The sequence below is a fragment of the Marispirochaeta aestuarii genome (assembly GCF_002087085.1).
In the GTDB taxonomy this organism is placed as follows: Bacteria; Spirochaetota; Spirochaetia; order JC444; family Marispirochaetaceae; genus Marispirochaeta; species Marispirochaeta aestuarii.
Genome location: NZ_MWQY01000019.1, coordinates 1 through 57,671 on the forward strand (window position 1 = coordinate 1; position 57,671 = coordinate 57,671).

Annotated in this window: 50 protein-coding genes, 1 CRISPR repeat array and 1 riboswitch (1 of these 52 running past the window's edge); of the genes, 34 read left to right on the top strand and 16 right to left on the bottom strand. The window is 51.5% G+C overall.

Annotated elements, in window-relative coordinates:
* Positions 1 to 112: 112 nt before the first annotated feature.
* On the top strand, positions 113 to 865 hold the full coding sequence (locus B4O97_RS15245) for a protein-L-isoaspartate O-methyltransferase family protein (protein ID WP_158084329.1): 753 nt from the start codon (positions 113 to 115) through the stop codon (positions 863 to 865).
* Here the strand turns inward: B4O97_RS15245 and B4O97_RS15250 are convergent, their stop codons facing one another.
* From B4O97_RS15250 to cysS, 6 genes are all read right to left on the bottom strand, one after another.
* Entirely contained in the window at positions 866 to 2,101 is a 1,236-nt protein-coding gene (locus B4O97_RS15250) for a Crp/Fnr family transcriptional regulator (RefSeq protein WP_083052135.1), read from the bottom strand.
* A 109-nt stretch (positions 2,102 to 2,210) separates the two neighbouring features.
* Positions 2,211 to 3,866, bottom strand: coding sequence for a transglutaminase domain-containing protein (locus tag B4O97_RS15255; RefSeq protein WP_083052137.1), 1,656 nt, complete (start codon positions 3,864 to 3,866; stop codon positions 2,211 to 2,213).
* Between the two features lie 13 nt (positions 3,867 to 3,879).
* The gene (locus B4O97_RS15260; protein WP_143305736.1) at positions 3,880 to 4,419 is read right to left on the bottom strand and encodes a hypothetical protein; all 540 of its coding nucleotides are present in this window, start codon (positions 4,417 to 4,419) and stop codon (positions 3,880 to 3,882) included.
* Entirely contained in the window at positions 4,364 to 4,903 is a 540-nt protein-coding gene (locus tag B4O97_RS15265; protein WP_083052140.1) for an anti-sigma factor family protein, read from the bottom strand. The genes B4O97_RS15260 and B4O97_RS15265 overlap by 56 nt, the downstream gene beginning before the upstream one ends.
* Entirely contained in the window at positions 4,893 to 5,420 is a 528-nt protein-coding gene (locus tag B4O97_RS15270; protein ID WP_083052141.1) for an RNA polymerase sigma factor, read from the bottom strand. The genes B4O97_RS15265 and B4O97_RS15270 overlap by 11 nt, the downstream gene beginning before the upstream one ends.
* Before the next feature lie 27 nt (positions 5,421 to 5,447).
* A complete protein-coding gene (gene cysS, locus B4O97_RS15275; protein ID WP_083052143.1) occupies positions 5,448 to 6,866 on the bottom strand; it encodes a cysteine--tRNA ligase in 1,419 nt (472 codons plus the stop codon).
* Between the two features lie 68 nt (positions 6,867 to 6,934).
* On the opposite strand from cysS, the gene murB reads away from it, so the two are divergent.
* The 3 genes from murB to B4O97_RS15290 are packed head-to-tail and all read left to right on the top strand — an operon-like array spanning position 6,935 to position 9,729.
* Positions 6,935 to 7,852 carry a UDP-N-acetylmuramate dehydrogenase gene (gene murB / locus B4O97_RS15280; RefSeq protein ID WP_158084330.1) on the top strand — a complete coding sequence of 306 codons (918 nt, stop codon included), beginning with the start codon at positions 6,935 to 6,937 and terminating at the stop codon, positions 7,850 to 7,852.
* Positions 7,853 to 7,866: 14 nt separating this feature from the next.
* The gene (gene mgtE, locus B4O97_RS15285) at positions 7,867 to 9,207 is read left to right on the top strand and encodes a magnesium transporter (protein ID WP_083052146.1); all 1,341 of its coding nucleotides are present in this window, start codon (positions 7,867 to 7,869) and stop codon (positions 9,205 to 9,207) included.
* Between the two features lie 33 nt (positions 9,208 to 9,240).
* Positions 9,241 to 9,729, top strand: a complete 489-nt coding sequence (locus B4O97_RS15290; RefSeq protein WP_083052147.1) for a DinB family protein — start codon at positions 9,241 to 9,243, stop codon at positions 9,727 to 9,729.
* A gap of 12 nt (positions 9,730 to 9,741) precedes the next feature.
* Here the strand turns inward: B4O97_RS15290 and B4O97_RS15295 are convergent, their stop codons facing one another.
* Together B4O97_RS15295 and B4O97_RS15300 are read right to left on the bottom strand one after the other, a co-directional pair.
* Positions 9,742 to 10,944, bottom strand: coding sequence for an acetate/propionate family kinase (locus tag B4O97_RS15295; protein WP_083052149.1), 1,203 nt, complete (start codon positions 10,942 to 10,944; stop codon positions 9,742 to 9,744).
* Positions 10,945 to 11,035: 91 nt separating this feature from the next.
* Positions 11,036 to 12,361 (bottom strand): hypothetical protein, encoded by a 1,326-nt coding sequence (locus tag B4O97_RS15300; protein ID WP_083052157.1) that lies wholly within the window; start codon positions 12,359 to 12,361, stop codon positions 11,036 to 11,038.
* Positions 12,362 to 12,517: 156 nt separating this feature from the next.
* Between B4O97_RS15300 and B4O97_RS15305 the strand changes: the two genes are divergently transcribed.
* From B4O97_RS15305 to B4O97_RS15325, 5 genes are all read left to right on the top strand, one after another.
* On the top strand, positions 12,518 to 13,861 hold the full coding sequence (locus tag B4O97_RS15305; protein WP_083052158.1) for an acetate kinase: 1,344 nt from the start codon (positions 12,518 to 12,520) through the stop codon (positions 13,859 to 13,861).
* Between the two features lie 194 nt (positions 13,862 to 14,055).
* Complete coding sequence (locus B4O97_RS15310) at positions 14,056 to 14,730, top strand: TetR/AcrR family transcriptional regulator (RefSeq protein WP_083052160.1); 675 nt, start codon at positions 14,056 to 14,058, stop codon at positions 14,728 to 14,730.
* A gap of 83 nt (positions 14,731 to 14,813) precedes the next feature.
* Positions 14,814 to 17,561, top strand: coding sequence for an efflux RND transporter permease subunit (locus B4O97_RS15315; RefSeq protein ID WP_083052161.1), 2,748 nt, complete (start codon positions 14,814 to 14,816; stop codon positions 17,559 to 17,561).
* 1 nt (position 17,562) lies between these two features.
* Positions 17,563 to 18,297 (top strand): outer membrane lipoprotein-sorting protein, encoded by a 735-nt coding sequence (locus B4O97_RS15320; RefSeq protein WP_083052163.1) that lies wholly within the window; start codon positions 17,563 to 17,565, stop codon positions 18,295 to 18,297.
* Between the two features lie 14 nt (positions 18,298 to 18,311).
* Positions 18,312 to 19,586, top strand: a complete 1,275-nt coding sequence (locus B4O97_RS15325; protein ID WP_083052164.1) for a hypothetical protein — start codon at positions 18,312 to 18,314, stop codon at positions 19,584 to 19,586.
* A gap of 29 nt (positions 19,587 to 19,615) precedes the next feature.
* Here B4O97_RS15325 and B4O97_RS15330 read toward each other — a convergent pair whose 3' ends face one another.
* Positions 19,616 to 20,362, bottom strand: a complete 747-nt coding sequence (locus tag B4O97_RS15330) for an NUDIX domain-containing protein (RefSeq protein ID WP_158084331.1) — start codon at positions 20,360 to 20,362, stop codon at positions 19,616 to 19,618.
* 73 nt (positions 20,363 to 20,435) lie between these two features.
* Positions 20,436 to 20,548: riboswitch (TPP riboswitch) on the top strand.
* Between the two features lie 97 nt (positions 20,549 to 20,645).
* Here B4O97_RS15330 and thiD point away from each other — a divergent pair.
* The 20 genes from thiD to cas2 all read left to right on the top strand — a co-directional run bounded on the left by thiD (position 20,646) and on the right by cas2 (position 41,970).
* A complete protein-coding gene (gene thiD / locus B4O97_RS15335) occupies positions 20,646 to 21,458 on the top strand; it encodes a bifunctional hydroxymethylpyrimidine kinase/phosphomethylpyrimidine kinase (RefSeq protein WP_083052167.1) in 813 nt (270 codons plus the stop codon).
* Complete coding sequence (locus B4O97_RS15340; protein WP_083052169.1) at positions 21,458 to 22,693, top strand: SLC5/6 family protein; 1,236 nt, start codon at positions 21,458 to 21,460, stop codon at positions 22,691 to 22,693. The genes thiD and B4O97_RS15340 overlap by 1 nt, the downstream gene beginning before the upstream one ends.
* Positions 22,675 to 23,487 (top strand): hydroxyethylthiazole kinase, encoded by an 813-nt coding sequence (thiM, locus tag B4O97_RS15345; RefSeq protein WP_083052170.1) that lies wholly within the window; start codon positions 22,675 to 22,677, stop codon positions 23,485 to 23,487. The genes B4O97_RS15340 and thiM overlap by 19 nt, the downstream gene beginning before the upstream one ends.
* Entirely contained in the window at positions 23,480 to 24,124 is a 645-nt protein-coding gene (thiE, locus tag B4O97_RS15350) for a thiamine phosphate synthase (RefSeq protein ID WP_083052172.1), read from the top strand. The genes thiM and thiE overlap by 8 nt, the downstream gene beginning before the upstream one ends.
* Complete coding sequence (locus B4O97_RS15355; RefSeq protein WP_083052173.1) at positions 24,121 to 24,864, top strand: HAD family hydrolase; 744 nt, start codon at positions 24,121 to 24,123, stop codon at positions 24,862 to 24,864. Before thiE ends, B4O97_RS15355 begins: the two co-directional genes overlap by 4 nt.
* Before the next feature lie 198 nt (positions 24,865 to 25,062).
* Complete coding sequence (locus tag B4O97_RS15360; protein ID WP_083052175.1) at positions 25,063 to 25,401, top strand: DsrE family protein; 339 nt, start codon at positions 25,063 to 25,065, stop codon at positions 25,399 to 25,401.
* A gap of 85 nt (positions 25,402 to 25,486) precedes the next feature.
* On the top strand, positions 25,487 to 25,987 hold the full coding sequence (locus tag B4O97_RS15365) for a GNAT family N-acetyltransferase (RefSeq protein WP_158084332.1): 501 nt from the start codon (positions 25,487 to 25,489) through the stop codon (positions 25,985 to 25,987).
* A 130-nt stretch (positions 25,988 to 26,117) separates the two neighbouring features.
* Positions 26,118 to 28,430, top strand: coding sequence for an AraC family transcriptional regulator (locus B4O97_RS15370; RefSeq protein WP_083052178.1), 2,313 nt, complete (start codon positions 26,118 to 26,120; stop codon positions 28,428 to 28,430).
* A 168-nt stretch (positions 28,431 to 28,598) separates the two neighbouring features.
* A complete protein-coding gene (locus B4O97_RS15375) occupies positions 28,599 to 29,411 on the top strand; it encodes an ABC transporter permease (protein ID WP_198947088.1) in 813 nt (270 codons plus the stop codon).
* A complete protein-coding gene (locus tag B4O97_RS15380; protein ID WP_198947089.1) occupies positions 29,408 to 30,274 on the top strand; it encodes a carbohydrate ABC transporter permease in 867 nt (288 codons plus the stop codon). The genes B4O97_RS15375 and B4O97_RS15380 overlap by 4 nt, the downstream gene beginning before the upstream one ends.
* A gap of 66 nt (positions 30,275 to 30,340) precedes the next feature.
* Positions 30,341 to 31,216, top strand: a complete 876-nt coding sequence (locus B4O97_RS15385) for an extracellular solute-binding protein (RefSeq protein ID WP_158084333.1) — start codon at positions 30,341 to 30,343, stop codon at positions 31,214 to 31,216.
* A 51-nt stretch (positions 31,217 to 31,267) separates the two neighbouring features.
* The gene (locus B4O97_RS15390) at positions 31,268 to 31,843 is read left to right on the top strand and encodes a type 2 periplasmic-binding domain-containing protein (RefSeq protein ID WP_083052184.1); all 576 of its coding nucleotides are present in this window, start codon (positions 31,268 to 31,270) and stop codon (positions 31,841 to 31,843) included.
* A gap of 585 nt (positions 31,844 to 32,428) precedes the next feature.
* The gene (locus B4O97_RS15395) at positions 32,429 to 33,856 is read left to right on the top strand and encodes a hypothetical protein (protein WP_143305738.1); all 1,428 of its coding nucleotides are present in this window, start codon (positions 32,429 to 32,431) and stop codon (positions 33,854 to 33,856) included.
* 378 nt (positions 33,857 to 34,234) lie between these two features.
* On the top strand, positions 34,235 to 36,466 hold the full coding sequence (locus B4O97_RS15400) for a CRISPR-associated endonuclease Cas3'' (RefSeq protein ID WP_083052187.1): 2,232 nt from the start codon (positions 34,235 to 34,237) through the stop codon (positions 36,464 to 36,466).
* A 9-nt stretch (positions 36,467 to 36,475) separates the two neighbouring features.
* Entirely contained in the window at positions 36,476 to 37,204 is a 729-nt protein-coding gene (gene cas5c, locus B4O97_RS15405; protein WP_083052188.1) for a type I-C CRISPR-associated protein Cas5c, read from the top strand.
* Complete coding sequence (cas8c, locus tag B4O97_RS15410) at positions 37,201 to 38,937, top strand: type I-C CRISPR-associated protein Cas8c/Csd1 (RefSeq protein ID WP_083052190.1); 1,737 nt, start codon at positions 37,201 to 37,203, stop codon at positions 38,935 to 38,937. Before cas5c ends, cas8c begins: the two co-directional genes overlap by 4 nt.
* A 17-nt stretch (positions 38,938 to 38,954) precedes the next feature.
* Positions 38,955 to 39,824 carry a type I-C CRISPR-associated protein Cas7/Csd2 gene (cas7c, locus tag B4O97_RS15415; RefSeq protein ID WP_096348901.1) on the top strand — a complete coding sequence of 290 codons (870 nt, stop codon included), beginning with the start codon at positions 38,955 to 38,957 and terminating at the stop codon, positions 39,822 to 39,824.
* A 162-nt stretch (positions 39,825 to 39,986) separates the two neighbouring features.
* Entirely contained in the window at positions 39,987 to 40,646 is a 660-nt protein-coding gene (cas4, locus tag B4O97_RS15420) for a CRISPR-associated protein Cas4 (protein WP_083052193.1), read from the top strand.
* Positions 40,643 to 41,674 (top strand): type I-C CRISPR-associated endonuclease Cas1c, encoded by a 1,032-nt coding sequence (cas1c, locus tag B4O97_RS15425; protein ID WP_083052194.1) that lies wholly within the window; start codon positions 40,643 to 40,645, stop codon positions 41,672 to 41,674. Before cas4 ends, cas1c begins: the two co-directional genes overlap by 4 nt.
* A 5-nt stretch (positions 41,675 to 41,679) precedes the next feature.
* Complete coding sequence (gene cas2, locus B4O97_RS15430) at positions 41,680 to 41,970, top strand: CRISPR-associated endonuclease Cas2 (RefSeq protein WP_083052196.1); 291 nt, start codon at positions 41,680 to 41,682, stop codon at positions 41,968 to 41,970.
* A gap of 175 nt (positions 41,971 to 42,145) precedes the next feature.
* Positions 42,146 to 45,626: a CRISPR direct-repeat array (repeat unit 32 nt; unit sequence GTCGCGCCCCTCGCGGGCGCGTGGATTGAAAC).
* 152 nt (positions 45,627 to 45,778) lie between these two features.
* Here the strand turns inward: cas2 and B4O97_RS15435 are convergent.
* Positions 45,779 to 47,095 (bottom strand): hypothetical protein, encoded by a 1,317-nt coding sequence (locus B4O97_RS15435; protein ID WP_083052197.1) that lies wholly within the window; start codon positions 47,093 to 47,095, stop codon positions 45,779 to 45,781.
* A 178-nt stretch (positions 47,096 to 47,273) separates the two neighbouring features.
* Between B4O97_RS15435 and B4O97_RS15440 the strand changes: the two genes are divergently transcribed.
* Positions 47,274 to 47,750, top strand: coding sequence for a DUF4395 family protein (locus tag B4O97_RS15440; protein WP_158084334.1), 477 nt, complete (start codon positions 47,274 to 47,276; stop codon positions 47,748 to 47,750).
* A 288-nt stretch (positions 47,751 to 48,038) separates the two neighbouring features.
* The gene (locus B4O97_RS15445) at positions 48,039 to 49,145 is read left to right on the top strand and encodes a DUF362 domain-containing protein (RefSeq protein ID WP_083052200.1); all 1,107 of its coding nucleotides are present in this window, start codon (positions 48,039 to 48,041) and stop codon (positions 49,143 to 49,145) included.
* A 25-nt stretch (positions 49,146 to 49,170) separates the two neighbouring features.
* On the opposite strand, the gene B4O97_RS15450 is transcribed toward B4O97_RS15445, so the two are convergent.
* The 4 genes from B4O97_RS15450 to B4O97_RS15465 are packed head-to-tail and all read right to left on the bottom strand — an operon-like array spanning position 49,171 to position 52,155.
* Positions 49,171 to 49,605, bottom strand: coding sequence for an arsenate reductase ArsC (locus B4O97_RS15450; RefSeq protein WP_083052202.1), 435 nt, complete (start codon positions 49,603 to 49,605; stop codon positions 49,171 to 49,173).
* Between the two features lie 39 nt (positions 49,606 to 49,644).
* Positions 49,645 to 50,697: an ACR3 family arsenite efflux transporter gene (gene arsB / locus B4O97_RS15455; protein WP_083052203.1), complete on the bottom strand. Its 1,053-nt coding sequence runs from the start codon at positions 50,695 to 50,697 to the stop codon at positions 49,645 to 49,647.
* A gap of 22 nt (positions 50,698 to 50,719) precedes the next feature.
* Positions 50,720 to 51,907: a permease gene (locus B4O97_RS15460; RefSeq protein ID WP_083052205.1), complete on the bottom strand. Its 1,188-nt coding sequence runs from the start codon at positions 51,905 to 51,907 to the stop codon at positions 50,720 to 50,722.
* 8 nt (positions 51,908 to 51,915) lie between these two features.
* Positions 51,916 to 52,155, bottom strand: coding sequence for a thioredoxin family protein (locus B4O97_RS15465; RefSeq protein WP_083052211.1), 240 nt, complete (start codon positions 52,153 to 52,155; stop codon positions 51,916 to 51,918).
* Positions 52,156 to 52,283: 128 nt separating this feature from the next.
* Between B4O97_RS15465 and B4O97_RS15470 the strand changes: the two genes are divergently transcribed.
* Positions 52,284 to 52,643 carry an ArsR/SmtB family transcription factor gene (locus tag B4O97_RS15470; protein WP_198947090.1) on the top strand — a complete coding sequence of 120 codons (360 nt, stop codon included), beginning with the start codon at positions 52,284 to 52,286 and terminating at the stop codon, positions 52,641 to 52,643.
* Positions 52,644 to 52,647: 4 nt separating this feature from the next.
* On the opposite strand, the gene B4O97_RS15475 is transcribed toward B4O97_RS15470, so the two are convergent.
* Positions 52,648 to 53,787 (bottom strand): cytochrome c biogenesis CcdA family protein, encoded by a 1,140-nt coding sequence (locus B4O97_RS15475; RefSeq protein ID WP_143305740.1) that lies wholly within the window; start codon positions 53,785 to 53,787, stop codon positions 52,648 to 52,650.
* 142 nt (positions 53,788 to 53,929) lie between these two features.
* Between B4O97_RS15475 and B4O97_RS15480 the strand changes: the two genes are divergently transcribed.
* Positions 53,930 to 54,559, top strand: a complete 630-nt coding sequence (locus B4O97_RS15480; protein ID WP_158084335.1) for a DUF1349 domain-containing protein — start codon at positions 53,930 to 53,932, stop codon at positions 54,557 to 54,559.
* 18 nt (positions 54,560 to 54,577) lie between these two features.
* Complete coding sequence (locus B4O97_RS15485; RefSeq protein ID WP_083052214.1) at positions 54,578 to 56,434, top strand: histidine kinase dimerization/phosphoacceptor domain -containing protein; 1,857 nt, start codon at positions 54,578 to 54,580, stop codon at positions 56,432 to 56,434.
* 38 nt (positions 56,435 to 56,472) lie between these two features.
* On the opposite strand, the gene B4O97_RS15490 is transcribed toward B4O97_RS15485, so the two are convergent.
* Positions 56,473 to 57,671, bottom strand: the 3' portion of a protein-coding gene (locus B4O97_RS15490; RefSeq protein ID WP_083052215.1) for an Ig-like domain-containing protein. 364 nt of this gene lie beyond the right edge of the window; only the last 1,199 of its 1,563 coding nucleotides appear in the window; its start codon lies beyond the right edge, outside the window; the stop codon is at positions 56,473 to 56,475.

Here is a 57,671-nt window from a genome sequence, read left to right on the forward strand (position 1 = left end):
ATAAAAATTTACCTATCGCTCTTCGAGCCGACTGCCTGTGCATAACTATGTGCGCCGGCCCTGGGATAATATGATCTGGAAGCACCGGCGGCTTTGGTATAAACTACATGCTATGAAACGAGCCTGCGGATCCTGCCTGTACCCTGCTCCGGTGAGCCTTCTTCTTGTACTGGTACTGTTTACTGCCCTTTCTTCAGACCTGTATGCCCAGACAGCAGCGGGACCTGCTGCCGCGGAGTCCCTGTCGGTAACCGCCGACCAGCGTGCGGCCCTGGCGGGAGAGATATCCCAGCTCAGAATCCTGCCCCCAGCCCTGGTACAGAGCAGCTTCGCGCAGGTTCCCCGGCATCGTTTTATCTCGGGATCCCCCCAGGCCCTGGCCTATACCAACAGCCCCCTGCCCCTCGGGGCCGGTGCATTGATACCCAGCCCGGAGGAACATGCCAGGATGATTGCCGCGGCGGGAGACCTTTCGGGCACGTCGGTTCTGGTTGCAGGACCGGAATCGGGGTATCTTGCAGCCCTGGTTTCCAGAATAGCCGGGAAGGTTGTTCAGGTTGAGTTTCTCCCTTCCCGGGCCCAAAGTTTTACAGACCTCTTTGTGGAACTGGGTTACGACAATATTGAAGTAGTAAGCGGAAAGGAGCTTCTTGAGCAGGATACGGTGAACCGCTACGACAGGATTCTTCTGGCCTACGGAACGGAGAATATTCCGCTCCCCCTGATAGCCCGGCTCAGCCAGTCGGGTACCCTGGTGGCGGTTCTCAGCTATCAGCAGGGAGAACAGCTCCTGGTCGAGTACCGCAGGGTGCGTAACGGCGCCTCTCTTCGCGTTGTGGATCGGGTGTTTTTTCCGGCGGAATGATTATTTTCGCAGGTTCATGGAGCCCTGGCGCCGGGCTTTTTCGATCTTCTCCATCTTGCGGTAGTACTTGGCCTGCTTTTCGATCTCTTCTATGTCGGAAACATAGACATGATTATCCACGATCTTTACCTTGGAATTCTGAAAGAGTTTCTGTAAAACCAGATTCAGTTCTTCCTTCGGAAGGCCCACCATGTTGCCCAGTTCCCTGGGACCAAGATCGAAGGTATAGGCCTCCGAGGAGATGGGGATCCTCAGTTTTTCAAGCTGAATAAGAAGAGCGTCATAGAGCCGTCCCACAGGGTCGGAGAGCTGGGTATTGGCAAGCTGCTTGTAGATGAACCAGATGCGCTCGGAGAGGATCTGGGTAAGTTTCGAAATCAGCTGGGGTTGATTGGAGACCATGCGGGTAAAGTTGGCCTTGTTTACAGCCATAAGGACCGTATCCTCATGAGCAATGGCCGAGGCGGAACGGGGCTTGTCTTCCAGCAGGGACATCTCCCCGAACATGTCACCGGCCTTCAGAAGCGCCAGCATGACCTCGTTGTCATTCTGGATCTTGGTGATTTTGACACTTCCCTTCTGGATTATGTACATCTCTTTTCCAGGCTGAGCTTCGGAAAAGATCATGGTGTTCTTCGGGTAACTCCGGGTGAACTCCTCACCCTGGATGTCCAGATACACCGCCTTGGCGTAGGGTTGTATCTTTGCCATCCTCTCCTTGGCAAGGTTGACGTTCTGTCCCCTGGGAGAGTTGACGATATACTGGTGATAGGCGTAATAGGCCAGATTGTACTGACTCTGGCGGGCGTAATACTCGGCAACCCGAAAAAGATGAGCGATGTCCTCGGAATCGCCGCTTTTCAGGGTAAGACGGGCAAGAGCGGCATCCAGATAGCGCATCTTTTTAGAGAACTGCTGAATAATCTTCATGGCCACCGGAGCGTTCCGCTCTATCAGAAGCCCGTACTGCTCCCGACGCACGGCTATGAGGGTGACATCAGTTATGGCCTGGGCGGTTTCAATGTGGCTGTGGGACGACATTGTCGAAACGACACCGAAAAAATCTCCCGGTGCGAGGATGTTTCCTCCTTCTTCTTCGACAACCTCAACCTCTTTGCTGATACTTACCTTACCGGAGCGAATTATATAGAAGCAATCTGCTTTCTGCTTCCCCTCGACAATTATATAAGCTCCCTTTTTAAAGTTGACCAGCGACAGCTGTAAAGGATTATTCATATCGCTCCCGGTTCATATGCTACGATAAAGTATATGGCCCGCGCTATTGCTTTGTCAACGCCGACCGGCAATCCTAGTTTCGGTCAAAAGGGGCTAAAAATGAAGCTGTCTACCAGCGGTCGATCACCCGTACCGGAAACCAGCGACTCTGGTAGGAAGAAATGTTCCCCACTGCCTCCTCGTGGATTGTCTGAAGGCTGTAAATGCGGCTTTTTACATTCAGCCTGCTGCCTGGATCGGTGGGCCTCAGTTCAATAATACCACGGGAGAAGGCAATTCTCCGGTTATCCACATTGGCAAAGTAATATTCCTGCGGGTCGTCCACCTCCGGTTCTTCCCCATATCCTCCATCGCCGATAAAAGGATCCGACGGAACCCAGCCGAAGCCGGGTACGTAAAACTCGACCCAGTAATGAAAGGACGTCGTGCTGTCACCGAAAATGTAGCAGCCGCTTATTATACGCGCCGGGACTCCCGAGGCTCTCAGCATTGCGGTATACAGACGGGCATAATCAAAGGAATCACCCTGCCTGTTCTCCAGGAATAGAGCGACCGTATCGTTCCCTGCGGCGGAAGGGGCAAAGTCTCTCGTTATGACCCGGAAGATGTTCCGCGCCTTCAAATAGGGATTGGATTCCCTGCCGATTGCCCGGGCGGACATGGTTTCAATCTCCCGGGTCGCCGAAGGAACATAGGAGTCGGGAGAGGTGTAGACCCGGTACAGGCGCCAGTCCCTGTCGTATTCACTGATTATCCGGGAGGGTACGATCCTCGTTTCCAGGGCGGTCCGGTCAAGCCAGTAGGTGACGGACACCGTATAGCGCCTCCAGGGTTCCAGCTCCTGCAGCCGGTATCTGGCAACGCCGTTGTAATCCTCCCACAGGGGAATGGGATCCCGGACGGCCTCCAGATTATCCTGGGTAGGGGATTTCATAACATTGGGGATCCAGAGGTTCAGGGAGTTCCCGGGAGAAGCATCCGCTTCTTCTATTTCAACGGTATAGTTGATCTGGTACCCCCGCTTCTCCCTGAGTATGCGGTCTCCCGCCAGATCGGTAACCTCAAAATAGAGGGCATTGCTTACCCCCCTGTCGGTTAGCACCCGGATACTGCCGGAGGTGGCGTTATCCGGAACCCTGACCTCGATGGCCTGATCCTCCCAGCTTTCGTAATCGAAGTCGGCGAGACTGCATATAATACCCCGGTCTATGACCTCCCGTCCCTGATCATTCTGGGCGATGGTGGAGGAAAAATAGACTCTGCCGCTGCCCTGTTCCGAGCCGAAGTTCAATCCCCGGATACTGACTACAGAACCGATGGGGCCGCCGGGGTTGTCAAGGGAGGCGACATAGGGCATCCCCGGGGCCGCCGGACCGGAGAGCTGTTTCGGAATATGCCGGCTGTTGGTAAAGAGAACAGAGTTACTGGCTTTATTCCCGATCCTCACGTACAGCTTGCCGGATCCCACGTCCTCCGGAATCCGTACGCTGATACGGTTTTCCGTCCACTCCACATAAGAGGTGGAGTTCGGCCTGGTTCCTGCAAAGATAACCTCTGCACCGTTGCGCTCAGTTCCAAAGTGCTCGCCGCTTATTACAAGTACCTTTCCCGGGGCACCCACCTCGGGGGTGATACTCTCGATACGGGGAGACTGTTCAATCATCTGGGATGAAAATACATACAATCCGATCAGAAGCAGGAGGAAGAGAACAGGCAAACTGCGCTGGTCCTTTAACAGGTTCTTAAGAGGGGTAAATACAGCCACGACACCACCAAGTTTATCGGTTTTTCTGGAGTTGAGTATAGCGGTCTACGGTTATTTCTATTTCGATTATATACGCGGTCTTCTCGGTTTTCTCATTCAGCCCCAGGGGAAAAAAGATTGCACTCTCTCCCAGGGCGATGGGGATACTGGTCATGCCGGAATAGTATTTTACATCCCTGGGCCTGTTCCGGTTATACCAGACCTCCCCCTGGGCCACAAGAAGGACCTTGTCCTCCCCCTGAAGGTAGGGAGTCAGATGCGAAATGGCAAGGACATTCCCGCCCTCAAGACGAATGTCCACGGTCCGGCCGGAGATGGTATAGGCTTTATTCTCCATCTCCCACAGAAGTTCTCCGCTGCCGGAGAGGAGCCTGGCATGGAAATCCAGATACAGTACCTGGCGAAGCAGGTCTTCCCCGCTCCCTCCCTCCTGGGCAGTGCCGAGCATCGGGAACAGCAACATCAGAGCAAGAACAAGAAATCCCGTGGGCCTCAAGTTATTCTCCCTGGCGATAATCCGCTGCCCGCAGCAGCTGCGGTTCCCCCAGAACAAGGAAGACCGGCTCCTCGGGGAGTTGTATCGTTATATTAAGGCTCTTTTCGTGTCTGGACAGATACTCCAGGAGTTCTTCCGTGCTGGTGAACTGGTGGTCCTCCGGGATTGCGGCAACCGCTCCTCCCTGGTCCATATAGCCCCCGGTCCACAGCATCATTGTACCAGCGCCCATAACCAGGCATAAGACCGCAATCAGGGCCATGGTCGGTACAGGTATCTTTACGACCCTGAAGGGAAAGGGGTGATAGGTCCTTTGTTCGCAGGAAGACCGAACCCCCCGCCAGACGCGGTGCCGGGCTGTCTCAAGGGCATCTTCGACAACAGAATCCCCGGTATGCATGATACGGGTTAATCCCCGCAACTGACTGACTTCCCGGGAACAGGCCGGGCAGTTTTCCATATGGGAGCCCAGGGTCTCATTCCAGCCCTGTTCCAGTTCGCCGTCGATATAGGCGGATATTGTTTCTTTATCAGGACACATCAATTCCCTCCTGATCCAGATATTGCTGAAGCTGGTTTCTGGCCCGGAAGATCCGGACTTTTACGTTTCCCTCGGTTATACGAAGAATTTTTCCGATTTCCTTGTAGCTCAAGCCGCCATACTCCTTGAGAATAATGGGAGATCGCAGACGGGGAGGAAGTTTTTCCAGGGCCTCCCTGACCATACGGGACGTCTCCCTTCGCAAGTACTCCTCTTCGCCGCCGGGCATCCGCGGTTGAGGTTCGTTGAATACTTTGACATTGGCCTTCTGTTCGCGTCCCTTGCGCTTCTGGTAATTGAAACTGAGATTCTTGACAACTCGAATAAGCCAATATTTCGCATCATCTATCGTTTTCAGGGGAGTCGCCCGGTTGAAATATCGAATGAAGGCTTCCTGACACAGGTCTTCTGTAGCGATCTTATCACCGGTTATATGATACGCCACCCGAAAAAGAACGGGAAAGACTTCCTTGTACACCCGCTCGAAGGATTCGGCGTGTTGCGCTTCGTGACTCATCTCTTAAACAACTCTCCACCCTGAAGGTTACACCTCGGCAGGTTTCACCACCGTCCCTTCGGAGGTGTCTTTGAGTACAAGTCCCTTACTGCTGAAATAGTCACGGATTTCATCCGCCCTGGCAAAATTCTTCTCCTTTCTTGCGGTGTTGCGCTCTTCAAGAAGGGACTTCTCTTCAGCGGAAAGCACATACTCACCGGGAGCCTTGACCTCACACAGCCGGAGTCCCAGAACCTGGTCAAAATCGTATAGAAGGGTCAGCGCTTCTTCCCCGGCGAGCTCCTTATCCTTCATAAGCGTCCATACCGTAGCCAGGGCACGGGGAGTGTTCAGATCAGCTTCAAGATCACTTCGAAAGGCTTCACGATACGCCATGCCCCGTTCCGACAGGGCGCTGACATCTCCGGCCGCAGCACCGGATCCCAGAAGCTCCCGGATTCTTTCCACAAGGGAGATACGGGCGGAGCGGGCGCTTTTAAGGTTATCGAAGGAGAAGCGCAGCTGTGTGCGGTAATGGGCCCCGAGAAGGAAGTAGCGATAATCCAGAGGATCGTAGCCCTCGTCAATAAGGGACTGAAGGGTAAGAAATCCTCCCTTGGATTTTGACATTTTTCCCGAATCCATGAGCAGAAACTCGTTATGCAGCCAGTAGCGGACCCACTGCTTTCCCGTTGCGGCTTCTGACTGGGCAATCTCGTTGGTGTGGTGGACCGGTATATGGTCTATGCCGCCGCAGTGAATATCGAACTGTTCTCCCAGGTACTTCATGCTCATCGCGGAACACTCGATGTGCCATCCCGGATACCCCCGTCCCCAGGGAGAATCCCAGAGCATGATATGGTTCTCGTACTTCGACTGGGTAAACCAGAGCACAAAATCCCGGGGGTGACGCTTGTTTTCGTCAACATCCACCCGGGCCCCGGCCTGCTGTTCCTGCCGGTCAAGCAGAGCCATTCTGCCGTAATCGGTGAATTTCGAGGTGTCAAAATAGACGTTTCCCCCGGCAGTATAGGTAAAGCCCTTTTCCTCAAGCCGTCTGATAAGGGCGATCATATCGTCGACGTGTTCGGTTGCCGCGCATGCAACGGAGGGGCGTCGGATATTGAGACGGTCGGTATCCTGGAAAAAGGCGTCGGTGTAGAATTGTGCAATATCCCACACGCTTCTGCCGCTTTCCCGGGAGCGCTTGACCATTTTATCCTCACCTTCGTCGCCGTCATCGGTCAAATGACCGACATCGGTAATGTTCATCACGTGCTCAACGCTGTATCCAAGATATTCAAGGGTCCTCCGGAGAACATCCTCGAATACATAGGCCCGGAGGTTCCCTATATGGGCATAGTTATAGACTGTAGGACCGCAGGCGTAGAACGAGACGGTCTTGTCCTTCAGGGGTATGAACTCTTCCAGGGTCCGGGTATAGGAGTTGAAAAACTGAAGTGCCATGAAGATACCGTCCTTGTGGGAAACACCCCGTATGGAATAATCCGGCCAAAACAGGGTAGAATATGACGATGAATAATGTACGTCATTCAGCGGAAAGAATCAACATCGAAGGCTCAATCGAGTTCGACGTACCCATGGCCCCCTACACGTCCTTCCGGGTCGGCGGACCGGCAGAGATTTTCATACACCCGAAAAACTGGCAGGACGTTCAGCGTGCCATGGTGTGGGCGGACACACAAGGCCTTTCCTTTTTTCTCCTTGGCGGCGGGGCAAATATCCTTGTAGCCGATGAAGGGATTCCCGGCGTTGTTGTTCATACCCGCAGTCTCAATGGAATCGAAATTGACGGGTCCCTCGTAACAGCGGAAGCGGGGGCGGAGATTTCCCTGGTGGCGGAGAGTGCCGCCGGCGCGGATCTCACGGGGCTGGAGTTTATCTTTCGCATGCCCGGAAGCGTGGGCGGAGCAGTCTGGATGAATGCCCGCTGCTACGGCGTCTCCCTGAACGAACGCCTTGCATGGGTGGACCTCATCGACACGGACGGGAGGCCCGGACGCTATCATCCCCGGGAGGAGGACTTTGCCTATAAAAAGTCCCCGTTTCAGGAAGGACGGCCCGTTATTACCCGCGCAGGATTCACACTGAAACCGGGGAGTCCCGAAAAAATCCGCGCCCTCATGGATGAACACGCCCGGGACAGGGAGTCCAAGGGACATTTTCGCTATCCCAGTGCGGGTTCGGTTTTCAAGAACGACAGAGCCTTCGGTATGCCCACGGGCAAACTGATCGATACGGCAGGACTCAAGGGAAAGCGCATCGGAGGGGCCATGATAGCCCCGTTTCATGGTAACATAATAGTGAACACGGGCTCCGCCACGGCTTCTGACATTCTGGCCCTGATACGACTGGCGGAAGAAAAGGTGGACGAAATTTTCGGCTTCAGGCTGGAGAGGGAAGTCCTCCTGGTGGGAGCCTGGAGCAGATAAAAGGAAGGCACACAATGCGGGATCTGAACGAAATACTCTCTGAACAGCCCCATACCCCCGCGCAGCTCAACGAACTGCTCGCAGGAATTCCCCTGGCGGAGCTGATAGACCAGTGGGACAGTCTTGAGGAGGAGCAGAAAAAGGAGGTTTTTCACGCCCTGGACCGGGAAGACAAGGGAGACCTGCTGATCTCGCTGCCGGCGTCGGAACAGGCGGCCCTTACGGAGATGATCGGAGATGGGGATTTCAAGGACCTGCTGCAGGACATGGAACCCGACGACCTGGTGGACTTTATTCAGGCCGCCTCCTCGGAGGTGCGTAAAACCCTCTGGAGAAAACTGAGCCCCGAATCAAAACGGGAAATCCTCTATCTGCTGCGTTTTGACGAAGACGACGCGGCGGGTCTGATGACTCCCCGCTTTCTGGCGGTTCAGTCCCACATAAGCGTTTCCCAGGCCCTTCATTTTCTGCGCCGCAACGCCAAGAAGGTGGAAATGGTCTATTACATCTATGTGGTGGACAAGGAGCGCCGCCTCCAGGGGGTCTGTTCCCTCAAGGACATCCTGACAGCCCCGGATGACGCGATTATAGAAAACGTAATGGAAAGGGAAATAATCGCGGTGCGGGAAGATACCGACCAGGAGGAGGTCGCGAAAATCCTTGAAACCTACGATGTCATGGCCCTTCCCGTTGTGAACAGCCAGAATGCCCTGCTGGGTATCATCACCTTCGATGACATTATCGATGTTATACGGGAAGAGCAGACCGAGGACGTTTACAAAATGGGAGCCATGGAGGGAGGTCTCGACCGTTACCTGGACAGCTCTATAGTGGCTCTGGTCAAAAAGCGGGTCCCCTGGCTGATAATCCTGCTGCTGGTGGGCACCATAACCACCAATGTGGTCCATCATTACGAATCCCTGGTCATAGGAGCAGCCTTTCTGTTTGTTTTCATGCCCGTCATAACCCAGACCGGAGGTAATACGGGCAGTCAGTCATCGACCCTGATGATCCGCGGTCTTGCAACGGGGGAGATCCATTTTCGCGACATCGGAACTGTCATGCTCAAGGAGATCCTGGTTGGGCTGATTATGGGTTTTGTAACCGGGGGTGTGATAATCCTGCGCAGCTATCTTCTGCCGCCGGGAATTCCCCTCTTCGATGCCGCGGTAATTGGAGTCAGTCTTACCTTTGTGGTGGTATTTTCAACCTTCATCGGAGCCCTGGCACCCCTTGTAATTCACCGCATGGGTTTCGACCCCACGGTAATGTCCGCGCCTCTGATGGCCACGGTTATAGACGTCTGCGGACTGACGATATATTTTGAGACTGCCCGGATTTTTCTGGGCCTGTAGAAGGACTCAAAGGAATAAAAGAGAGACGAGCGGATGAATCAGAAAGAAAAAGAACAGATACTGCGAAACGAGCTCGAGGCGGTCCTCGAGGGGGGTAACGCCCACGACGGCTGGCAGCATAAACTGAAAAACTTTCCCCCGGATAAGATAAACAGCGGACTTCCCGGACTGCGCACCCCTGTCAGGACCCTGTTGACGCCCTGGACCCTTCTGGTCCATATGAGAATCTGCGTAAAGGATATCCTGGATTTTATTCAAATGAGGGACTACAGTCCCCTTCCTTTTCCCGAGGGATATTGGCCCGCGGAAGAGAAGGCCCCGTCACCGGAGGAGTGGAACAGGGAACTGGAAGGTTTTGCCCTGTTGATGGCCGAAGCTGTCCAGCTGGTCCGGGACCTGAAAACGGACCTTTTCTCACCCCTGCCCCACGCGCCGGAATATTCGGTCTACCGGGAACTGCTGCTCATTGCCGACCACAATGCCTATCATCTCGGACAACTGGGACTTTTTGAGGATCTCTAGGCCTCCGGACCTTTACATGCCGTCGATAATCTCGTATGTGTCCCTGGCGATCTGCAGCTCTTCGTTGGTGGGTACAACGCAGATCGCGGTCTTTGAGTAATCCGCGGAGATTACCCCCTGGCGGTTTCCGTTTTCCCGGTTCCTTTCATCATCCAGGATTATCCCGAGACTCTCGAGACGGTGGCAGATCCGTTCCCGCATCTTTACGGAGTTTTCGCCGATACCCCCGGTAAAGACAAGGATGTCCGTCCGTACCATGTTGGCGGCAAAGGCGCCTATGTACTTGCGAATGCGATAGGCATAAACATCCAGGGCTTCCCGGCACTGCTTGTTCCCCGAGGCTGCGGCCTCCTCAATATCCCGCATATCATTGGATATTCCCGAGAGTCCCAGCATGCCGCTCTCCTTGTTGAGAATGCGGTTAAGGTCCTCCTTGGAGAAGCCCCGCTCCATCAGATAGAATAGAATCTGCGGATCGATATCTCCCGATCTGGTTCCCATGACCACCCCTTCCAAAGGAGTAAATCCCATGGAGGTGTCCATGGATTTACCGTTGGCGATGGCGGTGATGGAGGCTCCGTTTCCCAGATGGCAGGAGATGACATTGGTGTTGGAAGGGTGCCGCTTCATCAGTTTTATGGCTTCCCCGGATACATACCGATGGCTTGTTCCGTGAAAACCGTAGCGGCGTATACGGTATTTATCGTAAAACTCCCTGGGCAGGCCGTAGAGATAGGCCGCAGGAGAAAGAGTCTGATGAAAAGCCGTATCGAAGACCGCCACCTGAGTGCAGTCCGGAAGCTGATTCATGGCTTCACGGATACCGATAAGGTTGGCGGGATTATGCAGGGGGGCAAGTTCTATGTTCTTTTCGATGGCGGCGATCACCTTGTCATCGATGGTGACGGAGGTGGAATACTCCTCGCCCCCGTGTACCACCCGGTGTCCCACACCGTGGATCTCCGCCATGGAGGAGATAAGGCCTGCCTCCCCGTCGATAAGGGCGCTTTTAAGGTGCTCCATTGCCGCTTTATGGTCCGGCATGGGTGCATTGCTGTCGTAAACCTTGCCGTCGGGACGTTTCTGACAGATATGACCCATATCCTGCCCGATCCGTTCAATCAGCCCTTTCCCGATGCTCTCCCTGTCGGGCATACGGTAAACCTCGTATTTTATCGATGAACTGCCGCAGTTTATTACAAGGATTGTGTGCATCAGAGGGCTCCTTCATAATTTGGTCTTACCAATTATAGACGGCAAACAGAAAAACTGCAACGTATTTTGTACCGGGCACCTTCAATTTAGTTCACATCCCCCCGAAACGGAAGCTTCGTCCTCCCGAAATGGAGAAGCTGAAGCCCGACTCCCCCATGGAAAAACCGGCCCCGGTTTCCCAGTCATCAAAAATCAGAGCCAGGTCGGCTTTCATGAAAAAAAAACTCTCCTCCGGGGGCTCGCAGGACTCTTTTTCCCGGGAGATACCGGAAATGAAGGAGAGATCCAGGGGAAGTCTGCGCAGACTGAATCCTGCCCTAGCCTCTTCCAGCACATCATAGCTTACCAGGTAAGTGCCTCCCGCACAGAGACGGGTTCTCCAGGCGGCAAAGGTCCAGGGAAGGGAAAATGCAAGATTACCCGACATGGATTCCTCCCAGGTATAGAGACCCTCATCCCTTTTTACCAGCAGATCCCGGGTAATCTCTCCCGAAAAGGCTGTGAACACCCAGGCGGCGCCCCCCTCCAGGCTGAAACGAAGGTCCGCCGGTTCCGCGCCACTGAGGGGTGGATGATCGAGGCGGACACTGCTCCTTACCAGCCCCTTTACCGGATACACCGGTAAAATCAGCAGATCAAAGGCGGAGGAAAGATTATAGGGACTCAGACGATTCCGGGGACTGCGATAGTTCCTGTCCAGGCAGGAAAGGGCGAATCTGGTACTCAGGAGGGAGGAATCATAGAGAAGGGAGCCCCGCAGATAGCCCCCGGCGGGTTGTACACGATGCAGAGAGGCCCCGGCGAAACATGAAAGACCCGCGTGTTCCCCTTTAAGGATGAGCCGTAATCCTCCAAGCAGGAGCTCACCCTCGACCGGGACCCCCTCCCTTTGAATCCACTCATCATCCGGATCTTCCGGAATCTCAGAAAAAGAGCCGACCCCGGCCAGGCGGAGCCAGGGAAAAGGCGCAAACTCCGCTTCGATGCCCAGTTCCGGCAGCTTACCCTCCCCTTCAAGCATGGAAAACTGGATGATCCCCGGCAGTCCCAGAACAAGGGCTTCGCGGGAGGCCGGCGACCAGCTCCTCTGCAGTGAAAATGAAGGAGCATCACTGTACTTTGCAGAGGATGCAGTCTGGGCTCCGGGCTTGATAAGCTCCTGCAGGGGGCCGCGGACCGTCAGGGAACCCAGGGCCGCCCAGGGCAGGGCGAGTCCTCCGGAAAAGGAATATCCGCCCTCCTTTTCCCGGACTGCCACAAGGCCGGCACTGAGTCTGCGATAATCCGCGGTAATTCTTCCCGCAGCTTCCCCGGGCTCCTCATAGCGGCCGGCAATCTGTACATGTACAGATGAATCCTCGGCTGCCAGGGGGGAGCACAGACAGATCAGCATACCGAAAAAAGAGCGGAACTTCATACAGGATAAAACCGTCCGTCTGCCTCTTTGATTCTACTTACTGTAAAAAATCCCGTATTCAGGCATACTTGAAAGCCGCAGGGAGTTCGTTTACACTCAAAGGAAGAACCACTTTATACACCAACGCAAAGTATCATTTTTTTTCGGAGGATTATTTTGACTATTCTTACCTTGAACTGCGGCTCCTCGTCGGTAAAGTATCAGCTCTACGACTGGGACAATAAAGTCATACTCGCCGCCGGTATCGTCGAAAGGGTTACCCAGCCCGGATCAGTAATTGAACACCGGAGTACCGGTAAAGAGGAAATCACCCGGGAACACGCATGTCCCACCCACAAGGAAGCCATCCAGCTCATCCTCGAAACCCTGGTTGATTCCGAGTACGGCGCCCTTTCGTCCATCGATGAGATCAGAGCCGTGGGGCACCGGGTTGTTCACGGCGGCGAGAAGTTCGCCCGCTCAGTAGTAGTGGACGGGCACGTCCTTGATTCCTTCAAGGCGATTCAGGACCTCGCTCCCCTGCACAACCCGGCAAACATCCTGGGGATAACCTCCGCACAGGAGGTAATGCCGAATATTCCCCACTGCGCGATTATGGACACAGCATGGCACCAGACCATGCCCAAAACCTCCTACATGTACGCCCTTCCCTACAAATGGTACGAGGATCATGCCGTACGGCGCTACGGTTTTCACGGAACCTCCTTTCTCTACTGCGCGAAGCGGGCCGCCGTTCTCCTGGGAAAGGACCCCTTTGAAACGAACGTCATAATCGCCCACATCGGTAACGGATCCTCCATTAACGCGGTAAAGAACGGCGTCTCCGTGGACACATCCATGGGTCTGACTCCCCTGGAGGGACTGATCATGGGCACCCGCTCCGGCGATATCGATCCCGCCATCCCCTTCTTCATGATGAAAAAACTCGGGCTCAGCCCCGACGAGATGGAGACGATCCTGAACAAGAAGAGCGGCGTTCTGGGAATCACGGAGAAGTATGTTGACCGCCGGGACATCGAGATGGCCGCCGCAGATGGTGACAAAAAAGCGCAGCTTTCCATCGATATGGAATCCTACCGCCTCAAGAAGTACGTCGGTGCCTACGCCGCGGCCCTTGGCCGGGTGGACGCCCTGGTCTTTACCGCCGGCGTTGGCGAACGGGGACCCCAGGTACGGGAGAGGGTCTGCAAGGAGATGGAGCACCTGGGCATCAAGGTCGATATGAACAAGAACACCGCATCCATGACCAGGTACGCCGAAACCGAGCTTTCCACCCCGGATTCACCGGTCAAGGTATTCGTAATTCCCACCGACGAAGAGCTGGTCATGACAGAGGACACCTATGCCCTTCTGGAGGGGACCTACAAGGACCACACCGAGTACACCTACTACTTCCAGAATCCCAATTACGTCAACAAATCCCGCCAGGAAGCTCTCAAGAAGGACCTTGCCAAGCGGCCCGGGCTGGACAAGATTCTGGTTTATCCTCCAAAAAAGTAGAAGAGTCTGCAATTGTCATATTCACCGCCGGTCAAACGCCGGCGGTTTTTTTATATCCGGGCAGATCTAAAAAACGCGGTATTCCTGTTGCAGGCAGGGCGGAGGGATTTATACTATTGACGATCCCATCCTGCTGGTATACATTAAATTTAACCATCTGGTTAGTTTTCTCTTGAAGTAAAGGAGCAGTAGTAGTGGCAAAAACACCGGAGAGAGGTTCTCCTGACGCAACTGCCCGGGAGAAATCACCCGATTCAAGAAACCGGATACTCACGGCGGCGGAAAAACTTTTTGCAGATAAAGGTTTCAGCGGCGCACGGGTGGATGACATAGCCAGACAGGCACGGGTAAACAAGGCTCTGATCTACTACTACTTCAAAAGCAAGGAAGACATCCTGGAAGAGCTTATGGAGACGCTGATCAACGAAGCCATGGAGGTGGTCAACGGTATCGTGCCCCGGGACTTCTCCCTTGAGTCTCTCTCTTCTCCGGAAGAGCGTGAAAAGATCATGCAGCCCCTCTTCGGCTTTCTCCGCAAGAGGGCGAACCTCCTGAAAATACTCCTCGCCGAATCCCTGAAAGAGTCTTCCCATAATGAAACGGTATTCCGGCTTATTTCCGCCATTGTGGAGCGTCAGAACGAGTTCTTCAGACGGTTCAACATGCCCGCTCCCAACGAGGAAAACAAAGCTCATCAAATTGTCGGAGAGTTTTTTACCGGCTTGCTTCCTCTGGCCGGCTACTTTGCCATGGAGGAACGCTGGAGCGCCTTTCTTGATATATCCCGGGACCAGCTGTGGGATATTTTCCTGAAATCCTTTATCAGTTCCCATGTCAGCTACACCATCGAAGGTATAGCAAAGGGCTGAAAGGTTGAAATTTCCCCTTGACTTAACTAAACAGTTAGTATAATACTATAAATATAACTAACTATTTGGTTAAGGATGTGTTTATGGCCCTTCTGCAAAGACCGGGGGAAATACTGACCCTTCAGATAATCCGGAAAAAATGGTGGATTATCGGTGTTTCTGCGGCGCTTCTGCTGCTCAGTCTGTTTTTCTCCCAGAGGATCCTTATACGAACCCAGTTAAAGGACCTGCTTCCCGAATCCAACCAGCGGGTCACCAGCTACAACAGAATCAGCGAGCTTTTCAGCACCAGCTCGATAATCCTCAGCTTCGAAGGAGACAGCAGAACGGAAATACTGCGGGCTGCCCGGGATGCCAGGGACTATTTGGAGCATGACCCGGGTATCTCGCCTTTTATAGAGACAATCCAGCTGGAATTGCCTGGTGATTTTATTGAACGCTGGGGACTCTACATGCAGAAGGCCGATGATATTCGCCGCAGCCGGGATATGTTTTCCAGGTTGAATCTGCTCCCCTTTATAGAGGCCCTGAACGATAATCTCGAAGCCAGCTACACCGGAGACTCTGCCGAAGAGGAGATCCTGACCAATCAGGATGAATGGGAAATGGTCGGGACGATGTCGAACATGGAACGCGCATTACTGCTCCTCCGGGATTACCTGGAAAACCCCGATACCGGAACCCCGGCGGAAAGGGCCGAAGAACTGGCTGCCATCCTGGCCATAGGCGACACCTATACCTTTGACCCGGAAGGCACAATGCTTCTTATGACCCTGGTGCCGTCATTTTCGATATCCGACTACGACAGACTGCTCAGCATGATGCCGGAATTCCGGCGGGTGTTCGGGGAGATTACCAGGCGTCATCCGGGGGTCCGGATCGGTTATACCGGGGACCTGACCAGAGAGTTCGACGAACAGGCGGCATTGAGCTTCGACCTGCTGGTTCCCAGTCTGATTGCACTGCTTCTGATCCTTATTCTGTTTGTCTTCTCCTTTCAGCAGATACGGGCGGTGCTCCTTGCCCTTATATCCCTCGTCGTCGGAATTCTTTTCGACGTGGGGATAATCGGCATTACCCTCAGGGAGTTGAACATCCTGACAACCTCCTTCGCGGTTATTCTGATCGGCCTTGGAATCGATTTTGCCATCCATGTTATCTCAAACTTCACCGACTATCGCGGCCGGGGCATGGATGAGGAGGATGCCATGACGGAGACCTTTAAAAAAGCCGGAGGATCCATTCTTATCGGCGGAATTACCACGGCCATTGCATTTTTCATGCTGATGTTTTCAGACTCCAGGGCAATCAGCCAGTTTGGTTTTATCGCAGGCTGCGGAATCCTTACATGCCTGGCCTCGACATTGATTCTGCTTCCGGCGCTGCTGCTTGTGTTCGGTGCAAAACAGAATCAGACAAACCATACGTACATTATCGATTACCGCTTTCTCGGTTCCCTGGGAGGATTCTGCCGGAAACGCAGAATCCCGGTGCTTGCGGCGTCAATCATAGTTGCAGCGCTCCTTGCCGTCAGTGCCGCCGGAAACAGGGTTGAATACAATATCGAGAACCTGACGGTTACCGACTCCCCCTCCTCGATCACCGAAAACCGTATCCGAGAAAAATTCAACCTCTCCCCCCAGGCGAGCATGACGACGGCCGCATCCATCGAGGAGGCCCGGGATTTGAGTGATACTCTGAAACAGGAGTTTCTGGTGGCCAGAGTAAGTTCGGTTGCGGATTTTATCCCCTCTCCCGGGGAGTCGCAAGAGCGCCTTAAAGAACTGTCGCTGTTTCGACAGGATCCGCCCGGCTACCGGAAGGAGTACCGCTACGATAACGAAGGGCTGGATAATCTTGTGTATGAGATACAGAGGCTTGAATGGAACATGATCGAGATCGGAGATCTGTCGGTCGCCAATCTCGGAGAAGAGAACATGATTCTGAAGAAACGGAATTCCATGATTCGCGAGATCTTCGGCGCCGAAGTCGGCCGTCCCGGCAGAGAGGTTTTTCAGAAGCTCATCAATACTCTGGAAGCTGACCGGGACAGAAGCATGCGGCTCCTGGAAAGACTGGATACCCATTTTGCCCCGGCAATGCTGAAGCTCCTGCAGCCCATGATGCAGACAGTACGGCCCATGGAGATAAGGGATATTCCGGAAAGTTACAGCCGTGAATTAATAAGCCGGGACGGGAAACAGTTCCTGATATCCATTCAGCCCACCGAAGCTGTTGCCAGGGAGGCGGAGTTCATGAGCTTCGACCGCAGGATGGCAGAAATCAATCCCGCCATTACCGGAACCGTACAGATGGCCATAGACTGGACCCGGGAGATGGTTACAGAATCCCGGAGAGCATCAGTCTACGTTTTTGCCGCCATCCTTCTCCTGCTGCTCCTGACATTCCGAAAGCTCCTTCCCACTCTGATTGCCGCACTTTTTCTGCTGATCTCCCTGGTCATCATGTTCGGACTCTTCCCCATTCTGGGTATTCGGCTGAACCTGATGAGCGTGCTTGCGCTGCCCATGATTATCGGAATGGGAATAGACTACGCGGTCCATATTATTCACCGCTACATGCTGGAAGGGGACATCGAAACAACCATGACCTGGTCAGGCAAGGCAGTCCTTCTTTCGGGAGTAACAACCGGGTTCGGATTCGGTTCCCTGGCACTCTTCGGCAGCATGGCGGCTGTTTCCAGTTTTGGCGAGGCCCTTTTTATCGGGGTCATGGTCTGTCTGGTCCTTACATTAACATTTTTACCCGCGGTCTCGGGATTTCCTGCTCTTTTAGGCCGCGGCAATCAAAACACAATCGGGAGGCAGTGAAATGAGTAAAATGAAAGCGCTGTTCGCGATGCTGGTATGTGCATCCGCGGTATGGCCGGAAACAGCTCTGGAGATTATACGCAGGGTAGACGAAAGACAGTATTCGAAAACATCGGAACAGACGATGCTGATGAGGGTATACCCGAGCATGGCGAGCGATTCAGGTCTTCGGGAGTTCAGGATCTCCAGTGTCAGCAGGGGAAATGACGAGACCTTCATGGTGTTCGAGGAACCCCGGACCATCAAGGGAATGAAAATCCTCTCCAGGGGTGACGATCGCTGGGTACATTTTCCATCCACCGGACGGGTACGCAAGATAGTCGGAGAATCGAAAAAACAGTCCGTACAGGGAGTAGGCGGCGACTTTTCCTATGAGGATCTGGGGGGCGGAACCCTGGAAGAGGACTACCGTACACGCCTGGTGGATGAGTCGGGATCAATGTACATAATAGAAGGCATCCCTGTTCAGGACGATTCCGCCTATACCCGGGTTGTGTTCGAGATCGAGAAAGGGAGCTACAGGATACTGAAGATGGAATTTCACACGGAAAAAGAAGGTCACCTTAAGGACCTGTTTTTCAGGGACTATACAGTCATGGGGGGCAGGGAAATCGCCGGCAGCATGGAGATGATCAACCTCGAGAGGGAACGCAGGACGAGGGTCCTGATCCTTGAAGCACGTTTCGACAGAGCTGTTGATGAAAAGCTTTTCAATCCCACCCGTTTCTACCGCTGACAGGGGAGAATCGGATGAGATGCTGCAGAAAGACCTGCGGACTCCTGTGTGTGCTCCTGATTGCCCTCGCCTTTTCGGGCTGGGGGGATCCCTCTTCCCCCGAGATCTACGGTTACCTGGAAAGCGGAACAGGCCTGACCAGTTATACCGACGACGATTCCGCCGACACGTGGAAGCCGGGGGCCTATACCAGGCTCCGTTTAAAAGGAGACTGGGAACCGGAGGAGAGACTGCGCTTCCATCTTGAGACGGAGTGGACAACGCTTCATGGAACGGATAGTCCGGATTTCAGCGCCGGACGTCTTGGCCTTGACAGCCTCAGCGGCTGGGAAGCCTCGGATACCGGGGAGCTGCAGGTCGAGCATGCCTGGGGACTCCTTGACCTGGGGAACTTTGACCTCCAGGCTGGAAAGATTCCCCTGGCCTGGGGAACAGCCTATGTGTTTAATCCCAGCGCACGGGTAAATCCTGCGGATTCCCTGAATCCCGGGGGGGACGAAGAAACTCCGGGTATAACGGGGATCAGCTCTTCCATCTACCTGAAGAATGGAGTTACACTTTCGACATACCTGGCGGCGGAGGACCGGGGAAGAAAGGCTGACCCGGATATGATTGCGCATAATGCCGCAAATATCCCCTGGGGAACACGGATCAGAGGTTTTGCCGGTCCCTTCGACCTTTCTCTGGGAATCCTTCGGGAGATTCTGTATGATACCCGGACCTCAGGCTACGAACGCCCCCTCTGGCTCAGCTCCGACGGTGTCGGCACTATCGCCGGAATAAATCTCTACTGGGAAGCAGCCCTCTGCATCAGCGATCCTTCGGGGGATCCTGCTGATGGTTCCTGGGATTTTAAGGATAATCTGGAATTTGCGGCGGGTTTCCATGCCCTGCCGTCCGTGCTGCAGGGAGTGGAAGTCCGGGGAGAGTATTTTTTCCAGGGCACAGGCAGCAGCCGCGAAAGCGGGTATGAGGTGCTGCCGGTACTGGAGGGAACCAGGAAAGTCATGGGGAGGCATTACCTCTTCGGCTACCTGGAAAAACGCTTTTTTGACTATCATCTTGTATCCTGCGGTTCAGTACTGAACACAGGGGACCTCTCAGGGGCGGTTTTTTCCGAATACAGCTGGGAGCTTACGGCAAACAGCAGATTCTCCCTGGGATCGATTATGTATTACGGCAGCGGGGAGTTTCAGGGGCTTATTGACCTGTCAATTCTCGGGACCGGAACAGGTTCCGTGGATATGGCAGGAAACCGGATATACGCTGAGCTCCGGATAAGCTTCTGATACGAAAGACCGCGTTCACCCCCGGGCAATCAGCAAAACATCATCTCATGGGTTTCGGAAGTACCGTAACCCTCTATCTCTTCCCGGAAAAGCCCCTTCCCCGTCATGGCGGCACGGACAATACGTCTGTTAAAAGCATGGGTATCAGGACTGTTCAGAAACTCCTCCACGGGCATCCAGAGACACTCGAAAATCTCCCTGCTGTCCGGAATAATCTCGAAAGAGAGGGCTTTCAGACGGCAGACAAAATAGATATCCGACTTGTCGTAGCGGTAACCGTGCCAGTGGCGAAAGCACGCGGTATAGAGGAATTCAGTCCGTATGCCCGTTTCCTCAAGGACCTCCCTGACCACTGCTTCGGCGATGTGCTCACCCTGCTCCAGGGCGCCGCCGGGGAGCTTGTAATGCCGTTTCGATCTGAGGTGATAGCGCTCGGAGACCACCAGAAGACGATTATCTCCGTCCAGAACCACACCGCCGGCCCCGATATAGTGGGTGGCATAGGGCGGGATAATAGAGCCCGGTATCAGGGTCAGGGTCATGTGAAGATACTCAGGCTCCGCGTGATGATAGACAAAGCCCCTCTGGGCAGCGACAGGCACAAGAGATGCCAGGGGAAGGGGCAGCGTAAGCCAGACCACCTTTATGTTCCGGCTGTTCAACTCTTTTATAACTGCGTCAAGCGTACGGGTAAACACCCCGGGGTTGTCAGGCAGGGAGACAGGATCGATTACAGCCCCGCCGAAGGGATTCAGCTCATAGGAAAGTACACACATGGGAGCTACCATAACCGGAAGTCAGACATAAATACAAGCATTGACACTGCACCCCCTTCCGGTTATTTTATTTTCATACACCTTGGGGTGCCGGAATTGGCCGGCTGAGAGGGGGGCCCGCAAAGTCCCCGACCCACGAACCTGATCCGGATAATGCCGGCGTAGGAAAGCGTGAGGTTGATTCTTCCATCATCCAATCATACATACCTACCCAACCGGATCTCAAAACCACTGTCCGATCCTGAAGACCCAGGTCGTGTACAGGTATCGGAAAGGAGATCCTATGTACAACGTTCTCTCAATTGCAGGAAGCGACTCCTCGGGAGGCGCGGGCATCCAGGCCGACCTGAAGGCCTTTGCCGCCAACGGCGTCTACGGGATGACGGTCATAACCGCCGTTACCGCCCAGAACACCCGGGGAGTCACAGCCATCAGGGTTCTTGACCCTGAAATTGTTTCCGCCCAGATCGAGGCGGTCTTCTCGGACATCCGGGTAGATGCGGTAAAAATCGGGATGCTTGCGGACGGAAAGATTATTTCCGCCGTTGCCCGGGCCCTTGCCAGGTGGAAACCGCCGGTCCTTGTCCTGGACCCGGTCATGGTGGCCAAGTCGGGACACAGACTGCTTGCTCCGGAAGCCGAGGAGAGCCTTATACGGGAGTTGCTTCCCCTGGCGGATCTGCTTACCCCCAACATACCCGAGGCGGAGACCCTTTCTGGAATGGAGCTTCAAAACGCCGACGGGGCGCTGATGGAAAAAGCCGGACGCCGTATTCTCGAAACCGGCGTCGGAGCGGTCCTGATAAAAGGCGGACACTCCCAGAATCCGGAGAGCTCCGCGGACATCCTTATCGACGCCGGGGGAAGCAGAGTCTACACCGCTCCCCGCCTGGAAGCCCTGCATACCCATGGTACCGGCTGCTCCCTCTCCAGCACCCTGGCCGCCCTGCTTGCCGGAGGATTATCCCTTGATGATGCAGTACGCCGGGCGAAGTCCTACATCAGCGAAGGAATAGCCCACGGCATTCCGCTGGGCGGCGGCTGCGGCCCGATCCACCATTTTTACAGCCTCTACGGCGGAGAGGAGCTTGCATAATGACAACTGAATCCACCCTTCACTCCGAGGTACGAACGTCCTCCCCGGTTTCCCTCTCCTCCCTGCACCTGGGTATCCTCTGGTTCGGTGCAGCCGTTTCCCTGGCGGAGATTATTACCGGCACACTGTACAGCTCCATGAGTACCGGGTCTGCCGTCCTCGCGATACTCGCGGGGCACCTGATAGGAGCTGTCGCCTTCTATGCTGTCGGCTGGATCTCCTGGAAGGAGGACAAGGACGCCATAGCAATCGCGGACTCAAGCCTGGGTAATGCCGGGGTGCGGATTTTCGCCCTGATCAACGCCCTTCAACTCCTGGGCTGGACCGCAGTCATGATTCTGGCAGGGGCTGAAGGCCTGAAAGCTGCCGCAGCAGCGACGGGTCTGCAGATTAGTCTGCCCCGGGCACGGCTGATTACCGGCCTGCTGCTCCTTGTATGGACAGCTGCGGGTTTCCGGGGGATGCGCAATCTGAACATCGCCGCTGTTACACTCCTTTTTATCTTATCCGTGCTATGGGCCGTAAAACTGTTCATGCTTCCGGGACCTGCGGGACAGGAGGCAAACACCGCTCCCGCCTTCGGCGGGATGCTGGAACTTGCCGTCATAATGCCACTGTCGTGGTTGCCCCTGGTGGGGGATTATACCCGCAACGCCGGCAAGGGACGCAGGGGAGTAAGCGCAGCTGCCCTTGGGTATTTTATCGGGAGCTGCGCCATGTACCTTCTGGGACTGCTCTCAATCCTAAAAGTCCCCGACGCAGGTCCCGTCGCCAGCATGCTGCTTGCGGGTCTCGGCCCGGGGGCCGCTCTGGTTGTACTGCTCTCCACGGTTACGACCGGGTTTCTGGATGTCCACTCCGCCGGGGTCTCCCTGCGTCTTGTATTTCCCCGCCTTGGACAGCGGACAACACCCCTTCTGATGGGTCTGTCGGGACTTGCACTTGCCCTGGCGGTCCCCGGCGGATGGTACGAACACTTCCTCTATGCCCTTGGATCGGTCTTCGCCCCCTTCTTCGGGGTGATATTCTGCCGGCGTCTTTTTTTCTCCTCCTCTCCTCCCTCGATTTCTGATGTCCTTCTCGGTTTCGGTGCCTGGGCGGCCGGCCTTGCGGGTTACTACGTCCTGCTTCCCCAGGGATTTCCCCTGGGGGTTTCGGTTCCCGCCCTTATTATTTCGATGATTTCCTATTACCTGCTGCAGAAAGGAGCTGCCCTGTGGACACAAAAGCATTAATTGACAGCCTCGACCTGATTCAGAAGACCCATCCCCTGGTTCAGCATATTACCAATATGGTTACCGTAAACGACTGCGCCAATATAACCCTCGCTTTCGGCGGTGCCCCGGTCATGGCGGACTGGGGAGACGACGCCCTGGAAATGGTGGAGCACGCCGGAGCCCTTGTCCTGAACATGGGGGTCCTGACAGCAGAAAGCATAGAGACCATGATAGCGGTGGGAAGAAAGGCTAAAACCCTGGGCGTTCCGGTGGTCTTTGATCCGGTAGGCGCCGGGGCCACGGAATCCAGGCGCAGTGCCTCCCGCAGGATACTGGCGGAAGCGGCTCCGGATATAGTAAAAGGCAATGCCGCGGAGATCCTTTTTTTGGCCGGAGAAGAAATCCGGCAGAAGGGAGTCGATTCGGATGTCAGCCACGGCGTCGCCGCTGTTACCCGACGTATGGCGGCGGAAAACGCTACAGTCGTCGTAGCCACCGGTATCTGTGACTATGTTTCCGACGGTACAGAGACCTTTCGCCTGGAGGGAGGATCCTCCATGATGGGACGCATAACCGGGACCGGCTGTATGAGCGCCTCGGTCCTCGGTTGCTTTGCCGCCGTACTCGACTCGAAGCTCGAAGCAGCGCTTCTGGGGATACTTGCCATGAATATCGCCGGAGAACGGGCCGCAGAAAGCCTTTCTTCCCTGGAGGGCAGCGGTACCTTCCGTACACGCCTGATAGATGCCGCGAGCCTTCTCAGTTCCAGCACCCTGGAGATTAATCCTGACAGGAGGGTTTTCCATGAATAGCCGGAACCTTACATTCTGCCTGGTTACCGACTCCGGGTTTCGACAGGATGAGGAGTTTATCCCCACCCTGGAGGCAGCCCTGGAAGCGGGAACAACGATGATCCAGTACCGGGAAAAAAGCGGCCGCCTCAGCGACAGACAAATTTATCTGCAGGCCCTGGAGGTGGCGGCTTTATGCCGCCGCTTCTCCGTCCCCCTGATCATCGATGACCGCCTTGACCTTGCCATGGCCGTGGGTGCCGACGGGCTGCACATCGGACAGAAGGATCTGCCCCTTGATGTAGTAAGAAAACTCTGGCCGGGGGAACGAATCTTCGGTGTTTCCGTGGCAAGCCCTGAAGAAATCGCCCGTGCAGAAGCGGAGGGGGCGGATTACCTGGGTATCGGAGCCTTTCCCACGGAGACAAAAACTGACTATTCCAGTCTCGGCAGCGATGGTGTATCCTTGCTGCTGAAGGAGAGCAGTCTGCCGGTCATAGCCATCGGCGGCATCACAGCCTCGAACGCTCCCGGACTTATCCGAACCGGCTGCGCCGGGGTGGCAGTAGTCTCTGCGGTCTGGAAAGCCCCGAATCCCGGCGCAGCTGCTCAGGAAATTCTGGATGCTGTTCACAAGGCCAGGCAGTATAAAGCATGAAAAAACACCTGGAGTCCATTAAAGCCGTATTGTGGGACAAGGACGGGACCCTTCTGGATAACTTCAGTGTCTGGATACGCCGGGAAAGGTCCCTTATAGAATTCCTGTGCACAGATCTTGAAATTGCCGGGAACCTGCGTTCCGATGCGGTGGAGAGCGGACTCGCCGCCATCGGTATTCGCGACGGGAAGGTGGATCCCCGCGGAGAACTCGCCGGAGGAACCGAGGCTTCCATCTGCGACGCCATATCGGGGGCCCTGTCCGACTTCGGCCAGGTGCCCGAACCGGAAGAGTTCCGCAGGCTGGTGAACGGACGCCTTCACGAAATACTGGCCCGGGACACCGAAACGCCCCCCCTGCGCCGCGGTGTTCTCGAAGCCCTAACGGCAGCCCGTACCCGCGGACTGCCCCAGGGCCTGGCCACGTCGGACAGCAGAAAATCAGCCCTCGGTGAACTTGCCCCATATGGGATAGATAAGTTCTTCAGCTATTATTCCTTTGGAGATGAAGCGCTGCGGCCGAAACCCGATCCCTGGTGCATCCTTGAATTCTCCCGCCTCACAGGTATTCCTGCAGATTCCATCCTCTTTGTGGGAGACACTCCAGTGGACGAGGCAACAGCCGACGCCGCGGGAGCAGTGTTCTGTGCAGTCCTCGGAGGAGCCGGAGGCCGAAGGGATTTTTCCGCGACAACCATGACCTGTAATGATCCCGGGGAGATAGCAGATGTATTCCTCTGATCTTTTTGTACCTGCTCCGGGGAAACAGCTGATATACTGTCAGCGGAAGTACGAACAAAGAAAACGAAGGGCCGACTCTGCCTGCCCGAGACCTGGGAGAACGGAGCCGAACCCGGCACTGAAATCAACGATTTTTTGACCGGTCGTCGGCTTTCTTTAACCGGCCGGGGATTGCGAGCGGAAAAAAGGAGATTACTCATGGAAAAAGAACTCAACATACTCTGGACAAATGCTGATCCTGTAACTGCAGAAAAAATGGTCTTCATGTACGCAGGCAATTCATTGAAAAGAAACTGGTGGGAAAAGGTGACCGTAATAATATGGGGAGCGACTGCTCAACTCATAGCTGATAACGATGCCATACGTACATCAATTATCTCACTTATAGACCAGGGAGTATATTTTTCTGCCTGCAAAGCCTGTGCAGATCAGCTGGGTGTAACCGGGCAGCTGGAAGAGATGGGTATTGAAGTCAAATACTGGGGAGAACCGCTGACGGAGATACTGCAAAGCGGAAAAAAGATAATCTCTGTATAGTCAGTCTGCATCAAAGACGGTTCAGGTCATAATTGTATAGTAAAAACTCTGCCCGTAAACAGATAATCTGTTATAGTATTTAATGATGATACGCCAACTGGACCTTAAGCATATCGACCAGGCAGTCCGGCTTTTCCGCGAAGTTGTCGAGGACATGCAGAAAAGAGGTATCGATCAGTGGGACGAGGTCTATCCCGCCCTCGCTGATATTACCGATGATCTGCACAAGGGCTGGGGCTTCGGATACTTTGACGGGAATACGCTTATCGGTTATGTTGCCCTGAACGAGGAATCTGATCCCGAGTATGAAACCGGAAACTGGCAGTACACCGAAGGCCGTCCCCTCTATTTTCATCGCCTGGCCGTCCGGCCGGCCTTCCAGAGCAAAGGAATAGCCGGAAGCCTGATACGCTTTGCGGAAAAATATGCCCTGGAAACAGGTTACGCCTCGATCCGCCTGGACGCTTTTCCACCCAATACAGCAGCTGTAGCCATGTACGAAAAACGGGGTTACTCCCGGGCAGGGTATGTCACCTTCAGAAAAGGCAGATTTGTTCTGCTGGAGAAAGCTCTTTACTCCACGTGAAGTATACGCTGGAAAAATCCCGTGAAAAACAAAGCCGCCGATAATTTATATTTTCCTCCACTTTATTCAAAACATGCTTTATAATTTGTGCAGATCAATATGAGTTCAATTCCAGTCAAGCAGTTTGATTATGATTAGAAATCATCCTCATCGTTATTTCTTCTCCATATTTTTTACTTCTCTCCTTTCGTTCGGTTGTATTGCTGTAATCCTGTTTTCCATAGCATACCTGAACCATAAATGGGAATCTCAAATAAAAGCGGTCAGGGAATTCACAAAAGAAAAGAATACTGTCATGACGCATGTCCATGTCATGTACACAAAGATATTGACCAAAGCCCAGCAAATATCCACCGACACATTTTTACGGAGATGGATACTGCTGGTACCCGGATATGAAGACCCTCTGGTTATTCAGAAACTGTTCAACAATCTTCATTCGGTAGCAACAACCGATGATGATATTCATACAATAAATGTAATTGATACTCGTCGCCAGGTTATTCTATCAACGTATTTTGGATACAGAACTCCCGATCAGGGAGATGCTTATGGAAATCTGAAAAAAGAGATATTTTCTCGCTTTTTCTCTTCTCATGAGACAACAAGTTTATTAAGAACATACAGTAATTCCATACCAGACAGCGATTCCACACTTAATTTCCTTCTTTCGCTTCCTGAGAGAAGCAAGCTTGGGGCGATTTCGATAACCTTCAGACTGGATAATTTCCTGCCACCCTACGCCAGCCTTAACGATCGGATCTGGGCGATCGGGGATTCCGCAGGCACAATAATATCAAACCACCCCGATATTGCAGAATCATCCTTCAGCAGCCTGGAGAATTCACCGGATTTCGAGAGAAGCTCTCCTTTCCCGTCTGAAATAGTTATAAACTCCAGGGCATACTGGTATACGTCCGAACCTGTTTTTAACAACTCATACTTTATTACACTTGCAGTTCCCAGGGATATCCTGTTTTCTGAGAGTTCCGCATTATTGAAATATGCACCCTTCGTGATACTATTCATATTCTCGTTATCTGTAATCGCATCGTTCATATTGTACAATAAGGCCAGAAAGCCTATCCTCGCTGCAGTTAATAACGCACGAACACAGATGAACCTTATTGGTATGGAACGGGATGATTCTTCGAAGACCGGGGATGCTATCTCAAATTTGAATAAAACCCTCAACACTCTTATTCTGCAGACAAAGAGCAGTAGAAGAATAATTTCAGAAAACAGGGACTTCCTGCATGAGAATGCATTACGAAACCTCCTTTTTGGGCGCCGTCGCGATATATATGGACGATCGTTTTATGAGAGGGAATTTATCAATGAGGATAATAACTATTTCCTTGTTCTCGCTCTGCGAATTAATGAATATGGAGATGATCTTAATCCAGGCGGCAACAATGACGCCTTCCTCGATCCTGAACTCCTGGAAAAAATCAAGGATGGTTTTGTCGGTGGCACCCTGAAAACCGGTTTAAGAAGCTGGGCATTACTGCTGAATCTTGAGAAACATGAAGACAAGAGAACCATACTTGAAAGGATAAATCTCCTTCAGAATTCCGGCACGAACATGGATGGTGTGCAATTTAATGCAGCATGCAGCACGATTGTCAGAAACACGGAAGCAATACCGGATGCATATGATCAGGCAGTCGAGTGTTTACGCAGATGCCTTATGGATAATACGCGGAATCTGTTGGATGCGGCTGATCTGAAAGATAAAAAACCGATATATTACTTTTCCGTTAAAGATGGTCAAAACCTTATTGCCGAATTACGGATTCAGAACAGGCAGCAAATAACTGCTTACACAAAAAAACTCGTTTACAGTAAAATAGAAATGTATTCACCTGAACTGATGGACGCTTACTGCCTATACCTTTTTTCTTGTGCCGCGAAAGTCGCGATGGAATACAATCTATCTGCCGATGTTGTTGCAAAGCATACGTACTCATCGGTACTGGAGAGTTCAGAACCGATAAACAGAAAAGTGGAAAGCCTGGCAATTCTGTGCAAGGAGATTGTAGAAAGTCGAGATAAAGAACAAAAACGATTTAAAAGCCTCTCTCTCGAAATCGCACTGAATTATATAAATGAGAATTATACGAAACCTATTTCCCTGTCTATAATCGCGGACAACCTGCATGTATCAACAAGTTACCTGAGCGAGCTTCTGAAACGTTCCCTGGGGATGAGTTATATTCAATATATCAACAAACTGAGAATTGAAAAATCACTTGAACTTCTGCAGAATAGTGATCTGACAATAAAAAAGATCAGCAAAATGATAGGATACGATACGGAACATTCATTCATCAGGAATTTCAAACGTGCATTCGGTCGAACTCCGGCGGATTATCGCAACAGAACAAAGAATATATCCATAAAAGAAAAAACATACATCCCTGAAAACGATTTTTCGACATAAACGAATTATTGTAAATTGACGGTTTTTCCCGACGGCTCATAAAATCTATTCATGCTTCACATACTTCAAAAGCGGAACAGTTTAATTACTACATTTGTCAAATACCGTTACCTATATCTGATGCTGTTTCCCGGTCTGTTGTGGTTTTTCATATATCGTTATCTTCCCATGGCAGGACTTTTAATCGCGTTTAAGGAATTCAGTTTTTCAAAAGGAATACTCGGCAGCGACTGGGCGGGATTGAAATACTTTGAATTTATCTTTTTCCGACATCCGGATTTTTATCGGATTCTCACCAATACACTCCTGATTAATTTCTATCGAATCGTCATCTCCATGCCTGTACCGATAATCCTGGCTTTAATGCTGAATGAAGTTACATCATCGGCTTTCAGGAGATCGGTACAGACTCTGATCTATCTGCCCCATTTCGTTTCCTGGGTGATTTTTGGAGGCATAATTGTACAATTTCTTTCCCCTTCGTCAGGACTCATTAACGGAATCCTGAAAAGTATGGGCCTCGAACCGGTCTTTTTTCTTATACGGGAGGACCTTTTCCGTTCAATAATTGTAGTCAGTGATATCTGGAAAAGCGCCGGCTGGGGAACTATCATATATCTCGCGGCGCTTTCCGGAGTCGATCCGCAGCTTTTTGATGCTGCGACAATCGACGGTGCAAACCGATGGCAGAAAATCATCCACATAACAATACCGTCGATTTCCGCTACCATTGTAATAATCTTCCTGCTGAAAATAGGTCAGCTTCTTCAAATCGGTTTCGAACAGATATACGTACTCTATAATCCTGCGGTCTACAGTACCGGTGATGTAATAAGTACCTATGTGTACCGGGTAGGTATCGGACAGGGCCGGTTCAGCCTTACAACGGCGATCGGATTATTTCAGTCGATTATAGGATTGATACTTATAAGCAGTGCAAACTGGTTTTCCAGACGATATCTTGACAGGAGTCTTTGGTGATTAAACATCGCGGCCTGGAAGTTTTTCCAGCGATCAACGGCATTATTCTGGCATTGGCAGCTTTTCTATGTTTCCTTCCATTCTACTATGTTTTCACTATTTCTTTAAGTGAAGCGACCCAGGTACGGGAAGGCGTTATCAGTCTACTGCCCCAGGGATTCTCACTGGAAGCATACCAGACAATATTCAGGCAGGCAGCTTTTTTTAACGCGTTCCGCACAACAGTCATCCGTACTGTTTTGGGAACTGCTGTAAACCTGGCGTTACAGGCCACGTTCGGCTATGCTCTTTCACGGTCGTATCTGAAAGGCCGAAAGATCATGTTGATAATGGTCGTATTCACTATACTCTTCAATCCGGGAATCATACCTAACTATCTCATAGTTCGTTATACCGGACTCATTGATACAATATGGGCCCTGATTATTCCCAATGCAATTAATTCTTTTAATGTTCTAGTTCTCGTGAGTTTCTTTGCATCCATACCCGACAGTATTGAAGAATCCGCAAAAATGGACGGAGCAAACGATATCATCATTTTCTGGAAGCTAATGATACCTCTATCCCTTCCGGCGATTGCTACCATTTCACTTTTTATATCCGTTTTTCACTGGAATTCACTGATGGACGGAATCATGTACATAAATAAATCTACGTTAAAACCCCTGCAGGTCTACCTTATGGACCTGGTCATGCGCACCCAAACAGAAGGTTTAACAGGCGGTGAATCAGATACAGAGCTTACAACCATTACAATACAAACTGCAGCGATTTTTGCAGGAACTCTTCCAATCCTGCTTATCTACCCTTTTGTACAGCGCTACTTTATGAAAGGAATTATGCTTGGAGCTATTAAAGGATAGTTTCATGTATAAAAACCGGTGTAATCATCGTTGATGAAAATAGCCGGAATAGAAAAGGAGGCTTCAATGAAAAAACATTGGACAGAAATCTTATCAATTTTATGTGCAGTCTCGCTTACTGTGACCCTTCTTACAGGATGCAGTAAGGCGGAAAAGACCAGTGAAGAGGTTCAGGACAAACTGGAATACCTCACCAACATCAATGTAGACACGGAGAAATATGATATAAATGACAACCCATACCTGGATTACATTGAAGAGCAAAATGGGGTTGATATCGAAATTATCAATGAGGCATCATCTTCTCAATACGTTCAGAAAGCGAGTATCATTTTCGCCTCCGGCAAACTGCCTGATTATGTACTGATTAATAATGATCTTCGAACAAACTTTTCTATCTGGGCGAGGGAAGGATTACTTCTGCCTTTGGATGAATATATCGATGAAACAACCTACATGAAGAACGATATTCTGCCCCTTTCCTGGGAACTCTCCAAAATAGATGAAAAGACCTATGCCATTCCGATGCAGCGCTACGATGTTTCTCCCCGAATGACATTCGCCCGCAAAGACTGGCTGGACAAGCTCGGAATCGATCCCGACAATGTACGCAGCATAGACGACTGGTATCACATGCTGAAAGCCTTTGCCAGGAACGATCCCGACGGCAACGGTAAAGACGACACCTACGGAATTACCGGACGAAGTAATGACGAATATTCCCTTTATATTTTTCTCGATGCCTTCAATGCGGCAAAAGCCCGTTATGTAAACGGAGAGGTTTTACCCAATTATATCCTGCCGGAATACAAAGAGTGGCTAAAATTCATGCACAGGCTTTATGAGGAAGGAATAATGGATCCTGAATACGTTGTTAACACGAAGCAGCAGTACTGGGAGAAAATCGCCTCGGATAAAGTCGGCGCGTTCTATCATTTCTGATCACTCCAGGAATACAGGGGACTGAACGGCAGCAGGGAGAATTTGGTACCGATGACTCCGCCCCAATGGGTTGACGGAACACCCGGAAAGAACATCAACGCGATGCCCGTCCGACACTGGATTGCAATAAGCAAAGATGCAGGGAATCCGAAAAAGATTGTCGATCTTCTCGACTGGGCATTCTCACCCGACGGCGGCAATTTTGTACATGCAGGAATCGAAGGAATGGACTATGAACTGACAGGAGACAAGCTTACTGTCAAGCCTGAACGCAAAGGCAAAAGCTGGGCCTGGAGATTCATTACCATGGGAGTACAGAAGACAAAAATGGATGAACAACTGCTTTATGTATTGGAACAATCATGGGGCAAGTTGGGTCTTCAGCATCTGGATTTCAGTACTCAACACGGAACATATGATGAAATATCCATGCTGATTCCTCCTTTTCCCGAACTGGCTGATTACGATTTGCTTTCACAACGCGATGAATTCAGGGAAAAGGCCATTATTGGTGCAATCGACATCGACGCCGAGTGGGACGATTTTGTCGCACGGTGGAGAAGATCGGGCGGTGATGAATGGATCAAATTATACACAGAGTCCTATAACGACATGCAGAATAAATAAGTGAGGAATGGAATGAGCAGGCAGGAACTACTTTTCAGCGATAATTTTCAGAAGATACCCCTTGGAATGTTTTCCGCGAATGTCGGACCCCATACGGAATATCACTTCCGCGAAGAAGCAGCACCAAAGTATGGCTGGGGAGTGGCCTGCTTTTTCCATGACGAATCAAAAGAAGCATGGCACATCAGCGAACGGAATGGGCGCAAAGTCATGCGCCAGACCTTCGCCAATCCCAACAGTTTTACGCACCCGATTGTCTCTGCAGGTAATCAGTACTGGACAGATTACATACTTACTGTTCTTTGCGCACCATCCGAAACAAATGGTCGATGCGGCTGTATTTTCCGCTACTCGACAAACCGACGATATTACTATTTCGGCCTGACAACGGAAGGCGCTGAGCTCATCGTTGTAAATGAGGAACTGAAGCTTCACGAAGTACGCGAGAAAGTACTGGGACAAATAAAATTCTCAAGGAAAAAAGATGTTGTTTATAAACTCACAGTAAGTACGGAAGGTAAAAATATAACATGTTCAATATCGACCGAGGGAGAACCTCAATCGCATATCGGAATAATTAAAACCATGGATGATACTTTTCAGCGCGGGAAAATCGCATTGATTTCCGATATCCCGGCGGATTTTCTTTCTGTGGAAGTTACAGGACCAGAATATGCAAGGAGTATAGCCGTTTCGGCACAGAAGAATGAAAAGAACCGACTGGAGCAGCTGCGATCCATGAATCCGAAACCCAGGCTCTGGAAAAAGATAGCCACCCCCGGTTTCGGAGTCGGCAGGAATCTCCGTTTCGGGGACCTGGATGGAGACGGTGAAATCGAGATCCTGGTTCCACAGGTGATCCAGCACGGCCCCAGGGACGCATACGCGGAAACAGGCTGCATTACGGCGATTGATCTATCCGGAGACATACTGTGGCGTCATGGGAAACCCGATCCTGAGGGGTGGTACCTGACAAACGATGTGGCTGTTCAGGTTCATGATGTCGATGGAGACGGCGCCGCTGAAATTGTCTATTGCAGCGGATTCGAAATCAAAATTGTCGAAGGATCCACCGGCCGGGTACTCAAGAAGATACCGACACCCGAAAGCTGCGGGCACAACAATCAGTTCCCCAGGATACTCGGGGACAGTATCTTTTTTTGTGACGTCCGTGGTCTTGGCAGAAAAGGAGACATCCTGCTCAAGGACCGGTACTGGAATTTCTGGGTTTATGATCAGGACTTGAAACTCATCTGGAAAGGTTCGTGCAAGACCGGTCATTATCCCTACGCCTTCGACATAGATGGTGACGGTAAAGACGAAATTGCAATCGGCTACAGCCTCTATGACGACAATGGCGACCTTCTCTGGTCGCATGACGATCTCCTTATGGATCACAGCGATGGTGTCGCTATCGTCAACCTTCATGATCCTTTATCACAACCGGATACCGTCCTTTACGCGGCAAGCGATGAGGGCGTTTTGTTCCTTGATATTAATGGTACCATTCGAAAACACCACTACGTAGGCCACGCACAAAATCCCGCAATACTTAAACTGCGCCCGGATCTGCCGGGACTGCAGACTGTGGCCATTGATTTCTGGGGAAATCAGGGAATACTGAATTTCTTCGATGCCGACGGCAACATCTATCATACCTGTGAACCCAACAACTTCGGCAGCATGTGTCTTCCGGTTAACTGGCGTGGAGACGGACAAGAGTATTTCCTGCATTCCACCAACTGCAAGCTGGGAGGGATGTTCGACGGTTGGGGACGACCCGTTGTCGTATTTCCCGACGACGGGCACCCCGATCTGTGCAATGCTGTTTTGGATTTAACAGGAGACTGCCGTGATGAAATCGTCACATGGAACCAGGACGAAATCTGGATCTATACCCAGGACGACAACCCTAAAAACGGCAAATTGTACAAACCCCTGCGGAACCCGCAATTCAACAATTCCAATTACCAGGCATCAGTTTCAATCCCCGGTTGGACGGAGGAACACTAGCCGGCGGGAGAAAATGCTTGTACTTCGACCTGCAAGGGCCTATACTCATTCTATACGGTTATCATGCGGCTGCCGTATAGAATGTTGATTTCTGTTACAGTATCGGGTTAACAGACGCGTAACCTTTTCTTGGTCAGAACATTCAGGTATACGTGCCATGTTCTCTTTGTAGAAAAGTGTCCAGATCAGAACGTTTTATACAGATTGAACAGCTCCTCCTCGATCATCCTGATGGTTTGCATCAGATAGAGATGGCCCGGCGCCTGGGGGTTCATAAATCCACCATTTGCAAAGATACCGGGCGTCAATCCAAGCTATTCCTCTCTACAGGGTTGAACCTATAATGAAAAATTGCTTAATACAGGAACAGTGTAAAAAATGAAAGAAATTATCGCCCACGTTAAACAGAACCCGGACGGTTCTTGGGCCATACCCCAAAACCTGCAAGACCATCTTATGGGAACTGCAGAGCTATCAGCCGCTTTTGCCAGGTCTTTTGATTCAGAATCCTGGGGATATGCTATCGGGATAGCGCATGATTCAGGTAAAGCTCCGAAGAAATGGCAAAAATATTTAAGAAAAAAGAGCGGATATGGATATGACGAAGAAGCCCATCTTGAAAATATTCCAGGGAAGCTGGAACATTCTGCTCCAGGAGCAAAATTAGCCGAAGAAATCTGGGGGCAAGGAATCGGTCGCATACTGTCTTTCTGCATTGCTGGACATCATTCCGGTTTACCTGATTGGAGCGGATCTCAAAGTACACTCGCTTTTCGACTTCAACAAGCGAAAGTAGATAAAATTCCGGACGACCTTCGATCTCTCCTTCAAAGAACACGTATAGATAAACCGCCACGAAAGTTTGATACGACAGGACTTGATCTTTCATTTTGGATCCGTATGTTGTTTTCCTGTCTGGTTGACGCTGATTTTCTGGATACTGAACGTTATATGGATTCAGGAAAACATAAAGATCGCGGAGGATACATTTCGATTCAAGAGCTCTTGATTCGCTTTAACTCGTATATGGAGAATCTCTCACGCACATCTCCTGATACGAAAATTAACCGGATCAGACAGACGGTTCTTTCAGATTGTAGAAAAGCTGCCTTACTAAAACCTGGGTTCTTTTCTCTGACGGTCCCGACAGGTGGAGGAAAAACATTATCGAGCATGGCATTCAGTCTCGATCATGCCGCATTGTACAGAAAGGACCGTATTATCTACGTCATCCCATATACAAGCATTATTGAACAAAACACCGATGTGTTCCGCTGTGCCCTTGGCACAGCGCAGGTCGTTGAGCATCACTCAAATCTTAATGAAGACGATCTTACAGCTAAGGCCCGCCTGGCTGCCGAGAATTGGGATGCCCCTGTAATTGTTACGACTTCGGTTCAATTTTTTGAGTCTCTGTTTTCTGCAAAATCCAGCCGGTGCCGCAAACTGCACAATATCTGTAACAGTGTGATAATTCTGGATGAGGCACAGCTGCTGCCTGCAATATTCCTGGACCCGATTTTGCGGACAATGGAACTTCTCGTTGAACATTACCAGGTTTCCTTTGTTATTTGTACGGCCACACAGCCTGCACTGGAGAAGCAAGAACATATACCAGAATTTCCGGGGATCGCCGCGGGATCGATCAGGGAGATTGTTCAGGATGTTCCATCCCTCTATCGGCAGTTAAAACGCGTTAATGTGAAGATTCCGGATGACTTAAAAACACCCAGAACTTGGGAGGACCTTTCAGCAGAATTACAGGCATACGAAAGTGTTCTCTGTATTGTCTCTGACAGAAAAAGCTGTAAAGAGCTTTTTCATCTTATGCCGCACGGGACATATCATCTTTCGGCATTGATGTGTGCCCAACACCGCAGTGAATTAATCAAGCAGATAAAAGCCGATTTACAAGCCGGAGTACCAACCAGGGTGATAAGTACTCAACTTGTAGAGGCAGGTGTGGATATGGACTTTCCGGTAGTCTACCGTGCCATTGCAGGTTTGGACTCCATCGCCCAGGCAGCAGGACGCTGCAACCGGGAAGGACGTCTGAACGAAAACGAACAAATGGGAAGGGTTGTATTATTTGTTCCGCCAAAGAGGCCCCCTTCAGGCATCTTGCGGAAGGCCCAGGAAACTGCCGTCCGCATCCTTAGTACAGGGATAAGGGACCCCATTGATCAAAGCGTTTTTTATGAATATTTCAGTGAACTCTATTGGAAAGTGAACTCGTTGGATGACAGGGATATTATAAAACGACTGACCCCGGACCAGAAAAACCTGGATATAAGCTTTCGAACTGCTGGAGAGGCCTTCAAGATTATTGATGACACCTTGCAGAGAAGCATTCTTGTTCCCTATGGAGAAGGGGATGAGTTAATCACTCTTTTAAAGAACGTCGGACCTGAACGATGGTTGCTGCGTAAACTCCAGCGCTTTACCGTCAACATTTACCGTTACGAATTCGACGAACTTTTAAATCGCGGATCTATACACGAAATAAGTCCGGGAATTTTCTCCCTTATTTGTAATGTAGAGTATGATGACAATACAGGGTTAAAAACAGATTCGGAATTATTCGAACCGGAAAGTTATATAAGTTGTTAAGGAGGAGATATGAGCTGGTGCCTAGAGGTCTGGGGCGACTATGCCTGCTTTACCCGTCCGGAAATGAAGGTTGAGCGTGTTAGCTACGATGTAATGACCCCCTCCGCCGCGCGCGCAATATATGAAGCCATTCTATGGAAACCCGCCATTCGCTGGCACATAACAAGAATCGATGTTCTGGAACCAATCAAGTGGATTTCTGTCCGTCGCAACGAAGTAGGTAAAATATTTACCGGTCCAACGCAAGCACATCTTGATGGCCGAAGTGGTGATCCTATGGGATTTGCAGTCGAGGATTACCGTCAACAGCGGGCAGGCCTTTTTCTGCGGGATGTTCGCTACCGAATTCACGCTTGGTTTGAATTTATTCCACAAGAAAAAAGAATCAGAAACAAATCTGTAACACCTGAGTTCTGGGCCGACAGCGAGGAAGCGAGCCAGTTCGTCAATGCAAATGAAAACGAAGGAAAATACGCGGCTATGTTCGAACGACGGGCCAGGAAAGGGCAATGCTTTCACAGGCCCTATCTTGGATGCAGAGAATTTGCCTGCGATTTCAAATTGGTAGATCCATCACATGATCTGCCACCTTCTATAGAGAAGACTGACGATCTGGGATGGATGCTGTACGACCTGAACTTTGAAGACCCACAGGACCCGCAACCGATGTTTTTTCGTGCCCTCTTGGAAAACGGTACCATCAACACTGACAGAAACAGCGTGGAGGTGCGTGGATGATACTGCAGGCACTGAAAGATTATTATGACAGAAAAGCAGCTGATCCTGACAGCGGAATTGCACCGATAGGATGGGAGTTAAAGGAAATTCCCTTTGTGATTGTTCTTGATGCACAAGGAAATCTGGTGCAGATTGAAGATACCCGTGAGGGTATGGGAAAAGAGCGAAGAGCTAAACAGTTTCTGGTTCCAGAAGGTGTAAAAAAGACATCCGGGATTGCCGCAAATCTTCTCTGGGACGTTGCTGGATATGTTTTCGGTATATCATATTTGGATAAGCTGGACGAAAGTAAAAAAGCAAAAGCATTGGAACGAGCACCTAAGCAGAAAAAGGCCTTTTACCAGCGCATTTTCAACGAACTACCGCAGAACAAAAAAACACAGGCGATCCTGTCCTTCCTCAACAATATCAGCATCGATCGACTAAGACAGGAACCAACATGGGCTGAGATATATGAGAAGAATCCAGTGTTGAGTTTTCGCTTTGAAGATGAAAATATCCTGTTCTGTCAAAGTGAATCTGTTGTCTCTGCTCTTAGGAAAGAGAATGCAACAGAATCAGCACCGGGATTATGCATGGTTACCGGAGAAGAGGACAAGGTAGCCACGCTTCATACTGTAATAAAAGGAGTGTGGGGAGCGCAGAGTTCCGGAGCAAATATAGTTTCATTTAATCTTGATCCCTTTCGTTCTTTTAATAAACAACAAGGCAACAATGCTCCGGTTGGTAAAAGGGCAATGTTCGCCTACACAACTGCATTGAATACCTTGCTCGCCAAAGGTTCTGCCCAGCGAATGCAGGTGGGAGACGCCTCTACAGTGTTTTGGTCTGCAAAAGCGACCCATTTTGAAAACGATTTTTCTTCCTTTTTTAAAGAACCGGAAAAAGATGATCCGGATTCTCATACCTCCAGTATCAGAAACCTTTTTGACTCTGTAAACACAGGAGCGTATCTGGAAGATATAGGAACAGAAAGGTTCTACGTGATAGGCCTGGCCCCCAATGCAGCGCGTATCGCTGTCCGTTTCTGGCAGACAGGAACAGTATCCGAGTTTGCTGCAAGAATAAGGCAACACTTTGAGGATCTGCGGATTAGTAAACCGGAGAGAGAACAGGAATTCTATTCACTGTGGAGGCTGCTTGTAAACATTGCTGTCCAGGATAAAAGCGAGAATATTCCGCCAAACATTGCCGGAGACTTTATGCGCTCCATTCTAAACGGAACACCCTATCCGGCATCCCTGCTTCAAGCCGCCATCAGGCGAATTAAAAGCGATACCGTCAACCGGGTAAAACCTGTGCGGGCTGCGTTGTTGAAGGCATATCTGAACAGGTATTACCGTTTTCATCCCAATAATAATGAAAAGGAGATTCAAATGTCATTGGATATTGAGCAAGGGTCAATAGGCTACCAGCTGGGCCGGCTTTTTTCCGTTCTGGAGAAAATCCAGGAAGAGGCAAATCCCGGATTAAACACAACCATAAAGGAGCGCTACTACAGTTCGGCATGCAGTTCCCCTGTCACGGTTTTTCCAACCTTGATGCGGCTTAAAAATCATCACATGGCAAAAATGGAGCACAAAGGCAGGGTAACCAATATGGAGCGATTGATCGGTGAGATTGTAGGCAGATTTTATGACTTTCCGCCGCACCTCAACCTGCACGAACAGGGAAAATTCGCTATTGGTTATTATCATCAACGACAGGATTTTTTTACAAAGAAAGAACAATAATTATATAGGAGAAAATGATGGAATTGAATAAGCGTTATGATTTTATACTCTTTTTTGATGTAAAGGATGGCAACCCCAACGGCGATCCCGATGCCGGCAATTTACCCAGGATAGATGCGGAAACCGGAAACGGCCTTGTTACCGATGTCTGCCTGAAACGTAAAATACGCAATTATGTCGGATTGGCCAAAGGTGAACAGCCTCCCTATGAAATTTATGTAAAAGAGAAGGCTGTCCTGAACGATCAGAACGAACGCGCATATAAAGCCTTGGGAGTCGATTTGAGCCAGGACACCGGCAAAAGAAAAGGCGGCGACAAGGTAGAAGAAGCCAGGAAATGGATGTGTCAAAATTTTTACGATGTACGGACTTTTGGCGCTGTTATGTCTACAGGGATTAACTGTGGTCAAGTTAGAGGACCGATACAGCTAACTTTCGCGCGTTCCGTTGAGCAGGTAGTTTCTTTGGAACACAGCATTACCAGAATGGCTGTTGCCACACATCAGGAAGCAGAAAAGCAGGGCGGCGACAACAGAACCATGGGTCGCAAATTTACCATTCCGTATGGGTTATACAGGGTACACGGATTTGTTTCAGCACCCCTAGCAAAGCAGACAGGATTCTCGCAGGAAGATTTGGGACTGTTCTGGGAGGCTTTACAGAACATGTTTGAGCATGACCGGTCGGCGGCCAGGGGGTTAATGAGTTCCCGGCGCCTCATTATATTTGAACATACTTCAGCAATGGGCAACAAGCCTGCACAGGAATTATTCGACAGGATTACCTTTTCCCGAACCAGCGATGGTCCTGCCCGGGATTTCTCCGACTTTAACATCGAATTAGACGGAAATAAACTGAAGGATTTCAAAACTATTGTATCAGTATAGATCTTGCTAGGATCCGGGCATAAGCCCCTGTGAAGGGGGTGTGGCGAGATCACCGGATGAGGAGAACAACGGTCACGTTATACCAATGATGTTTCAACCTGCCATGGCAGGATTTTCTTGAACGTTTTTGGTCGGATTCATCATTTATGGAAGAATTAAAGAATGTACCTTGAAGAAGATCTTATACCCATTTCCGCATTACAGCATGTGTTGTTTTGTGAACGGCAATATGCCCTGATTCATCTTGAACAGGCCTGGGAAGAAAACCGCTTTACCGCTGAAGGTCGTGTGTTGCATGAACGGGTTGACGACGAACACCACGAGTCCCGCCGACTGCTGAAAACCGAGTACGGCTTGGCAGTTCGATCCCTACATCATGGGCTTGTTGGAAAAGCAGATGTGGTGGAGTTCGAAAAAGATCCAAGCGGAGGCTATACAGAAATCAAACCTGTAGAATTCAAAAGGGGCCGCAATAAAGAGGACGACTTCGACCGTGTACAGCTCTGTGCACTGGCTTTATGCCTTGAAGAAATGTTCGATATGAAAGTTAACCGGGGCGAGTTTTACTATCTTCAGGAACATCGGCGTACCTCGGTAATACTCGACTCTGAGTTGCGTGACAACACAACCAGTCTTATCATACGGATACGGGAAATTAACAACAGCGGAAAAACATCATCAGCACAGTACAACAGAAGAAAATGTGATCGTTGTTCATTGATAGAAATTTGTATGCCCAGAGTAATAGAAAGCGGTGGAAAAAATGTCTCCCGGTACATAAAAAACCAAATACGAGCAGCCATAGCTGAAGGGGAAGGATGAGAAAGTTATTAAACACCCTTTATGTAAGCACCCAGGGTAGCTATCTACATAAGGAAGGTGAAACTGTAATTGTTGAGCAAGGACAACAAAAGTTATTACAGCTACCTATACATACGATCGGTAATATTATCTGCTTCGGTAATGTGCTCTGTTCCCCTTATCTGCTTGGACTGTGTGCAGAGCGAGACATAAGTGTCTCCTATATGACGGAATACGGAAGATTTCTTGCATCCGTAAACGGACCAGTACGAGGAAACGTGCTCCTGCGGCGTCAACAGTACCGACAGACCGATAATCCAGAAAAGACTAAATCAATTGCAGCAAATATTGTAGCTGCCAAACTGGCTAATTCACGGGTAGTTCTGAACAGGGCACAACGAGACCATGGGATGAAAACAGACTTACAATCCATTTCTGATGCCTCTGAACAGTTATCCGGTTTAATCCGTCAGATAGACAGAACAGAAACCACAGATGAGCTCAGAGGTATAGAAGGAACAGGTGCTGCCAGGTATTTTGGCGTGTTTAATCATCTTATTATTGATCAGAAAGAAGGGTTTTATTTTAAAGAACGTAGCCGCAGACCTCCTTTGGATGCGGTAAACGCCATGTTGTCCTTTACCTATACCATCCTTACTCACGATATTCGCTCTGCGCTGGAAACTGTAGGGCTTGATCCTGCAGTAGGATTTCTACATCGAGACAGACCTGGACGCCCTTCTCTTGCTCTTGATCTGCTTGAAGAGTTTAGGTCAGTCATTGCAGACCGGCTGGTGCTGTCACTGATAAACAGGCGACAAGTGAGCCCAGCAGGATTTACTATAGCAGAAAATGGTGCTGTGGTAATGGATACTGATACTCGGAAAATTCTTTTAACAGAATATCAGAACCGAAAACAGAAGGAAGTATACCACCCATATATAGAGGAAAAGGTCCAGATAGGTCTGCTATTCTTTGTGCAGGCAAATCTGTTAGCCCGGCATATACGTGGCGATATTGATGGATATCCCCCATTCTTCTGGAGGTAAAAATCATGATGGTATTGGTAAGTTATGATGTGGCAGTCACAACGCAAGGGGGTCAACGTCGACTACGAAAGATCGCTAAAGCTTGTCAGAATTACGGACAACGGGTCCAGTTCTCCGTATTTGAATGCATCGTCGATCCTGCCCAATGGACTAAATTAAAAAATACCCTTGAGAAGATAATCGATACAGATACTGATAGCTTACGGTATTATTATCTTGGAGCGAATTATAAAAACCGTGTGGAACATGTCGGAGCTAAACAATCTATGGATGTTGATGCCCCGATAATTGTATGACGCGAACCTTGATGAAACAGAAAAATCCGGGACAATCGCAGATAAAATAATTCTTTATATTGTAAGGATCTTTGAAAAATCAGAGAAGGATATCATGTAAAATGTAGTCTTGAACCTGAGGTTCGCGAAATTGACCTTCTAATTTATTTTATGATATATATTTAACTGTACTTATGTCGCGCCCCTCGCGGGCGCGTGGATTGAAACATGAGCTCCGGGACAAATTCCACGAAACCCGCAAGTCGCGCCCCTCGCGGGCGCGTGGATTGAAACTTTCTTATTCGTATAAGGCAATCCAGCATTTCCGGGTCGCGCCCCTCGCGGGCGCGTGGATTGAAACATATCCCATATCATATTCTGTTTTGGGATATATGTGTCGCGCCCCTCGCGGGCGCGTGGATTGAAACTATTTGGTTTGATATCTTTTCGTACTCCTCAATCGTCGCGCCCCTCGCGGGCGCGTGGATTGAAACTCTGCACCATCCCACTTGAATACCCATTCGCTGTGTCGCGCCCCTCGCGGGCGCGTGGATTGAAACAGGATCAATCCGCATAGCCTGCCATGACCTCGGAGTCGCGCCCCTCGCGGGCGCGTGGATTGAAACTATACAGCGCCGTCAGCTACTTTTCCCGCGCTGTGGTCGCGCCCCTCGCGGGCGCGTGGATTGAAACCATTGATTAGCTCCTTGTATCGCTTGCGTAAGGTGTCGCGCCCCTCGCGGGCGCGTGGATTGAAACCGACCTTATGTCGATGGAATCCATCTATAACCTGGTCGCGCCCCTCGCGGGCGCGTGGATTGAAACAAAACATCTTAGACAGGATAGCACCGCTGACACACGTCGCGCCCCTCGCGGGCGCGTGGATTGAAACGATAAAACTGATTTATCTTTGCTCCTGTCCATTGGTCGCGCCCCTCGCGGGCGCGTGGATTGAAACCTGCCTATCTCCTGCGCCTGTGTGCCGTATATCGGGTCGCGCCCCTCGCGGGCGCGTGGATTGAAACTTTCTTGTTTTTGATCGGCCAGTACTTGAGAATTGGTCGCGCCCCTCGCGGGCGCGTGGATTGAAACATCAGTCTCCCCCGGGACACGGGGGAGGGTCAGGGGTCGCGCCCCTCGCGGGCGCGTGGATTGAAACGGATGATACTCCAGCGAGACTCCAGGTTGTTACCGTCGCGCCCCTCGCGGGCGCGTGGATTGAAACATCTATCACACACCTGAGTGGGGGTGTTAACTCCGGTCGCGCCCCTCGCGGGCGCGTGGATTGAAACTTGACTCAAGTTCATTAACTGACTCTTGAGTTCCGGTCGCGCCCCTCGCGGGCGCGTGGATTGAAACATGATGCTGGCAAAATCAGACATACTAAGAATAGGTCGCGCCCCTCGCGGGCGCGTGGATTGAAACTCAGGACCGCACACGCTGTCAAGACGGTCCTGAAGTCGCGCCCCTCGCGGGCGCGTGGATTGAAACTTGATAATCGGTGTTTGTTATACTGCGGAATTCTGTCGCGCCCCTCGCGGGCGCGTGGATTGAAACTGTCTGTGTCAAACTGGCGAGGAGATAGGAGGCAGTCGCGCCCCTCGCGGGCGCGTGGATTGAAACCGATATTGTTGAGCAGGGGCTTGTCTGGTTCCTTGTCGCGCCCCTCGCGGGCGCGTGGATTGAAACTTGAAAGGGCTGGGAGGATTTACGGCTAATCACTGTCGCGCCCCTCGCGGGCGCGTGGATTGAAACAGATATATAAAGTCCGATTTTCTCCTTGTCTGTTTGTCGCGCCCCTCGCGGGCGCGTGGATTGAAACCTTGAGTGTACGGGGTATTGCCCCGGGGGGAATGGTCGCGCCCCTCGCGGGCGCGTGGATTGAAACCAAAAATCTGTGGGCGGTATAAACGATACCGCGCGTCGCGCCCCTCGCGGGCGCGTGGATTGAAACTACGAAGACAAGGTTATTAAGGCCGCGTTAAAGCGTCGCGCCCCTCGCGGGCGCGTGGATTGAAACAAAGGAACCGGCTGTACTACATCGGCGCTCACCCAGTCGCGCCCCTCGCGGGCGCGTGGATTGAAACCCTGCAACTGTTGGAGATATTGCCGCAGATCCACGTCGCGCCCCTCGCGGGCGCGTGGATTGAAACTCGATGATGTGCTATGACCAGTTATCGCATAATGTCGCGCCCCTCGCGGGCGCGTGGATTGAAACCATCTAATGGAGCATTAGAGCCATAGGTGAGCGTGTCGCGCCCCTCGCGGGCGCGTGGATTGAAACGTTTCCTCTGCGACCGTTAAGCATTCCAGAGATTGTCGCGCCCCTCGCGGGCGCGTGGATTGAAACCACCTGAGTCACCTACAAGCCCACGCGATAAACGGGTCGCGCCCCTCGCGGGCGCGTGGATTGAAACGAGCAAGGGCTTGATTCGGCAAGCAAGAAGGCCGGGTCGCGCCCCTCGCGGGCGCGTGGATTGAAACCGCAAAGTCTGGGAAAACACGTATGCCATCGGAAGTCGCGCCCCTCGCGGGCGCGTGGATTGAAACACGATAAAACTCTTATTCTTCCCCGAATTGATCGGGTCGCGCCCCTCGCGGGCGCGTGGATTGAAACGCGTTTTTGCCCTGTCGCGTTCCCGCGTGTAGCCTGTCGCGCCCCTCGCGGGCGCGTGGATTGAAACGGTTTTTGCCGATTATGAGCATGTCTACACCCTGGTCGCGCCCCTCGCGGGCGCGTGGATTGAAACGTACCGCTCGCCGGTTGTGTTGATAAAAACCGTGGTCGCGCCCCTCGCGGGCGCGTGGATTGAAACGTTAAAATGCTCATGTGCTCCATTGCTCAGCCTCGTCGCGCCCCTCGCGGGCGCGTGGATTGAAACCTGACCACGTCCACGAGAAACTTAAAGAGTACAAGTCGCGCCCCTCGCGGGCGCGTGGATTGAAACTTATCTAAGTCTGACCAGTAGACAGGCTTCCGGGGTCGCGCCCCTCGCGGGCGCGTGGATTGAAACACGTTCTGCTGTATGCGCCGAATGCCGGGAATCTTGTCGCGCCCCTCGCGGGCGCGTGGATTGAAACTTCTTTAACATGTAGCTTGCTTCGCCTGGTGAAGTCGCGCCCCTCGCGGGCGCGTGGATTGAAACAGTGATAAATCTCGGGTTCGTATGCGGGATACTCGTCGCGCCCCTCGCGGGCGCGTGGATTGAAACCTGAATACAGCAATGTTCAGGATTTGTCCTTTTGTCGCGCCCCTCGCGGGCGCGTGGATTGAAACTTCTATCGACTCCCCGCAGGCGTGAGGCTTTCCTTGTCGCGCCCCTCGCGGGCGCGTGGATTGAAACACCGCGGCTAATGCCTACGCGGTTGTGATCTGGGGTCGCGCCCCTCGCGGGCGCGTGGATTGAAACAACCAGCTCACCTGTTGCAATATCCGCAACGGCTGGTCGCGACCCTCGCGGGCGCGTGGATTGAAACATGAATCCCTCGTCATAGAGGTACTTCACCTCCTGGTCGCGCCCCTCGCGGGCGCGTGGATTGAAACAACTCCCGGGCGGCTGCAACCCCCTTCTGAGGCGGGTCGCGCCCCTCGCGGGCGCGTGGATTGAAACTTTAAACTCCGGTTGTAGAATTTCCTTGTCGTAGGTCGCGCCCCTCGCGGGCGCGTGGATTGAAACACGGGTGGGTTTGTTAGATTGTACGGGTTACTTTTATAAGCTGTTGCAGGAATTATGACTAATTAGATGTCTGCAGGCTGTACTGTTTCCATCAGGGATCCGGTTTGTTCTTGCCAGATGCCTTATACTCAGTCATCTATAATCTATTGCATTTATCGCCTCCCACGCCACATTTTTAATAATGCCAATCCGCTCTTCTCACCACTAAGTCTTTCTGTCCTTAATGCCAGTACCAGCAACAGAGCAAGTATTCCCAGCACAAGCCTGAAAAAGACCCGGTAGACATCAAGGCCCTCCACACCGACGGCCCGAATCAGGCTTAAGGCGGTTCCTCCCCCCAGGGCACTGGCTATACCTGCCACCAGTCCGCCGGTCATGCGGGCAAAGAGTGAAAGCCCAACCCGGTCGGTCGGCTGAACGGCCTGCAGAAAATAGTGGTTCGTTGCAATAATAAGTCCTGTCTTGCAGTACCCCTGCAGAAGAAAAATCAGGGCTGTGACGACGGTGAAGAACTCTTGTGGAGCAAATGACCAGAACACAGCGCTGATAAAGAATCCACAGATGTAGAGTATTAAAAGAGGCCGGGGTCCAATGGTATCGGCTACCCTGCCGTTGGTGTAGGAGGAGAGAATCCCCCCCGCCAGGATAAAAAGAGAGAACACAAGAGCATGATAATCGGATATGTGGTATCCGTTCTTTATGGTCACGATGGAAAAGGGAATAACCAGCACAAAGGAAGAGATCCCCGCAGCCCAGCCTCCAAGAAGGCGCCGGTACTTTGCATTTCTTCTGATCAGTCTGAGGGTATCCCGTATGGGCATTGTCGCCGATTCACTGGGGGTTGAGGACTCGGGGATTTTAAGAAGCTGACGGCTCGCGTAAAAACCCACAAGACAGCCCAGAGCTATAACGGCCTGATATACCCATACCTTGTCAAAAAAACGCAGAATCACAACAACGACGGAAACTGAAAAGAAGTAGGCTGTCTGGGAGCGCACCCAGTTTCCGGACAAGAAACTGCCCCGTTCCTCGTACACGGTGACCTCCCCGGTCAGGGGGGTATTGGCCACAATACCGATGCTGCGGAACATGGAGAACCCGAAGGCGCCGAGCAAGACTGTGACGGTAACAAGGGTTTGGGAAAAACCAAGGGCAATAAAGGGTGCCGCAATCAGGACAGACCCGAAGATATAACGCAGAAGCCAGGCGTACCCCCAGGTCCGGGCAAGGCCGAAACGGGGGATAAGCAGTTTGCCAGCCAGTAAAAAGGGCATGGTCAGATGCATAAACGAGGCCAGCACGGCCAGCTGAGGATCGGACAATCCGTTTCGGATCCCGTAGAGGATCAGAAGATCATTCATCAGAAAGGCGATGGAAATACCGTTCAGCATGACAAAACGCCGGAGGTATCGCTTGCCGGTTTCCCGGTCTTCGCTACCGAGTTCAGAGGGAAAAGCTGATGAAGCCATAGGAGTATATTACCTGTAACACGAGGGTATGAAAACCTTAGGGGAAACGCGGCTGTTCGAACCGGATGTTTTTCGGTATGAAATATTCCCTATTTTCTTGACTATTTTAGTAGTATTTATATATAATTTAATTACTATGAATAATCCTCACTATTACAGCCGACGTACTCAATCGCTGATGGTAAATGAGAGAGTTATCAGGGGTATTGCCGTTCAGGTTTTCGGTCTCTCCCTTATGGCTCTGATCCTTACCACGCGACAAAGTACTCCGGCCGCACTGGGGCTTCTGTGTTTTCTTCTTGCGGATTTCACCTTCAGGGCGGCAGGATGGGGTACGCTGAGCCTGACCGCTGCGGTTTCCAGACTCCTGGGGGGAAGACTGTTTCGCTTTGCGCCGCGGCTGATACGGGCAAAACCGAAGCGTTTTGCCGCAGGAATCGGGGCCTTCATGTCTCTCGCCGCGGGTCTTCTGGTGGTCCTTCGGATTCACCAGGCTGCCGTCCTGCTGCTTGCAGTACTTGCACTCTTCTCATTTCTGGAAGGGACTTTCCGCTTCTGCGCCGGCTGCCGGATATTCGCCCTGCTGATCCGCCTGGGACTGGCGAAGGAAGATCTGTGCACCGACTGTGTGCTGCCCGGCGGTGACGGCATATAATACCCTCCCCCAAAAAAGAACTACTCCTCCATGGCCTTTTTCCCGACACATGCATTACCCACCATGAAAGGGGAGTTATTCTTTCAGCCGCCTGTCTCTATAAATCCGTGAGGGTTCTGTCCGCTGCTGCCTCTGTTACCGCTAATCCTTTTTGAAAATTCTGCATTTTGAATATCCTTCGTTTTATCCGCCGGAGATCTGTAAAGGCTGTGGTCAATGAATTAAAATATAAAATATGCTATAGTGCGGAACGTCAGAATACTTCGAACAGCAGGAGACAGATCAGGTATGGCAAAATCAACAGTCTATTTTACGAATATGCATGTAACATCCAGGGAGAATCAGCAGCAGAAGCTCGAACGGCTGATTAAAACCGCCGGAATTGAACAGATCGATTTCAAAAGGAAATACGCGGCCATAAAAATCCACTTCGGAGAGCTGGGAAACCTTGCGTTTCTTCGCCCTAATTATTCCAGGACAGTTGCGGATGTCATAAAGAGCCTGGGGGGCAGGCCCTTTCTGACCGACTGCAACACCCTCTACGTGGGGGGAAGAAAGAACGCCCTGGACCACCTGGAGACCGCCTACATCAACGGCTACTCACCCTTTTCAACGGGCTGTCATATCCTGATTGCCGACGGCCTCAAGGGAACCGATGAGGCCCTGGTGCCGGTGGAAGGAGGTAGGTACGTCAAGGAGGCCAAGATTGGACGGGCGGTAATGGATGCGGACATTATAATCTCCCTGAACCATTTCAAGGGTCATGAGCTTACCGGGTTCGGAGGGGCCATAAAGAACATCGGGATGGGCTGCGGGTCCCGGGCCGGCAAGATGGAGATGCACTCCAGCGGTAAACCCCACGTAAACGCCGGCAAATGCATAGCCTGCGGGGCCTGCGTGCGCAACTGCGCTCACTCTGCAATTACCATTACCAACGGGACCGCCCTGATCAATCACAGCAGGTGCGTCGGTTGCGGTCGCTGTATCGGGGTATGCCCCACCGACGCGGTACGGCCGGCCTCGGACGAGTCCAACGATATCCTGAACAGAAAGATGGCGGAGTACACCTGGGCGGTGCTCAACGGAAAACCCCATTTCCACATAAGCCTGGTTATCGATGTATCCCCCTACTGCGACTGCCACTCTGAAAACGATATTCCCATCGTACCGGATGTGGGAATGTTCGCCTCCTTTGATCCGGTGGCCCTGGATGTGGCCTGCGCCGACGCTGTAAACCGGCAGCCCGTCCATGCGGGAAGCCTGCTGGAAAAACACGGGTCCCGGCACAACGATCACTTTACCGACACCAGCCCGGAGACCGACTGGCGCTCCGCCGTAGAACATGCGGTCAACATGGGAATCGGCAGCCGGGAATACGAGCTGATCAGCATATAAACGGAGAACGGGAGTCCTGTCTGATTCAGGAATACTCTGCTATGAATTCCAGGATTGTCCTTCGTATCTGGTCCCGTATGCGCCTGGTTTCCGCCAGGCGTTCTTCTTCGCTGCCGCCCAGGGATGAGGGATCATCGAAGGGCCAGTGAAGGCGGATCCCTTTTCCGGGGAATATGGGACAGCGTTCCTGGGCCTCTTTACTGCATACGGCAACCACGATGTCGAAGGACCGGCGATCCCGGGCATAGTCGAATACACTGTTGGTGGAGTTGCCTGAGATATCGTACCCCAGCTCCGCCATCGCCCTGACCACCAGGGGATTCAGTTTGCCCGGTTCAAGACCGGCACTCAGAGCCTTGAACCTTCCTTTACCAAGATCATTCAAAAAGGTTTCCGCCATCTGGCTGCGTGCACTGTTGTGCACACAGATGAACAACACATTTACAGGTTTATTGTCCATTCTGCTTTCTCCATACTCCATAGTATACAATATGCATGCTCAGGCCTGGGCCGGAAATGCGCTCCGGGTGGAAACGGCTATCCTTACCAGGGCCAGCATGACCGGCACCTCCACCAGAACGCCCACAACCGTTGCCAGGGCAGCGCCTGACTGGAGGCCGAAAAGACTGACTGCCACCGCCACGGAAAGCTCGAAGAAGTTACTCGCTCCGATCATTGCCCCGGGAGCAGCAATGGAATGGGGAAGCTTCCAGAGCTTGGCCCAGCCGTAGGCAATGCCGAAGATAAGAAAGGTCTGTACCACCAGGGGGACCGCAATCAGCACGATATGAAGGGGGTTATTCAGGATTATCTCCCCCTGAAAAGAGAAGAGGATTATCAGTGTCAGCAGCAGTCCGCCGATTGTGGTGTTGTCGAATTTCTTCAGAAAGACATTCTCGAAATAATCCAGTCCCCGGTGTGCTGTAATTAGCCTCCGGGAAATGTATCCCCCCGCAAGGGGTACTACAACAAAGAGGAGCACCGACAGGAGAAGCGTATCGTAGGGCACCTGGATATTGCTGACTCCCAGGAGAAAAGCAACAATCGGCGTAAAAGCGGCCAGTATGATCAGGTCATTCACCGCCACCTGCACCACTGTATAGGCAGGATCCCCGTCGGAAAGGTAACTCCACACAAATACCATGGCGGTACAGGGGGCAGCTCCGAGCAGAACAGCTCCCGCGATGTACTCCGTTGCAAGATTATCGCTGATAAGGGGCCTGAACAGAATCTTCAGGAAAAAAAAGGCGATAAGATACATGGTAAAGGGCTTTATGAGCCAGTTGGTTACGGTGGTAACCGTCAGCCCCTTCGGCTTTTTAGTGGCCTTCACGATACTGGTAAAATCGATCTTCAGCATCATGGGATATATCATGAGCCATATGAGAACCGCTACCGGAATAGAGACCCGGGCGTACTCGAGGGTGGACAGGAACTCCGGCACTGCCGGCAGGAACCTTCCGATCAGTGTTCCGATCACAATACAGAGCGCAACCCACAGGGTGAGATATTTTTCGAAAAAGCTTATCCGTTTTTTTTCCGCCGTCGACATACATATGCCTCCTTTCAAAATCTCAGTTCAGGGTTCCGAAAAGAATTCCCGCAGCGGTAGAGAGAAGAACCACCAGCATCACATAGGTGGCGGTCTTCTTCCAGCCAAGTTCGCCGTGAATTACCAGCATGTTGGGCAGGGAAAGACTGGGACCGGCCAGGAGCAGCGCCAGGGCGGGCCCCTTCCCCATTCCGCTTCCCATCAATCCCTGCACAATAGGGACCTCCGTCAGGGTGGCGAAATACATGAAGGCCCCGGCGATGGAGGCGAAAAAATTGGCCCAGACTGAATTTCCCCCCACGAGTCCAGCTATCCATTCCCCAGGGATCAGGGCCTGGTGACCGGGACGTCCAAGGAGAAAACCTGCTATAAGTACTCCGCCGAAAAGGTAGGGAAGAATCTGGAGGCTGAAATCCCTGGTAGTTACAGTCCATTCGATCAGATCATCCCGGCTGAACCATCGGACCAGGCTGTAGATCAGGACAGCGGCAAAGACTGCGGTAATCCAGTACCTGCCGGTATAGACGGCGTCCCACAACACCGACGTTCCCCGGGAAGGAGCCCAGTTCACAAAAACGAGGATTCCCACCATGGAGGCCATGTAGACGACGGTTTGACCAAGGCTCCGACCTTTTTCATCCTCCCCTGCATAGGAGAACATGCGCTCGTCGGCGAGGCGTGCCTCATCCTCCCTTCGGTAGATTACCTGCATCAGGTATCCGATTACAAAGGCAAACAGCACCGCACCCATCATGCGGGCGAGGCCCAGCTCCCAGCCGAATACCTTGTAGGAGAGAACGATGGCCAGAATATTTATTGCCGGTCCGGAGTACAGGAACGAAACAGCAGGCCCCAGGCCTGCACCTTTTTTGTAAATCCCTTTGAACAGAGGGAGGACCGTGCATGAGCAGACCGCCAGTATCGAACCCGAAACCGAGGCAACCGAATAGGCCAGCAGCTTCGGTGCGGAGGGCCCGAGATAGCGGATTACCGCCTGCTGGTTCAGAAAGACCGTAATTGCTCCGGCAATGAACATGGCCGGAACAACGCACAGAAGCACGTGCTGCCGGGCGTATTCCGAAAGCATCAAGAATGCCTCCTGAATCGCGACGATTACCCGGGGAGCATCAAAGGGAACGAAGTATGCACAAAGGAATACTCCGAGGGTAATCAGGAGTAGCCGATTCGGCGACAACGCTTTCTTTGCCATGGCGGAGGTTATTCAGCTTCCTGCAGCATGGGGATGATCTGATCCTTTTTCAGGACCTTGCCGGAACTCACGACCTTCCCGTCTATTGCCAGGGCGGGAGTCATCATTACCCCCATCTCCATTATTGTATCGATGTCGGTGACCTTGACGATCTCTGCATCGATATTCGCATCCGCAAGCGCCAGACGCGCCTGTTCTTCAAGCATTCTGCATTTCGGGCAGCCGGCGCCCAGGACCTGAATGATCATTATTGCCTCCTGTAAAATCAATCTGATAGCACACTTGGCAATATAGCCAAATACACAAGAACTTGCAAGTCCCGACCAGGTTATTTGGTCATCTTGCCAAGAACATTACAGGAAGGTATACTGTCATCATGTATTGTACAAATCCGGAAGAGGCCGGCGGGCAGCCGAACATGCAGCGGATATCAGAACTCGCCGGGGTATTAAAGGCCCTGGGGCATCCGTCGAGATTGCTGATCGTTGAAGCCCTGGGAAGAGAACCCCATTGTGTCTGCGAGCTCACAGCCATGATAGGCGCCGATACCTCCACCGTATCCAAGCACCTGTCCCTGTTGAAGAATGCCGGGGTTGTCCGGGATGAAAAACGGGGAAACCAGGTATTCTATTCCCTTACCTGCCGGTGCGTGATTGAAGCGGTAAGCCATCTTCTTCCACTCATGGAGCAGAAGCTCCAGCATTACAGCGAGGTAATGGAAACATCCCGTACCTGAAGCACTATACTCCGCCGAACCAGATCAGAACCGCAAGCAGAAGGAAGAGCAGTCCCATGGCAGTCTTACCTGCGGGAATATGCCTGCTGAACCAGTCCCTGATAAACTGCTGCTCCACCCCCGCAAGGGCAAGGACGAGAATCCCGGTAAGGGGCAGAATAAAAGCCAGGTTATATACAAAAAGCCAGAATATCTGTATACCCGCCCCTTTCCCTGCCCCGGATTGAAGCATGTACGCGATGGTGGGAAGGTAGATCTGTCCCGTGCAGGCGAGCTCAAGCAGGGCGACAATAAATCCGGAAACAACAAATGCGATAAGCAGCGGGACAACCGGAGTGCCCTTTCCCGAAGGGTTCCTTCGAATCACCCCATGGATTCGCCTCTTCAGTCCTTTCGGCAATTGAAGGAGCATGGTACCGGCCTGCCCACTGCCTGCCCGGAGAGCATCCTTGAAGGAAAGCAGCGCCAGCAGCAGGGCCATACCAGCAAACAGATACCGAACTGCCAGACGCAAAAGATCCATGGCAGAGGCGCTGCGTAGAAAAGCCAGCAGCCCGAAGCCGATCCCCAGGTAGGCAATAAAAACGCCCGAGATAAAAGCGCCGCCGGATAAGAGAATACGCCGACGTCCGCCTCCCCTTAAGGTAATCCAGGAAATAAAAAAGAGCATCGTCACAAAAGCGCAGGGATTAACACCATCGATGAGGCCGGCGAGAAACACAGGCACCACAGCAAGGCTTACCGGAGAGCTCTTATTCGCCGTCCCTTTTTCCGGGACCCGGGGGCGGTATTCCCCATGCTCTGCAAAATGGATTAATTCTTCCGGAAGGTTCTCTTCCACGGCACTGTTTCCCTGGTAGACGTTATTGCCGATAACGAGAACCGGGAAAACAGTAAATTCATAGCCCCGCCGGGAAAGCTCCTGTTCGCAGCGTTCATATCCTGACCGGGACAGAATATCGTAGTAGTTGGCCGAGGCCCTGATGCCGGCCTCCTCCTCCGCCTGGGGAAGTACCTTTTCTGCAAACAGATCACAGTGGGTACAGCCGATTTCGCCGTAGTAATCAAAGACGACGGGACTCCCCTCTTCACCCAGAAGGGTGGAGCCGGAGCAGTGGAGAATAATGAGCAATGCAGTAAACAAGAATGATCTTTCCATGTCCTTAGGGAAACTATCACATTCCACGACTGCTGTCACTGAAATTTAGAGGATGCAGATCAGCGGATCAATGGTATACTGACTCAACTAAGCTTCGCTTCACAGAATGAAAAAGGAGTATCTCCACATGAACAACTATCCTCCTGTCGATACCGATCTTCTTTCAGCACAGCCTGAAATCCCTGGTTTCGAATGGTTTAATCCTCCGGCGGAATGGGTGATCGAAAAAGGATCGATGATTATTACCTCTGAACCGGAAACCGATTTTTTCCGTTCCCCCCGGGGAGTCCAGCCGAAGGACAATGCCCACTTCCTGTTTTATCCGGTTTCTGGTGACTTCTCCGTTAAAACGCACCTGAAGGCTGATCTCAAGGCATTCGGTGATGCCGGCGGGCTGACCATTCGTCTGTCAGCGGAAAGATGGGCAAAACTCTGCATAGAGAGAAGCCCCGCGGGAGAAATCAACATTGTCAGCGTCGTGACCGACGGCTACTCGGATGATGCCAACAACGAGCTGCTCACCCAGCCGGAAGCCTTTTTACGGATCACCCGGCGGGGGGGCCTGGTGGGATTTCATTACAGTCTGGATGGAAAGATCTGGCGTTTTGCACGAAACTTCCGTTTTCCTGTTCCCGACGGAGAGGCTCTTCTTACAGGAATTCATGTTCAGTCTCCCTACAGCGATGGCTGCAGTGCGGGATTCAGAGAATTAGTCTTTTCCAAGGATACCGTTGAAAATTTCAAATCGGGAGAATAAGCAGGCATATCGTTTTTTATGAAAAAGGTTAATGAGGAAATAAAAAGACAGATTCTTGGCCTGCTGGCGGTGGTACTTTTTGTAGGTACAATATGGGGAATAGTAAACAGCTGGTACTTCGCCCTGGCCAGAGAGTACACCCGTAACCATTTTGTTGAACTCGCCCTTCCCTACCGGGAATCCTTCATCGGGGCAATAAAGGAGCGCTTTGCCCTGGTTGAAGGGCTGGCCTCCTTTGCGAGTGCGGTCCCCGAAGAGACCGTATCCACCGCGTTCAATGATTTCGCCGCAGGTATCTTTGATGAAAAAAAAGGGATACGCAACATATCCATAGCCCCGGGGGGAATCCAGAAGTATGTGTATCCCCTGCGAACGAACGAGATTGTTTCCGGTCATAATCTATTGAAGGATCCCAGACCGGAGGTTCAAAAGGATATAAAGCTCGCCATGGAAACCGGGGAGCTGATAATCAGCGGCCCTTACGAACTGCGTCAGGGCGGTCAGGGACTTATCGCCCGAAAAGCCTTGTTCAGAGACGACAGCTTTCAGGGCCTTGTAACCATCGTACTCGATATGCCACCCATTTATCGGGAAAGCGGAATACAAGATGCCCGGAAGATTTCTATAACCCTGCTGGATGCACAGCAGCGCCTGTTTTTCGGTCCTGAACCGGGAGAAAATCCCATAAACCTGAAAATGCAGATAACAGATGAAGTCTGGCAGATGCTGGTGATGCCTAAAAACAGCTGGCAGATCGAGTACTTCCGCGTAATGCAGCCCTTTTTCTTCATGACCATAATAATTGCGCTGTTTTCCGGCGGCGGCCTTTTTCTCCTGGCCCGGAAGATGTTCTCCCTTTCCCGAAAAGCCCGACTGGAACAACTGCGCTACAAAAACCTTTTTAACAGCATCAGTGATGCTATTTTTGTCACCGACGAACAAAGACGCATCATTGATGCCAACCAGCCTGCCCTGCAGAGCATGTTCGGGTATGACCTGGACGAGATTGCCGGAAAGGATACATCCCTGATTTATGCATCCCGAAGTGACTTTGATAAGATCGGGAATCTGCTTTCAGAAAAATCCACAGACAGAACCGGCACCCTCCTGGAGGTAGCTCTTAAACGGAAGGACGGTTCAGTTTTTCCGGCGGAAATAAGCATTCCCAGGTATCTGGATAACCGGGGAAAAACCATCGGTAAAATCGGAATAATCCGGGACATAACGGACAGAAAATTAGCCCGCGAAGCCCTGCACCGTGAAATCGAAGAAAAGAAAACACTCCTGAGGGAGATTCATCACCGGGTAAAAAATAACCTGAACATCGTGGCCAGTCTGCTGAATCTGCAAAAGAACGAGTTCCAGACCGAGGTATCGGCCCGTCAGTCCTTTGACGATATGGCAAAACGTATCCACTCCATGGCCATGATACATGATTCCCTCTACAACAGCGGAAGCCTTTCCAGTGTTACCATGTCAACGTATATACGGAAACTTATCAGCGAACTGAATGCCTCCCTGGGAAGACCTCCGCTGATAAGGATTGATGCCGACCTCGAGGACATCCAGCTGAATATAACCAGCGCTGTTCCCTGCGGAATTCTCATCAACGAACTGATTACCAACGCCATCAAGCATGCGTTCCGGGACCGTTCAGAAGGCAGAATCCATGTGTCCCTTGGGAAAAAAACTGGAACGCATACCATTGTGCTGACAGTCAAGGATAACGGCAGCGGCCTGAATCCCGATTTCTCACTGGAATCATCTGCATCCCTTGGCATGCGACTGATACAGCTTTTGACATCCCAGCTGGACGGTACCTTGAGCTACAACAGTAACCAGGGCGCGACCTTCAGCGTGGAGTTCGAGGAGTGATAGAGTTGATACTTAGCCATACATAATTAATATACAGATTATTCTTCTGTTGTAAATATATAGCTCGAACTATAAACCGTACCCCCACGTGAATGGGTAACATAACGCCATGTATAGGTTACACCAGGCTGAAGTTTCTGTGAAAGAGGGACAATAAAATAATTAACATCCAGACCTGGAGCAACTGTTGTCCAAACATGACCGTTCAATATCTGCAGATCGTAGGTGGCAAGAAATGTGCCCGGCCATTGTATCGTCGGGGTCAGGGAAACCCCCTTCTCCTTATTGAATGGATATACAGGTGAAACATAGATTATCCTGCTCCCTGCAGGCGACCAGTTGTATCGGGCATCCCGTTCCATGACAGACACTGTATTGCTTCCATACGCAAGACTCGATCCGGGTGTATAACTGGTTGCTGTGGTAGAACTGCTCCAATTCCCGCTGTTCAATCTGTATTGATAGACGCCAGCTCCGCCGTTACCCCCGGTAGACCAGCTCCACGTGGGTGTACGGTCCAAAGTAGGTGATGTTCCGGATACAGACGGGGCATTCGGAGGAATAGAATCGATGTAAATCGTATCGGAATCCTGGGAGAAATTGCCCGCCCGATCATACACTGTAACTGTTGCAGATTTATTCACATAATTTGCCGCACCAAAATAGGCATTTGTCGATACGGGTGAACTTGATATATGTGTAAACAAGCCTGCGATATCCGTAGTATCAACCTTAACAAAGAGCTCACTAAGAGAACTGCTCCCCGCGTCGGACACTGAATATGTAAGTGGTACAGCGGTTGATGTAGAATATGAGGCTCCTCCGGCCAGGGATACTCCTGATACGACAGGATCGAGACTGTCCAACTTAATGTTAACTGCTACAGGATTTCCTATAATATATGTGCCGCCTATCGTACATGAAACTCGAAACCACACAGTTTTATTACCTTCGCCTGTGGATAATTCAAAGGGAACTGTTGTTGCTGTTAAGGCGCTTAATGAACCATTTACTTTCGGATCCCCAAAGTTCTCGTTTTCACTGACCACATAGTCGATTGACGAACCAGCATCATTTACAGAAATACCGATATTCACAGTCCGTGAATCCGTATAGCCACTGAGACTGGCTGGATTCTGACTGATGACAGTAAATGATCCTGCCGGGAATTTGCCGGTAGTGAATCCCCATGAAACGCTCTCCTGTAAGGAGCTGTTATCAGTTCCACGCACCCCAT

What these genes read in the sequence shown, in the direction of transcription:
- B4O97_RS15395 (WP_143305738.1), top strand. Translation starts at nt 32,429, where the DNA reads ATGGATGATACTTTTCAGCGCGGGAAAATCGCATTGATTTCCGATATC.
- B4O97_RS15370 (WP_083052178.1), top strand. Translation starts at nt 26,118, where the DNA reads ATGATTAGAAATCATCCTCATCGTTATTTCTTCTCCATATTTTTTACT.
- B4O97_RS15300 (WP_083052157.1), bottom strand. Translation starts at nt 12,361, where the DNA reads ATGAAGTTCCGCTCTTTTTTCGGTATGCTGATCTGTCTGTGCTCCCCC.
- thiD (WP_083052167.1), top strand. Translation starts at nt 20,646, where the DNA reads ATGTACAACGTTCTCTCAATTGCAGGAAGCGACTCCTCGGGAGGCGCG.
- B4O97_RS15325 (WP_083052164.1), top strand. Translation starts at nt 18,312, where the DNA reads ATGAGATGCTGCAGAAAGACCTGCGGACTCCTGTGTGTGCTCCTGATT.
- cas4 (WP_083052193.1), top strand. Translation starts at nt 39,987, where the DNA reads ATGTACCTTGAAGAAGATCTTATACCCATTTCCGCATTACAGCATGTG.
- thiE (WP_083052172.1), top strand. Translation starts at nt 23,480, where the DNA reads ATGAATAGCCGGAACCTTACATTCTGCCTGGTTACCGACTCCGGGTTT.
- B4O97_RS15250 (WP_083052135.1), bottom strand. Translation starts at nt 2,101, where the DNA reads ATGAATAATCCTTTACAGCTGTCGCTGGTCAACTTTAAAAAGGGAGCT.
- B4O97_RS15460 (WP_083052205.1), bottom strand. Translation starts at nt 51,907, where the DNA reads ATGGCAAAGAAAGCGTTGTCGCCGAATCGGCTACTCCTGATTACCCTC.
- murB (WP_158084330.1), top strand. Translation starts at nt 6,935, where the DNA reads ATGAATAATGTACGTCATTCAGCGGAAAGAATCAACATCGAAGGCTCA.
- B4O97_RS15390 (WP_083052184.1), top strand. Translation starts at nt 31,268, where the DNA reads ATGACTCCGCCCCAATGGGTTGACGGAACACCCGGAAAGAACATCAAC.
- B4O97_RS15360 (WP_083052175.1), top strand. Translation starts at nt 25,063, where the DNA reads ATGGAAAAAGAACTCAACATACTCTGGACAAATGCTGATCCTGTAACT.
- B4O97_RS15320 (WP_083052163.1), top strand. Translation starts at nt 17,563, where the DNA reads ATGAGTAAAATGAAAGCGCTGTTCGCGATGCTGGTATGTGCATCCGCG.
- B4O97_RS15270 (WP_083052141.1), bottom strand. Translation starts at nt 5,420, where the DNA reads ATGAGTCACGAAGCGCAACACGCCGAATCCTTCGAGCGGGTGTACAAG.
- arsB (WP_083052203.1), bottom strand. Translation starts at nt 50,697, where the DNA reads ATGTCGACGGCGGAAAAAAAACGGATAAGCTTTTTCGAAAAATATCTC.
- B4O97_RS15400 (WP_083052187.1), top strand. Translation starts at nt 34,235, where the DNA reads ATGAAAGAAATTATCGCCCACGTTAAACAGAACCCGGACGGTTCTTGG.
- B4O97_RS15245 (WP_158084329.1), top strand. Translation starts at nt 113, where the DNA reads ATGAAACGAGCCTGCGGATCCTGCCTGTACCCTGCTCCGGTGAGCCTT.
- cas7c (WP_096348901.1), top strand. Translation starts at nt 38,955, where the DNA reads ATGGAATTGAATAAGCGTTATGATTTTATACTCTTTTTTGATGTAAAG.
- B4O97_RS15470 (WP_198947090.1), top strand. Translation starts at nt 52,284, where the DNA reads ATGTATTGTACAAATCCGGAAGAGGCCGGCGGGCAGCCGAACATGCAG.
- B4O97_RS15375 (WP_198947088.1), top strand. Translation starts at nt 28,599, where the DNA reads ATGGCAGGACTTTTAATCGCGTTTAAGGAATTCAGTTTTTCAAAAGGA.
- B4O97_RS15355 (WP_083052173.1), top strand. Translation starts at nt 24,121, where the DNA reads ATGAAAAAACACCTGGAGTCCATTAAAGCCGTATTGTGGGACAAGGAC.
- B4O97_RS15485 (WP_083052214.1), top strand. Translation starts at nt 54,578, where the DNA reads ATGAAAAAGGTTAATGAGGAAATAAAAAGACAGATTCTTGGCCTGCTG.
- B4O97_RS15265 (WP_083052140.1), bottom strand. Translation starts at nt 4,903, where the DNA reads ATGTGTCCTGATAAAGAAACAATATCCGCCTATATCGACGGCGAACTG.
- B4O97_RS15315 (WP_083052161.1), top strand. Translation starts at nt 14,814, where the DNA reads ATGGCCCTTCTGCAAAGACCGGGGGAAATACTGACCCTTCAGATAATC.
- B4O97_RS15340 (WP_083052169.1), top strand. Translation starts at nt 21,458, where the DNA reads ATGACAACTGAATCCACCCTTCACTCCGAGGTACGAACGTCCTCCCCG.
- B4O97_RS15435 (WP_083052197.1), bottom strand. Translation starts at nt 47,095, where the DNA reads ATGGCTTCATCAGCTTTTCCCTCTGAACTCGGTAGCGAAGACCGGGAA.
- mgtE (WP_083052146.1), top strand. Translation starts at nt 7,867, where the DNA reads ATGCGGGATCTGAACGAAATACTCTCTGAACAGCCCCATACCCCCGCG.
- B4O97_RS15330 (WP_158084331.1), bottom strand. Translation starts at nt 20,362, where the DNA reads ATGTGTGTACTTTCCTATGAGCTGAATCCCTTCGGCGGGGCTGTAATC.
- B4O97_RS15290 (WP_083052147.1), top strand. Translation starts at nt 9,241, where the DNA reads ATGAATCAGAAAGAAAAAGAACAGATACTGCGAAACGAGCTCGAGGCG.
- cas1c (WP_083052194.1), top strand. Translation starts at nt 40,643, where the DNA reads ATGAGAAAGTTATTAAACACCCTTTATGTAAGCACCCAGGGTAGCTAT.
- B4O97_RS15480 (WP_158084335.1), top strand. Translation starts at nt 53,930, where the DNA reads ATGAACAACTATCCTCCTGTCGATACCGATCTTCTTTCAGCACAGCCT.
- cas8c (WP_083052190.1), top strand. Translation starts at nt 37,201, where the DNA reads ATGATACTGCAGGCACTGAAAGATTATTATGACAGAAAAGCAGCTGAT.
- B4O97_RS15465 (WP_083052211.1), bottom strand. Translation starts at nt 52,155, where the DNA reads ATGATCATTCAGGTCCTGGGCGCCGGCTGCCCGAAATGCAGAATGCTT.
- B4O97_RS15385 (WP_158084333.1), top strand. Translation starts at nt 30,341, where the DNA reads ATGAAAAAACATTGGACAGAAATCTTATCAATTTTATGTGCAGTCTCG.
- cysS (WP_083052143.1), bottom strand. Translation starts at nt 6,866, where the DNA reads ATGGCACTTCAGTTTTTCAACTCCTATACCCGGACCCTGGAAGAGTTC.
- cas5c (WP_083052188.1), top strand. Translation starts at nt 36,476, where the DNA reads ATGAGCTGGTGCCTAGAGGTCTGGGGCGACTATGCCTGCTTTACCCGT.
- B4O97_RS15450 (WP_083052202.1), bottom strand. Translation starts at nt 49,605, where the DNA reads ATGGACAATAAACCTGTAAATGTGTTGTTCATCTGTGTGCACAACAGT.
- B4O97_RS15295 (WP_083052149.1), bottom strand. Translation starts at nt 10,944, where the DNA reads ATGCACACAATCCTTGTAATAAACTGCGGCAGTTCATCGATAAAATAC.
- B4O97_RS15365 (WP_158084332.1), top strand. Translation starts at nt 25,487, where the DNA reads ATGATACGCCAACTGGACCTTAAGCATATCGACCAGGCAGTCCGGCTT.
- cas2 (WP_083052196.1), top strand. Translation starts at nt 41,680, where the DNA reads ATGATGGTATTGGTAAGTTATGATGTGGCAGTCACAACGCAAGGGGGT.
- B4O97_RS15445 (WP_083052200.1), top strand. Translation starts at nt 48,039, where the DNA reads ATGGCAAAATCAACAGTCTATTTTACGAATATGCATGTAACATCCAGG.
- B4O97_RS15440 (WP_158084334.1), top strand. Translation starts at nt 47,274, where the DNA reads ATGGTAAATGAGAGAGTTATCAGGGGTATTGCCGTTCAGGTTTTCGGT.